Origin of the sequence: Mesorhizobium calcicola (assembly GCF_042682105.1) — a bacterium.
Lineage (GTDB): Bacteria > Pseudomonadota > Alphaproteobacteria > Rhizobiales > Rhizobiaceae > Mesorhizobium > Mesorhizobium calcicola.
This window is the reverse complement of sequence record NZ_JBHUGY010000028.1, coordinates 1-57,280: the sequence shown is the minus strand read 5'-3', so window position 1 is coordinate 57,280 and position 57,280 is coordinate 1. Positions and strand designations below refer to the sequence as shown.

Genomic DNA, 57,280 nt, shown 5'->3' with positions numbered 1-57,280 from the left:
CAAGGGCACGGCGCTTCTCGTCCTGCCGGAAGGCGGCACGCTGGCGCTGCAGCAGGCCCGCGAGGCTTTCGAGGCCGCCATCCCGCATTTCACCGATTTCGGACGTCCGGAGGAACTGGCCGAGACAGAGATGAACCTTGGTCTTGCCATCCAGAATCTCGCCGGTCAGCACAAGGCCCGCATCACCGACGCGATCTCGGCCTATCAGCGTGCTTTGCGCACCTTCGACAAGCTGCGGTTCCCCAAGGAATTTGCCATCGTGCAGAACAATGTGGCGACGGCTTTCCTGTCGATGCCGTTCACCGACTCCAGAGCCAAAATGCGGGAGGCGCTGGCCGTGCAGGCGTTCGAGGAAGGCCTGAAGGTTGTCAATCTGATCGATCATCCGACCGAGTACGCCATGCTGCAGAACAATCTCGGCAACGCACTGCAATATGCTTCATCGAGTCGTACGCTGGAAAATAATTTGCGCGCGCTTGACGCTTACGATGAGGCCCTGAAAGTCCGATCGCGTGAAACGATGCCCCTCGAATTTGCCAATACGATCGCCAACAAGGCGAACTGTGTATGGAACCTGCCGGACGATCCAGAGCATCCCGAACGTGGCAATCGAGTTAACCTGCTTCTCGCGCAACAGTATTACCAGGAATGTCGTACTATTTTCAGCCGTAGCGGCGAAGCAGAAAAATCTCGCTTCGTTGCCGAGGCCTGCGACCAGATCGGCCGCGAATTGCTTGCCGTGGCGCCCACGAACGGAACCGGCGCGCACGCGCAAACCGGGTGATGGTTATTTCATCAAGCATACGAAAGGAGAATGGCAAGTGACGGCAGTAGTACTCACAATAGGCAGCGTCGCATTGGCGCTTGCAACAGGGCTCGTGGCCTCGGGTATCGGCGGAGCCATCGGCGGCGTGGCGACCGGTGGCAAGGCTCTCGGCAACGAGCTGGCCGCTATGTTGGGCTCCTTCTATGGCCCGGTTGGCGGATTCTCCGGCGTGCTTGCTGGTATCGTCATCCTGGCTCTTGTCGGCTGAGGCGGCGCCATGTGGGAAATGGCCAAGAGCTCCATCCTCCTGTTTTTGCGCGGGAAACTGTTTTCCGAACCGTCCAAGGTCTATCGCCAATCGGCGATAGGCGCCGTCACAACAGCTGTGCTGGTCGTAGTGCTGGCCAAGCTCGGCCTGCCTGTAGCCGCAGCGACTGCGATCGCCGGCTTGATCGGGGGTGCGTTGCAGCCATATCTCTTCAAAGATCTGCGGTATCGGTGAGATGAACGCCGTCGACCTCATCCCGACTAAACGCGACGATCTCGCCGGTCTTGCCGGCGACATCCTGCGGGTCGAGGCGATCTTCGCCATTTGGGACGAGACCCAGCGTAGCGCCGTCGAAGCCTACCGGCGCGCCATCGAAGACCTGAACGGCGAGGCGCTACGCCGGCTGGTGAAGGCGCTGAAAGAAGAGCCTGCCGCGCTCGCGGCCATGAAGCAAGCGGTGACCGACGAGGTCGTCTACGCCGTGCTTCGCCGTCACAACATCTTGAAACCCAGCCTTAGCGAACGGGTGGGGGCAGCACTTGATGGCGTGCGCCCGATGCTCGCCTCGCATGGCGGCGATGTCGAACTGGTCAGCGTGAGGCCGCCGGCGATCGAGGTGCGCTTTGTCGGCGCCTGCGATGGATGCCCGGCTTCGGCCCTGACCTTTCATGCCGGCGTCAAAAAGGCCATCGAGGAGGCCTGTCCGGAGATCTCCGACATCATCCAGATCAAGAGCATGAGCAATGCGGCCGACAATGACAGCGTCCGCTTCGTCAGCCCGTTCGCGCTCGGCGCCGTCGGCGGCTGGCACCTGGTCTGCCGCCTCGACGAAATCCCGCTCGGCGGCATAAGCACCCTCGTCGTCGGCGGGCAGGACGTGATCCTGTCGCGACAGGATGCGATCGTGTCCTGCTTTCAGAATGCCTGTGCTCATCTCGGCATTCCGCTCGATAGCGGCGATGTCGAACAGGGCATCATCACTTGCCCGCATCACGGCTTCCAATACGACCTTTCCAGCGGCGAATGCCTGACAGCTCCGGAAGTGGCGCTGCAGTCACACGCCGTGCGCGTTATCGGCAATCGCGTCGAGGTGAGGCTATCATCGTGATCCGCATCTCGCTCTCGCCTGACTATCGCCGAGCCCTGCCGCCAGTTGGCATGGCACTGCCGCCGATGCTCGACCCAGCCGGCGCGCGCGTCGTACTTGGCAACCAAGTGGATGCCGACGGGCTGCCTGACTCGGTCGCGCCGAAACCGCATACGCTATTCGGGCCGCGGGGCGTCTGCTTCGCGCCGCACGAAGGGCCGTGCTTCGTTGCCGACACCGGCCATCATCGCTTGATGGTCTGGAACAAGGTGCCGGATCAAGACAATGCACCTGCCGACCTTTTGATCGGCCAGCCCGACTTCTTTTCCGAAGGCCGCAACGCGCGCGGCGTGGTCGGTGCGGCGACCTTGAACATGCCGACCGGCATTTCGACCGACGGCACGATACTCGCCGTCGCCGACGCATGGAACCACCGTGTGCTGATCTGGCGCACTCTGCCCGAGCATTCGAACCAACCGGCGGACCTGGTGCTGGGGCAGGCGGATTTTTTGAGCGGCGTTGCCAACCGTGGCGATGCCGTTGCGGCCGCCGACACGCTGAACTGGTGCTATGGTGTCACCGTCGCCGACGGACGGCTGTTTGTCGCAGACACCGGAAATCGTCGTGTGCTGGTCTGGAACTCGCTTCCTCAACGCAACGGCCAGGCCGCTGATCTGGTGCTGGGCCAGACGGATATGGTAACGCGCGACGACAACGCGTCGGGCTCGGGCGCCGCGGTCGGCATGCGGTGGCCGCACAGCGTGGCTGTCGATGACAGCCGGATCCTGGTGGCGGATGCCGGCAACAACCGCATCATGGTCTGGAACTCGATGCCCAATGTCGACGGCGCGCCATGCAGCTTCGTGCTGGGCCAATCGAGCTTCGACGGCAACGACCACAACCGTGCCGGTTACCATCCCAACTATCGCTCGCTCAACATGCCTTACGGGACGGTCGTTCACGACGGCCTCGTTTTTTGTGCCGACACCGCCAATTCCCGTCTGGTCAGCTATTCCCTTGATGATCTCGGGATGGACCGCGCCGCTTCCGGCCTCGCCGCCCAAACCAGCTTCTGCGACAAGGGCGACAATCGCTGGCGTTTCGCCGCACGCGATAGCGTCTGCTGGCCGTTCGCGCTGTCGGCGTCAGGTACAACGCTGGCGGTTGCCGACACCGGCAACAACCGCGTGCTGTTGTGGGAGGTGGCCGCATGAACACGCTGCTTTGCGTGCCGCGCACCGATCCGGCCGAAACGGTCGAGATCAGGCTGCGCGGTCGCGTGCAGGGCGTCGGCTTCAGGCCGACCGTGTGGCGGATCGCCCGCAAGCTCGGTCTCGATGGCGACGTTCTCAACGACAGCGAGGGTGTGCTCATTCGCCTGCGTGGCGCCGTGTCCGCCGTTTCCGCGCTGATCGACGAGTTACGAACATTGCCACCGCCGTTGGCCGAAATCACCGCTATCGAGACGCGTGGCTACGGTGGCACAATCGAGCCGGGTTTCGTCATCGTCGACAGCGTGGTCGGTGCGGCACGCACCGAAATCTCACCCGACGCCGCCATATGCGACGCATGCGCGGCCGAGATCGCCGACCCGTTCCTGAGCCGCTTCCGCTACCCCTTCACCAACTGCACCCACTGTGGTCCAAGGCTGAGCATCGTGCGCGCCGTGCCCTATGACCGCGCCACGACGACCATGGCGCCCTTCCCGCTCTGCGAAGCTTGTGGTACGGAATACCGCGACCCCGCCGACCGCCGCTTTCACGCCGAGGCGACCGCCTGTCATGTCTGCGGGCCGAAAGCCCGGCTGATCCGTTTCGACGGCCGCGCGCTCTCCTTTGAACAATATTCGATGCTCGACGACGTTGATGCCGCACTCGGCCTGATCCAGAAGGGCGAGATCGTCGCCATCAAGGCACTTGGCGGCTACCAGCTGGCTTGTGACGCCACCCGGCCGGAGGCTGTCGCCATGCTGCGCAAGCGCAAGCGCCGCGATGCAAAACCCTTCGCGCTGATGGCGCGCGATCTGGATGTGATCAGACGCTATGCCACGGTCAGCGACGAGGAGGCTGCCGCGCTGACAAGCCGCGAGGCGCCGATCGTGCTGCTTGCCGCCGACGGGCCGGAGAAACTGCCGGAGGCAATCGCGCCAGGTCTCGGCACGCTCGGCTTCATGCTGCCGTCGACGCCACTGCATCTGCTCCTGCTTCGCAGGATGACCCGCCCGGTCGTCATGACCAGCGGCAACCTATCGGACGAACCGCAGGTTATCGACGATGCCGAAGCGGCAAAGAAACTGTCTGAAATCGCTGCCTACGCCTTGATCCACAACCGCGACATCGCAAATCGCATCGACGATTCCGTTGTGCGCCGCATGGGTGGAAAACTGCGGGTGCTGCGCCGCGCGCGTGGCTATGCACCGGCCTCGATCGCGCTGCCGTATGGTTTTGAACAGGCGCCGGAAATCCTCGCCTATGGTGCGGAACTGAAATCGACCTTCTGTCTGGTCAAAGACGGACGCGCGGTGTTGTCGCAGCACCAGGGAGATCTCGAAGACGCGCTGACCTACGACGACTACCGCAATAACCTTGGGCTCTACCGGGATCTGTTCGACCATCGGCCGGTGGCGCTGGCGGCGGATCTGCACCCGGAATATCTCTCGGCAAAACTGGCGCGAGCGACAGCTGCCGCTGAAAACCTGCCACTGCTGGAAATTCAGCACCATCACGCTCACGCTGCCGCCTGCCTCGCCGAAAACGGCCGCGCGCTCGATGCTGCACCTGTTCTGGCTGTCGTGCTCGATGGGCTCGGCTATGGCTCGGATGGCGGCATCTGGGGCGGAGAATTCCTGCTGGCCGACTATCGCCGCTTCGAGCGGCTGTGCACCTTCAAACCGGTCGCCATGCCCGGCGGCGCGCAAGCCGTGCGCGAGCCATGGCGCAACCTCTATGCCCACCTGATGACCGAAATGGGCTTCGCCGCCTTCAAGATGAATTTCGAGGATCTCGACCTGTTCGCCGCCCTTTCTGCCAAGCCGCTTGCAACCATCGGCGCCATGCTCAAGGCTTCGCTCAATTCACCCAAGGCATCGTCCTGCGGCCGACTCTTCGATGCGGTCGCAGCCGCTGCCGGATTGTGCTTCGACCGGCAGGCCTATGAGGGCGAGGCCGCGGCTCGCCTCGAAGCCGTTGTCTGCCACAAAACCTTTGTCGAGGAAGGCGATCATCTCGCCTATCCCTTGCCGATCCCGAACCTGAAAGGCTCTGGGCTTCCTTATATCGAACCGCTCGGCATGTGGAATGCCATCCTAGGCGACCTCATCCTGAAAACCCCGGCCTCGGTCATTTCGGCCCGTTTTCACAAGGGCCTGGCGAAGTCGATCGCCGCTATGGCGCTGAAGCTGGCACGAGGTGATGAGGACGATGCCCCGCCGCGTTTTGACACGGTCGTGCTGTCGGGCGGATGCTTCCAGAACAAGGTGCTGTTCGAGCAGGTTCTCAGCAGGGTTGAGGCCGTGGATTTCAAGGTTCTGACGCACGCGAAAGTCCCTGCCAATGATGGCGGCATCGCGTTCGGCCAGGCGACCGTAGCCGCCGCTCACCTCATCGACGCCGGGCAAGTCCGGCAGAAAGCGAGCTGACCATGTGCCTCGGAATCCCAGGACGGATCGTCAAGATCGATGACCACCTGAAGAAGCTGGCGACGGTCGATGTCAGCGGCGTCAGGCGGCAGGTCAACATTGCCTGCATCGTCAACGAAACCCATTCCGTCGACGACTGCGTCGGCGACTGGGTGCTGATCCATGTCGGCTTCGCCATGAGCCGCATCGACGAGCATGAGGCCGCCGAGACCCTGAAAATTCTTACCGAACTCGGCGAAGTACAAGCCGAAATGGAGTCGATGAGGCTGTCGTCGGTGCATTAGACCGCCGTCGGCGCGCTTCAAGTTCTGTTTTTATGCACGTCGTTGTCCCAAAACCGCTCCGCACTTTTGGGCGGCATGCAAGAGGAGGACGCCAGAATGTCCAGCGAAAGCGAACTGAAAGCGCTCTATCCGTTCCTGCACGGCAAGGCGCAGGACCCGGAAAAGATGAATGCGGCTTTGCTGCATTCCGTTGCCGAGAAAGCGCGCGACACCCGCGAAACCAATGAGAGCTTCTTCGGCGGCCAGGCCGAAATCCTGGTCGCGGCCGCGCACACGCTGGCGGATGTCTACCGCAACCATGGCCAACTCTTTTCGATGGGCAATGGTGGCTCGAGCTGCGATGCTTCGCATGTCGCCGTCGAGTTCGTCCATCCGGTCACCGCCGGCCGGCCGGCGCTCGCCGCCACCAATCTCGTCGCCGACCTCGCCATGATCTCAGCCGTCGGCAACGACCTCGGTTTCGACCATGTCTTCGTGCGCCAGCTGCTGGCGCACGCCCGCAAGGGCGACGCCGTCATCGGCATTTCGACAAGCGGCAATTCGCAGAACCTGGTGTCGGCCTTCGCCAAGGTCAGGGAGATGGGCGTTCACACGATCGGTCTCGCCGGTGGCGACGGCGGTCGCATGAAATTATCCGGCACCCTCGATCATCTGCTGGTCGTGCCGTCGACCTCGATCCACCGCATCCAGGAATGCCACGTCGCTGCTTACCACATCCTGTGGGACCTCGTGCACACGCTGCTCGCCGACGAACGTGGTTCCGCCGCCGGAAAAGGAAGCGTCCAATGAAATACACCGACGAATTCCGCGACCGCGAAAAAGCAAAAATCCTGATCAAGGAAATCAACAAGCTCGCCGCCACGATCGAGATCGCTAGGACGCGTCCAATCAACATCATGGAAGTGTGCGGCGGTCACACACATTCGATCTTCCGCTATGGGCTTGAAGGCATGCTGCCCGACGCCATCGAACTGGTGCATGGGCCCGGCTGCCCGGTCTGCGTCTTGCCGATGGGCCGCGTCGACGACTGCGTATCGATCGCCGAACGGCCCGAGGTGATCTTCACAACCTTTGGCGACGCCATGCGCGTGCCGGGTTCGAAGAAGAGCCTGCAGCAGGCCAAGGCCGACGGCGCCGATGTGCGCATGGTCTATTCGCCGATGGATGCGCTGACGCTGGCCAGGAAGAACCCGGATCGTGAGGTTGTGTTCTTCGGCCTCGGTTTCGAGACCACCATGCCGTCCACCGCGCTGACCGTGCTGCAAGCTGAAGCCGATGGCATCGAAAACTTCTCGGTGTTCTGCAATCACATCACCATCGTGCCGACGATCAAGGCGATCCTCGACAGCCCCGACCTGCATCTCGACGGCTTCCTCGGCCCAGGCCATGTCTCGATGGTCATCGGCACCGCGCCCTACGAATTCATCGCCGACTTCTACAAGCGGCCGATGGTCGTCGCCGGCTTCGAGCCGCTCGACGTGCTGCAGTCGATCTGGATGGTGCTGAAGCAGATCAAGGATGGTCGCGCCGAGATCGAAAACCAGTATGCCCGCATCGTGCCTGAGGCCGGCAACAACGCGGCACTTGCCGCGGTCGGCAAGGTCTATGAACTGCGTGAATTCTTCGAATGGCGAGGGCTTGGCTCCATCGACCATTCCGGCGTCAAGGTGCGCGACGACTACGCCCGCTTCGATGCCGAGCGCAAATTCGCCATTCCCGGGGTCAAGATCGCGGACCCGAAATCCTGCCAATGCGGCGAGGTGCTGAAGGGCGTCATCAAGCCATGGCAGTGCAAGGTGTTCGGCATCGCCTGCACGCCGGAAATGCCGCTCGGCGCGCTGATGGTTTCGTCCGAAGGCGCTTGCGCCGCCTACTACCAGTATGGCGGCGTCAAGAAGCACACGGCGGCCCGGCCCGATGCCAGCGTGGCGGCCGTGTCATGAACGTGCGGCCACCGCCACCCAAGCGCGTGCTGGGGGGCGTTTTCATCCCGACCGTGACGCTTGCCCATGGCGGCGGCGGCAAAGCGATGAAGGATCTGATCGACGACGTGTTCATCAGCGCCTTTGCCGGCGCGGCACCTGAGGTTCTGGAGGACCAGGCCCGTTTCGATCTGACAATGCTGGCGACTCATGGCGACCGCCTCGCCTTCACGACAGACTCTTTCGTGGTGGATCCGCTGTTCTTTCCGGGCGGCGACATCGGCAAGCTTGCCGTCTACGGCACCGTCAACGACCTCGCCGTCGGCGGCGCAAAGCCGCTCTATTTGTCCTGCGCCGTCGTCATCGAAGAAGGCATGCAGGTCGAGACGCTGCGCCGCATAGCGCTGTCGATGGCCGAGGCCGTGCGCGAGGCCGGCGTCAGCATCGTTACCGGCGACACCAAGGTCGTGCAGCGCGGCGCATGCGACAAGATCTTCATCACCACCACCGGCATCGGTGTGATCAGGCCAGGCCTCGAACTCGGCATTGATCACGTGAAGCCGGGCGATGCCATCCTGGTCAATGGGCTGCTCGGCGACCACGGCGCGGCGATCCTGTGCGCACGCGGCGACATGGAGCTGGAAACCTCGATCGAAAGCGATTGCGCGGCCTTGCACGGGTTGATCGAGGTGCTGCTGGCAGCCGCACCCGGCACGCGTTGCATCCGCGATGCGACGCGCGGCGGTGTCGCCACGGTCCTCAACGAGATCGCCGACGCCTCCGGTGTGTCGATCGAGATCGACGAAGCTTTGACGCCGCTACGCGAGGAAGTGCGCGGCTTCTGCGAGATCCTCGGTCTCGACCCGCTCTATCTCGCCAACGAAGGCAAGATCGTCGTCGTCGTGCCACCTGAGGAAAGTGCGGCGGCACTTGCCGCTCTCTCCGGCCATGCGCTGGGCCAGGGGTCATCGATCATCGGCCATGCCGTGCGCGGCGAGGCAGGGCGCGTCACCATGCAGACGGTATTCGGCGGCCGGCGCATCGTCGACATGCTGGTCGGCGAACAATTGCCGCGGATTTGCTGATGCACGAGCTCGGCATCACCCGCAACATCGTCTCAATCGTCGAGGAAGCGGCGAAGGGCCGCCGTGTCAAACGGGTGACGCTCGACGTCGGGCAATTCTCCGGCGTGATGCCCGACGCTATCCTGTTCTGTTTCGACATCGTCGCCAAGGGCACGCTGCTCGATGGCGCGCTTCTCGACATCCAGAAGATAGCGGGGCGGGCGCGTTGCCGGAGTTGCGGCGGGGCCTTCGACACCACCACGCTCTACCAGGCCTGCGCCTGCGGCTCCCGCGCCATCGACCGGCTGGCGGGTGAAGAGCTGAAAATCCGGGAAATGGAAATCGAGGAGGCTCCCTGATGTGCGGAACCTGTGGTTGCGGCTCGAAGGACGAAACGCGAATCCTCGACCTCCAGACCGGCAAGGAAACGGCGCTGGGCAACGCGCATGATCATGCCCGTCCGCATGACGACGGCATGCAGCATCGGCACGACCACGGTCATGAGCACAGCCACACTCACCCGCACGACCACGACGACGGTCACATCCATGATCACGAACATCCGCACTGCCACTCTCATGCGCATAGCCACGGCCATGAGCAAGGCCACGACCACCGGTCGGACCACGTGCATGAGCATCACCATCATCACGATAATGCGCATGGCGATGCGGAATTGCATGAAGCCGGTCACGATCATTCCCACGGTCATCACGACCACGCCGATGGCCATCACGATCACTCGCATGATCATGGCCATGACCATGACCATGACCGTGACCGTGACCATGACCATGACCATGGTGACAGCCACAACCAAGGCCACAATCTGGTGGTCGAGCTTGAGGCGCAGATACTTGCCAAGAACGATATGCTCGCCGCGAAGAATCGGGGTTGGTTCGCCGGCCGCGAAATCCTGGCGCTGAATCTGGTCTCCTCGCCCGGCTCCGGCAAGACGACGCTACTCGAGCGCACCATCCGCGACCTTAAGGACAGGATGCCGATCTCGGTCATCGAAGGCGACCAGGCGACTGCCAATGACGGCGAGCGCATCCGCGCCGCCGGTGCCGCCGCTGTCCAGGTCAACACCGGCGCCGGCTGCCATCTCGAAGCCGATATGATTGCCAAGGGCCTTGCCGAGTTGAAGCCGGCAGTCGGCTCTGTGGTCATGGTCGAGAATGTCGGCAACCTCGTCTGTCCGGCAATGTTCGATCTCGGCGAGCGCGCCAAGGTCGTCATCCTGTCGGTGACCGAAGGCGACGACAAGCCGCTGAAATACCCGCATATGTTTCGAGCGGCGGAGATCATGGTCATCAACAAGACGGACCTGTTGCCGCATGTCGATTTTAATGTCGAGGAGGCCATCGCCAATGCGCAAACGGTCAATCCGCAGATCAGGGCGATCCAGGTCTCGGCGAAAACCGGCGACGGGCTCGCCAGCTGGTACGACTGGCTGCAGGGTGAGGCGGCTCAAGCGCGGCTTGCAGGTTAAGCGATATCACAATGCCTCGACACGAGGCTTGCCATCACATCATCGGATCGAGAGGACGAAGTCATGAAGGACACGATCGTATCCGCTTTGCCGCCGACACAACATGCGCCGGCGGGTCATGGACTTCCCAATCCCTTCGACGATCGGCCAACTCGGGTGAGAACCAGGGCGGCGATGACCTACGTCCTGCTCATCGCCGCCAACATCACGGCATGGGTATGGGCGTGGATCGCCTTTGCCGATCGGCCAGCGCTGCTCGGCACCGCACTGCTCGCCTATATGTTCGGCCTGCGCCATGCCTTCGACGCCGACCATATCGCGGCGATTGACAATGTCGTGCGCAAGCTGACGCAGGAAGGCAAGGCGCCCTACTCGGTCGGCCTCTTCTTCTCGCTCGGGCACTCGAGCATTGTCATCGTGGCCTCCATCGCCATCGCCGCAGCAGCGACAATGATGCAGTCCAGGCTGGACGAATTTCATAGCATAGGCGGCGTCATCGGCACCGGCGTGTCAGCGCTGTTCCTGCTGGTGATCGGCATTGCTAACCTGTTTATCCTGAGAGGCATCTGGGCGGCGTTCTCTCGCGCGCGGCGCGGCGAAAAGGTCGTCGACGAAGACCTCGATGCGTTGCTTGCCGGTCGCGGCTTCATCGCCCGCATCTTCGGCCCGCTGTTCGGCATCGTCTCGCGCTCATGGCACATGTATCCGATCGGCTTCCTGTTCGGCCTCGGCTTCGACACCGCCACTGAAATCGGCCTGCTCGGCATTTCGGCAACCCAGGAGGCGCAAGGAATGTCGTTCTGGTCGATCCTTGTCTTTCCAGCACTCTTCACCGCTGGGATGTCGCTGATGGACACGACCGACAGCGTCCTGGTGACCGGCGCCTATGGCTGGGCTTTCGTGAATCCGATCCGCAAGCTGTGGTACAATCTTACCATCACGGCGGCGTCCGTGGCCGTGGCGATCTTCATCGGCGGCATCGAGGCGCTTGGCCTGATTGCCGACAAGCTCGGCCTCGAAGGTGGGATCTGGGGCTTCGTCGGCGCGATGAACGACAACCTCGCCAATTTCGGTTTCGCGGTTGTCGGCATCTTCCTCGCCAGTTGGCTGATATCCACTGCGGTATACAAGGCGAAGGGCTATGACAGCTTGTCGGTTCGGCAAGCCCGATTGGATCGATGACTTGCAACAAGTTGATCCATGATGTGAGGTTCGTCGGCATATAGGCAGGCATTGCGCCGGCGGATGGCCGGGGAAGGCCCTGGAGCCACAGGAAGACCTCCATGGTCTTCCATGCGTCTTGCCCGCCCGAGCCAAGCCGATTTGGGGTCAGCACGGCGTTGAGGCCAGAGCGCCCGCCGATCTTCTGACGAGAGCGCGACTGCCTGCGTCCTCGTCGCGCACATCCGAACCCACGCGACGCCTCGCAAGGCCTCGTCGTATCATCAGGATCCAAGTATCCAGGATCATGAAGGACAATTAGCCTAAAGCCTAAAAGCTAATTTGACTAACTCTAGACGAACTGTTGAAGACATTTTCCAGTACTTTCTCATTGCGCACGCGCTGATAACCTTCTCGATCCTTCGCAAACGCGCGTGCTGGCCGCGCGGTCACGCAAATATAATCTGTCGGTCGTGACAATCGCGGGCATCAAGGAGCGAGCGGTTTCGGTCGGCGTTGGGCGCAGTAATAAGCAGCCACAACATTATTTCGAAATACTTCGCCTTTGAAATCGGATTTTGTTCACCTGGCGCTTTAATCCGGGCGGAGGGCGATGAAATGCGGAGGAACGGGGCTGGACAGGGCCGAGTACGTTCGGACCTTGCAGCCTGCGGGGCTAGATCTTCGTCCTGAGGCCTTTGGGATCGAAGAAAGCCTGCAGGGATGCGTCGGCGTCGAACAGCTCGCCGTCTATTTCGATCTGCCAGCTTCCCGAGTCGATCCACCCGCGACTGACTCCACCAGCGTGGTTGACGTAGCCGAGTCCTATCGATGACCCCAGGGTAAAGTTCCGGACCCCAGAGGAGATGTAGCCGACAATGCCACCATCGTAGCGGATTAGCTCCTCGCGAAAGAGTAGGGGGCTTTGGATCCCGCAGCTTAAACGACAGAAGCGGCTTGCGCGGCGTGCCTGCCGCCTTCTGGGCCTCTGTGGCGGCCTTGCCTTGGAAACCACAGGCCTTTGACCAGTCGATCGTAAACCCAAGTCCGGCCTCGAGCAGTGTGTCGACCGGGGTTAGGTCAAGCTCGTACTCACGGTATGCTCGCTCGGAGCGGAGGTGCTCCAGGGCGTGATAGCCTGCCGGACGTAACCCGTGCTCGCCACCGGCTTCCCACAAGACATCAAAAACGTGCTGAGCCATCTCAGTGGGAATATGGAGCTCCCAGCCCAGTTCTCCGATGTACGTCAGCCGGTTGGCGATAACCCATGCTCTCCTTGTCTGCGTGCGCGCCATTAAGCAATCCACTTGTGCTCGTGCCTGACAAGATTAAAAGCTTCGACTAGGCTGTGGTCTGTTTTACTGTGTTTCGTTTCTCGAAGCGATGTATCGCCGTCAGTGCTGCAGTGATGGCGTCGATTTGCGCCATCCATCCAGCTTGGTCGCAATCATCGGATGTCTCATCATCGGGCACGGCGTTTTTCGTCAGCGCCGACGGATGGCTGGTCACTAACGCGCACGTCGTCGACGGTTGCAAGAGCGTAACGGTGGTCGGCCGAGGTGAGGTCACCGACCTTAAGGTCGACGTTCAAAAGGACTTGGCTGTTGACAAGAGTGCTGGCGCCGTACCGGCTGTCCTCAAGTTGACGAATTCTGAGCCGCGGCTGGGAGAAGACGTCGCGGCGTTCGGCTACCCGCTAACGACCGCCCTGTCGAGTTCAGTGAAGATCACGACCGGCAACGTGAACTCGCTACTCGGAATCGGTGACGACTCCCGCTACCTGCAGATTTCTACGCCAATTCAACCAGGCAATTCCGGCGGTCCCCTCGTAGATCGAAGCGGTGCGGTCCTCGGTATCACGACGGCGGTCCTAAACGACCGCGCGACCGGCACAGATAATGTGCCCCAGAACGTCAACTTCGCCGTCAGGGGAAGTGCGGTTCGATCGTTCCTTCAGAGCCGAGGCGTGGCATTCGATGCCGTCGATGCCATCGGGCCGCACCTGGAGACTGCGGATCTCGCAGAGAAAGTCGCACCAGCTGTGGTGCTGGTCCTCTGCCATAGTCGTGAGAGTGCTGCTGTCACCGACGCGGCGCCCGCTACGAGCAGCCCCGCCCCCGAGCCCTACGTGGCGTCGCGACCCTTCCGCAGCGTTGACGATTACGACGTGATTGGTTTTGACTACGCGACGCTGCGAAACGTTTCCGAGGCTCAATGCCACGCAGCCTGCAATGCCGATCGTTCTTGCCGAGCTTCGACCTACAACAAGCTGGCTCGATTTTGCTTTCTGAAGAGCGACGCCAAGTTGCTCGTGAAGAACCCGGATGCGTCGGCCAGCGTGGCCGAAGAACTGAGTTCTAGCGTGCTGGTGTCCACGTTCGCCGTCGCTTCTGGTCGTGACATGGTGGGCGGCGACTACGCGCGCATAAAGACAGATTTCGTGGGATGCTACATTGTGTGTGAGGCCAATCTGCAATGCCGCGCCTTTGCGTTCGTGAAGAAGAAGCCTACGTGCTGGCTGAAGGATCGGTTGGGGTCGCTTTCGGCAGAGCTGGGCGTCGATCTCGGCGTCAGGTGAACCCGCCTCGCTCGCGGCGCGCGCCTTCCGCCTCGTCAAAGACCCGGAGCTAGACGATGATTCGTGCCTTCCTTGTCGTGACGATCGCGACCCTCTTCGAAAAAGCCGCTCGCTATCGTCCTCGCAGGCCACAACGGTTCAGGAAAGTCCACGATGTGGCGGAAAGTCCTGTCGGATCGTCTGCAAATTCCACTCATCAATGCTGACCGGATGATGCTGTCGATTCTGCCTGAAACGGGCAGCGATGGGGCTCTTGTTCCCGGGCACAATCTCTCAGGGATACCGATAGAAGCTGGATGAAGGTGGCGCAGGATGGCGTTCAAGCTTTCGTCGGCCATGCGATGCAGTCCAAAGTTCCCTTCGCTATGGAGACGGTCTTTTCGTATTGGGAAGAGCTTCCGGATGGCATCGTTCATTCCAAGCTCGATCTCATCCGTGACATGCAGGCAGCAGGCTATTTTGTTCTGCTGCTATTCGTCGGCCTCGCCAATGTCGAACTTTCAATCCTGCGCGTTCAGACTCGTGTCGCGGAACATGGGCATGACGTTGAGACGGAGCGGCTGCTGCGCCGGTTCCCGAAAACCCAAAGAGCCATCGGGGCAGCGTCAATGATTGCCGATGCATCGGTGTACGTAGACAACAGTCGAGGAGGGGTTGGCCTTCACGGTCTGCCGTGTGCAAGTGGGCGAACAGTGCCTGTACGATCTGAGGCAGACGGGCCGCTCGGTACCATCGGCGATCGCACAATGGATTGATATCGTCAGCCCGCAAGCATGAAACGCAACAGCTTCTCCTTTGACAGCAGCCCGGCATCCTCGAGCGCCTCGAAATCCGGCAGTCGCGCAGCGTCTCAAGCCCGAACTCCAGCAGGAATTCTTTGGTGGTGACGTAGGTGTAGGGCGCGCCGGGTGTTGGGCTGCGCGGACCGGAGGCGATCAGACCGGCACCGCGCAGATGGCCGATCAGGTCGACCGCTATTGCGGCGACGGGTATGGAGACAGAGTGGGCCAACTCTTTGCGAGGTCGATACCAACTGTGGCAAGCTCGGACATAGATGGCTCCTCTGCTAGGGACGATAACATCCCGACTATGGCGCAATACGACGCCGGGAGAAACTCAAGGCGCTGCTGCGCAAGAAGGCGGCCAGAACCTTCAACGCCCTCTCAGACGCTCTCGGCGAAATCTGCCACCTTTTTGACCCGACACAGTGTCGAAACTTCTTCAAGGCTGCCGGATATGAGGCCGATTAAGCGCGACACGCGCTTTAATCGGCGTCCGCTGCCAGGGGCACGCAAGCTGCGGCGATATTTGGAGAAGTTCAGCTGCCGATCTCATCCCGAACTTCGCTGAACGCCACCGTTCTCGGGAGGTCGTTCAAGCCCTTCGTTGAGTCAACCATCAATCAGGCAATCGCCAAGCGGTTTGCCCAAGAAGCAACAAATACAATGGACGCCGCGTGGCGTCCAACTGCGAACGCGCATCCTCGACGGCACGCTCGACAGCGACTTCAAGCGCTGGCGAGAAACGGCTGAGACCAGAAAATGCACCCAAGCTGGCCGCCTGACGACCCCCAGCTTTTTCATGCTCCCCTTCCTGATCAGCACTCGCCAATACGCGTCAGTCGCAACATCTCCTTCAAAAAAATTCATAGACTCTTAGCAATTCCAAACGGCTGGGCAGGGTAGACCTATCGCAACATCTTAGGTCAGCGGGTCAACGCCATTGTGCCATGTAGTCTCCGGCCGCCGAACGCGGCAAGTCACTTTAAACAGGACGTCAAGAAGGATGCTCACCTCTGTAAAGGAACGTATATATCATACTTAATATAATGATACGGCTATCAAATAATTATCAAATGTACAAGCCGTGAATCCAAATAGAAAAGGTGTCTAACCAAGTTGCCTTTCTTTTTATCATTCATGATTATTACCAATGATGACACTGTCAATCGCCTAAGGACGGCGGCATTTATTATGCGACGCGCAAGCAGAGACGATAGATCCACTCACTCATCCAGGCACTCAGACGAGACCGCTCTATTCGGAACTAAGTCTGTGACTTTCGCTGAGATTTCAGATGAGGACCACTGCCTCGTCAAGCGGAGGCGAATTGGCTGCTGCAATCGTTACTTGCGGCCGCGAGCGAGAATTGTCGGAACAAGGCCAAGCTCATGAATTGCCGTCTCGCCGTCCCGGTGACCACGCACGGCCCGGTTGATCGGAGGGGTGAGGATTCGACCAAAGGCAACTGCGGCCAAACGAATCGGTTTGCAATTCCGGCTTCGCCGAAACGCGGATTGTGCTGTGCTGACCCCGGTTTCTCCCAAGAGCCTCAGTGGCACCGACATGCAGAGCCGATGCCCGCGAGGAAGCTCGCAGAACACTACCCTCCCAAGAGGAGAGACAAACGGCTGAGCCTGCTTGCGGCTGGAAGAAGGCAAAAGAGTACGTGGGATCGCAGCTAATGAAACGTCGTAACGCCGCGCGGCAACGGCAGATGCCGAACCTTGCATCGATCGACCTGAACCTGCTGATCGTGCTTGAGGCGCTGCTGGAGTACCGTAACGTAACTCGTGCGGCCCACCACGTTGGCCGAAGCCAACCGGCAACCAGCCGGGCGTTGGCAAGGCTGCGCGGCCTGTTCGATGACGATCTCCTGGTTCGCGCCTCAACCGGATTGACTCCGACGCCGCTCGGCGATCGCCTCGCCGAAATGCTGCCGGCAGCGTTAGATTCGATCAGTGAGATCGTAACGAGCCGCTCCGCCTCCCCGGAAAGGCGGTGGAAGGCAACGATCATGTTACCCGACCATCAAGCGCTGCTCTTGCTGCCGCGGCTGTACGAGCGCGGCATTCATCTCGACATTGCCACCGATCGGCTCCTCAGCGATGCCGCGAGCCGGCTTGAGCAGGGTGAGATCGACCTGGCGATCGGGCAGATTGACGCCGCTCCCCCTGGCTACATGCGGCGCAGCCTGTACACCGACCGCTTTGCTTGCCTGGTACGCCACGAACACCCAGCCGTGACACGGGGATGGACCAGGGAGAATCTTGCGTCGCTCCGCCACGCGGCCATCTCCTCGAACTTCAACGGCGGTTTCGGCCTGATCTATGATAGCCTGGCTAGGTTAAGCTTGCCGGACCAAGACCCAATGCTGGTTTCCGACGTGCTGACGGCTGCCCTAGTGATCTCGACAACCGACATGGTGCTAATCGTACCGCAGCTCGTTGCTGCGCGACTCGCCGCCATGCTGCCGCTGACGGTCGTCGACCCGCCTGTGCAACTGCCGACCTATGAGATTGGGTTGATTTGGCACGAGCGTTGCCATCACGACCCGGGCAATAGTTGGCTGCGCCGCGAGATCGCCGCCGCGCTGAGCCCCCACAACAAAACCGTCGAAACAAACCGAGGCCCGACGGCCGAATGTTTCGTCACATCGCAATAGCGTTGAAGTCGGGCATGCCAGTCAGGGCCAGGATGGCGCGTTCGGTTGCAGATTGATAAAGCCGTCGTTCTCTAGGGCGCGGATGTTGCGTGCGAGGATTTGATGCGCTTTAGGCCGTTGATGATGTCGGCGAGCCCCGCCCGCAGCGTCTGCCCGATGGTGCCCGGGCCGAGGTCCATTGGAGGATTATCGAGCAATGCAACAGTCGCGTTGCTGTCGAGATAGCTGAGCTTGCTATGGACTGTGGCTTCGAGGCGCTCAATCGCGCCTGGCATTGCCTCGCCTTCTTCCTCGATGAGGGCGGTGAGTTGATCCGAGAGCTCATCATTGAACTGCAGGAAGATGTCGTCGACACGCCTCCAGCTTCCGCCACGGGTTTCCACATCGATCAGCCGGTTGATCCTGCTCTTTACGTCGTCCCTCAGTGTCAACGCAGTGCCGAGACACGCCTCCCATGTGTCCTTGATGTTTTCGACCAAATTCACGATGACCTTCTTGCCTTTCTGATGGTCGGTCACTTTGACGCCAAGCAGATCAACGAGGTGATCATCGTTGCCAAGCCGCTGCTCCACCACGGCGATCAGACGCTCGACAATCTCGCGCCTGCGGGCTGCATCGCCTTCTTCCTTGGGCCATTGCGACGACACTATCATCGCGATTTTTTCAGAATTCGCCTCCGCCAGGGCAAAGGAAAGCTGTCGCTCTTGGGCCTTGGCCTTGGCCAGGCGAAACAAGGTCTCTATCACCTCGTCCTGTTTGAGGGAGTTGGTCGGGACTCTGTTAAGATCTATGCCGTTTACCGCGATCTCTTCCGGGCCGGAGCCGTGTGTCTCGTCCTGGACCACGCCGTCGGCCGTCTCGTCCACGTATTGGAGATTTCGCAGATTCTCAGGACATGCCAACATCAGCATTAACCGGCTGGTGGAGTTGTGCAGCTTTGCCTCCTGCTCGTCCGGGGGCGTCGCAGCCAGCATCGGCCCAAGCCAATCGGTAACTTTCTTAGTCAATCGGGCCAACTCGGCGGTCTGGCCCGCGCCGATTTGCTCGCTCAGACTTAGAACGTGATTGGAAATTGTTGCCGCCGCGCTGGCAACGCCCTGCTTCAGCACGTCCGAAAGAGGCCGCTGCGAATGCCCTTCCGCTTCGCTCCGGTCTATCCCCTCCCCGTTTTCGACACGTTCCGAAAGGGTATCCTCGGCGTTCTTGACGGTGTTCGTCGGTTGTTCATCGTCGTCTGCCGGGAGATATTGAGAGTTCGTCATGACAGTGCCTTCAAATAACCGAACGTCTTGTTCCGTTAACACTCCAGCTTCTTCCATGTCGGGTAGCCTCAGGCCGAAGCCCCTGAAATACTCTTTCATCCTCCTTTTCACCTGCTGGAATCCGGCTTTGCCTCCGCGGGCAAGTCGCAGAAGGATAACGCCGTCTTCGTTCATCTTGCCTGTGCCGCGCTGCAGAAGCGCAAAGCCGTCTGCTTTACCATCCTCACCGGTTTCATAAGGCATTTTTTTCAGGATTCCGACCAGACTATTGAGCCCGCTCTTCTTCACCAGCACGACAGCTTTCTCCTCCGGATCCCCGATTGTGCCAACGGCAAAACAGAACTCCACATCGGCTTTGCCTTTGGTCTGTTCGATCAGGTTCAGGAACGTCAGTGCTCTTTGCCTGTTATGGGCCTTAGCCATTGTTTGTCTCCAGTTCATCCTGTCCTTGATTATGGTGTGTCGGGTGAAGGGTGGGACAGGATCCGCTCACCCATCAAAGTAACTGGCGTCTTCAGCTCGCCTCTGAGTTCATTGTTTGATAGGCTCGGGCAGATTGGTGGCTCCCGACTCAATTTGGCGGATCGCAACGCCCGCCTGATCGTCTTTTTCCAAGCAGTCCGAACCCGTCAGCCCTTGGGTCTGGCTGAGCGAACGATACAGTTCGCCGAGATTCTGGAGCGCACTGTCGATCGGCGCCTGCGCGCTCACCTGACTATTCGGGAGTATGTCGACGCGTTGGTGCAGCCACCTAAGATGATCGTCCATATAGAGCCGGACGTAAGCTTCAGGCTTGTCCGCGACCGCTCGCGAGCGGATCAGTTCCGCAACGTCAGTTGGTGGTGCCTCGCTCTTTGCGACGCCGTTACCTTTCGTCATTCCGTCCTCGGGGGCCGGTCGCTGCTCGAGCCTTAACTTTTGCGCCGTCGCGACAAGGAACCGCAGCATCGGCGACGTCGGCGCGGTCGGCGTATCCAAGGTTCGCAGCGCGTCATCCATGGTGCCAATTGGGCGCAGAGACACATCGCCAATGAGCTGGTCCCGGCGGAACGCGAACTCCCGGGGGTGGAGGTCTGCCGCCGGGCGCCGCAGCTGCTGGCTCACGTCACCGGCCGCGGCCGGCGCGACTGCCTGTGCATCGAGCACCCAGCTTTCTGCAGCGACAGCGTCAGCCACCTGCGGCAGCAAGTGCAGGAAAGTCCCGTAGAAACCCATTCGTGTATAAAGGCCAGGAATTTTAGCACTGAGCGGCTGTCCCGATTTACGGACCAGGACGGTTTCCGCTAACGGCGCGGCATGGTCGTCCAGACTCGAAGTGGGCGGCTGCGAGGCCGCGGGACTGGTCGCGATGATGTCGAACACGCCGCGGGGCATCGAGACGGCCTGCAGTTTCGCGCGGCTCTTCTCGATCAGTTCACTATTAAGCGCTACATGAGGTAGTGGCGGGTCCAGGAGGGCGTCGAGGTGATCAGCGAGCGCGTGCCGAAGATCGGCGTCCGCTTCGGCCGGAAACATCACGCGCCAGTCAACAGCCATCCAGTTCTTGACGACCTCGCGCTGGAGCGGAGCCTGCTTACCCAGCATCAGGTAGACATTCAGTACCTCGTAGAGAAACAAAGGATCGTGTGTTTCCGCAAGTAATGTTTCCAAGCGGGAGATCAGCCGTGGCAGCAGGACAGTATTGAGAGCGCGGTGGTACGCCGCGCGCGCTTGAAGCGAGATTTTCTTGCTTTGGTCGAGACCCAATCCCGCGAGGCGATCGCCCGCCGTGTCGCCGTCGGCATTGCCGCCCCTGATATTGCGTAGCCGCTGGAGCAATGGCAGGATGGGTCGAAGCTCGCTGTTATCAACCCGGTCGAGGTTCAGCTTCTTGGCCTCTGCGGCATAGCTGTCAGCTGTTAGACGAACGCTCTCGATCAGCGTGACGTTTCGAACATAGGTGACCGTCCAGAAGACGCCAGCGGCGATCATGGCCGCCGCACCGATCGCATAGACGCCATATCGGACCCGCCGCTGACGCCGGAGGAAGCGGGGATCGGCATCGACGAGCTCAGCTTCGGCGAAAACGACATCGCGGAGCAGCCGGCCGATGAAATAACTGCGCCGCGGGCCAGGGAGCCCAGGACAAGGCGGCCTAGCGACCTCGAATATCTGAGATCTGGCCTCCGCAACACGATCAAACCGCGTGCCGACTTGCGTCCCGCTTACGAAGTAGACGCCGCGGAGCATAATCGGCTCCTGAAACGGATTCCGGGCGAATGCCTCCTGCAAGAACTGCTCGGTCACATACTTCAGGCTAGCAACCTGCTGTGGAAAGTCGAATATGAGTGCGCGACCTTGGGGGTTACTTTCTTGCTGCATTCGTTCAAGCAGCCTTTCGTTCAGGCGGCCAACCAGCGCATCGTATGCTGGTATGTAAGACTCCATCGGATCGCCGTCGCCCTCCGAAGGCTCTCTCGCGAATGTGAATCCGCACACGGCCTCCGTCCCCTCGCCACCAAGTTCACCGAAGAACTCGACAAATCCCGCCGCCAGATCACTCTTGGTGAATAGAACATAGACCGGCAGCTGCAGGCGGAGCTCCCTGTTTAGTTCAAGGAGCCGCTGACGGATGCAACTGGCTTGGTCGACGCTCACGTCGTCGGATGTCGAGTTCAGGTCGCTGATTGCGATGGTTACCAAGACCCCGTTCAGCGGCTGGCGCGGCCGATAGCGACGGAGCAGCCGAAGCAAGCCGCGCCAAGCCGCTTTGTCCCGCTCTGAATCGCTTTCATGAATCGTGTAGCGGCCGGCGGCGTCGATCAGCACCGCTTCGTCGGCAATCCACCATTCGCAGCTGCGCGTTCGCCCGAGGGCTCTCCGGCTGGACCTGTCCGCCAGCGGAAAGCTGAGCCCGCAATTGACGATTGCGGTGGTCTTGCCCGATCCGGGGGGGCCGATGACCAGATACCATGGCCGCTGATAGAGCCAGCTCTTGCCGACGATTCCGGCCAAGCGGCGCCCCTTGAGGATAGTAAGGGTCTCGCGGAGACGAAGGAGTGTCGTCTGCAGCTCCTTTTCAGCAGCCGTGCCAGCTCGGACCACGTCGGGGTCGGAACTCGCGGGATTCGCCTTCTTTCGCTCTGCCCCAGTCCCGTCCAGCGCGTCGGACACTTGTGATTGGACGAGGTCTTCGAAATAAGCCCGAACCCCGTCGAGTTTAGACTGAAGCGCGACGCCCACGGCATATCCGAGAATCACCATCGACGCCGCAATTTGACTGCCGAGGTCGTCGAGTGGCGTAGATTCACCGACCGAGATGTGCGGTCCGAGGATGAAGATTAAAGCACAGGCGATGCCCGCCAAGCTGACACGCACCCATAGCGACCGAAGCGTCTTTCGGATTGACTTCATGGCTGCCTCTCAGCGTGTCTTCCTGATGATGATTTCGATGCGACGGTTCTGCGCGCGGCCTTCGGGCGTATTGTTCGGCGCGATCGGCTCCGCGCGGCCTTTGCCTTCCTCTCGCACTCGCCCTGCGTCGCTCATCATGGATTTGATAATCTCGCCAGCCGCCTTGGCACGGGCAAGCGAGAGGTAGTGGTTTGAAGGAAAGACGAGCGATTGGATGGGCATGGCATCGGTGTGCCCGATCAGGACGACCGTTCCTGCCTCATCATTAAGAGATTGGCCGATCCGCAGAAGAAGCGGCACGAATGTTTTTTTCACCTTCGGACTCGCAGAATCGAACATCCCTGCGGCGTGGATGGTGACGACGACCTGCTGCGCGTCCTCGCTCACAGTGACGAGTCGATCACGGATTTCGGGCTCGAGAAAGTGACGCAGTCGATCGCCGCGCAATGCAACGGCTGGTTGCGGTACGATCCTCACCACGCTCCCTGTGCCGTTCGGCGGCAATTTCGCGAGATCGTTGAGGACTGTGTCAGCGCGGGCATTTAGTGCAAACAGGAGCCCGGTATAGATCGACAGGAGGACACCCGCCAAGAGCGCTACGACGACCCAGATCGGAACGAATTTGCGGCGCAGTTTCCGATCTTCACAGTCCCCGCGCCAGTGCAGGGACAGGTCGCGCTCCAAATCACCGCGGCCTCGGCGGATCAGACGGTAAACGTCTTCGCAAAGTACGCTGAGCTCGGCGGCTCCGCGCATAGTGACCCGGTGTCGGCCCTTAAAGCCCAACCTTATGCAGTAGTAGAGCAGTTCTAGGAGTTCGAGATTGGCGCGCGGTTTTTTTCTCAGGTGCGCCATCACGTCGAAAAAACGGTCGCCACCGAAGGTATCGCCAAACAGTGATCCGACCATGCTCCGTGTCATCCAGACGCTGTGGCTGCCCCAGCGTGTGTTGAGAACAACGTCATCGATTGTCGCGCAAAGGGCGTATTTGCAGATCTTGATCGCTGGGGAGGACAGTCCAAGCGGCATGATACGACGCTCAAAGGCACCAATCTCTTGCAACACTTTCAGGCGCAATCCCTCAACGTCGGAATGGCTGCCACCGCGCTTGAGTTGAGCGCAAAGGCCCAGCAGCGCCGCCGCGGCCGCGATCAGCGGATTAGGTTGATGGAGCGCAAGCGTCTCCCAGAAAGACTCGTTTGGTGCCGCCGCCGGCGGCGGAGGGATTTCCAGCGGCTTCTCGGCTGGCAAACGGGCCGGTGGCTGGTAAATTGGGATCGTTTTTTCAATCAACATCACCCCCCAGCTCATGCCTCTCGGAATGGGCGCTCTCGTCACGGCCCTGTGCCGGGTGCAGGTCGCCGACGCCCTCGCGATACGCGGATTCGAAGTGGGCGTCGAAGCTTCGGAGCTTATCAGTTTCGATGCTTGAGACGACTTCATCCAGGACACGGCCGAACGCATCCCAGCTTGCCGCCTTATGTTTGCTGGGCCAGATTGAACGGGTCCGCCCCAGCGCCCTTTCGATCGCTGATGGGGAGAGACGTTCACGGACACAGAACAGAGCCTTCTGCATAGTGGGCGCCCCAGGAAACTGTTTTGCTAACAGGCCCGAATGGCCCACAGTGCCATTTCGAGCTTGGGGAAGTCGCCGGCGACGTGCAGGGTCAACGCGGCGGAGCGAGGCAAGTCCATCCAGCAGCGGCTGTGCGGATCGACCTCGAAGTAGGTGAATCCAGCATGGAACGGAATCTGACGCGGCGCGACCGATATGGGATTGATGGTGATGCCCGGCAATGCGACTTTGACGAGTTCTTCGATCTTCTCGGCCGGCCCGATCTTGACATAGCGCGGGAACTCGCGTCGGAGTCGCTCGATCTCGACATCGGCCCGAGCGGCCAGCACGAAGCTTGCGGTCGTAAACAGCGACCGATCGGTCACCTCGGCGATATGGAACCCATATTTGTGCGGCCGTAGCGGCACCGGCTCCGCCGTCTGTTCGGGTATGGCGTTTAGTGACGACCGGATAGACTGGATCACAGGCAAAAAAGTATGCGCGAGAGCGTGGTGCTTGTAGTCACCGAAGGTCTGAGTACGTTTCTCAACCAGGGCAAAGGTGGCTAGTTCGCCCGCCAGTTGGAGCATGACGCCATACAGTGATTCCGGGTTTACGACCGCTGCCTTGGAAAGGTGGGAGAAGTAGGGCTCGTAACGATTGATCGCCTGTAGCAGAAGGAAATCGGCGATTTCCGCGATCCCATGCGTCCCCGAGTGCGAAACTCGCGCGGCCAAAGCCTCACCACGATGGTGAAGCAGGCCAGTGATCTCGGTGATGTAGTTCGAGAGGACGTGGGAGCTGGCACAGTCGGGAGTTGGCGCGACGTGCGCCTCATCGAGAATGACTTGCCGGTCGGCCCGGACTTGCATGATACGGGCGATCGGGAGGCAAGTGAAGGCTGACCGATCCGCCGCGTCCGGCAAGAGCTGAAACCGCAGCTGCGCCACCTCAATGGAGGCGCTGCCCCTTTCGCCGGCATTTGTGTCGATGATATCCTGACTTACGCCCGCGAAGCGGATCGGCACGTCAGCTTCCGCTCGCACGTCGGTTTCAACGGCCCCGCTTCGATGAAGCGGTACCGCCAAATGGATGAGCGAATCCCGAAGGTACTCCGGAACATCGTATGGAGTTGGCTGGTCGGCGTCATCGGGGATGCTGAACGGCGTGCCATCCTCCAAGACGCCACATGCCGTTTCGACAGCGATCTTGCCGAGAGCGAGTAGTTCGCGATTGATGCGGAGCTCAGTGATGCCCCAGCCATAGCCATGTAGAGCGGCAGTCCTGCCGCGTAGCAACTTTTCCACGTAACGGTCGTTCTGCTGAAAGTGCTGCGGTCGAAGAAACAGGCCTTCCGACCACACCACCCTGTTTTCTAAAGACACCTTAACTGCCCCGCGTCTGACGCACCGATGATTCAACCGCAGCGGCAATTTAGCAGGCTTCTACTGCTCCCTAACATGCGTAGCCGATATGCAACCATTCGCGGCCCGAACTGCGCCGTATCGTCGGCACAAGATGGGCGTAGGCCTCGAGCAGATGTTGGGGGCCGGTTCTTGTCGCTTCGAACGACACCTGCATGCGCAGCACAGGGCGATCCTTGCGCCGGACCATGTGCGCCTCCATCGGCCGGCTCGCAGCTCGGCCGTCGATGGCGCATTAAATCCCCAGTTGGCTCTGATTCGGCCGCGACAAATCGACTCGCATCCCAACCGCGGCGAACCTCAACAAGCGACCGCATACGGCGTGGACGCTCAATGCGCACCGACCACTCGAAACCAAACTTGGCAACATTGTACAGCGGACCACGACCCATCGGCGCGGCAGGACTTCGAAGCCGTTGGCGCTGTCCGACCGCTTGACGATCTCCATCGTGAACGTTCCGAGCTTTTGCAGGGCGCCGCGCAGTTTCGGCCCCGCATAGTCGCCATCGGCAAAGACATGGCGCAGCCACGGCCAGCGCTTGAGGATGGATTTCAAGACGGCCGGCGCGCCGTCGCGGTCTTGAATGTCGGCGGCGTGAACGACCACGCCGACCATCAGGCCCAGCGTGTCGACGACGATGTGGCGCTTGCGGCCCATGATCTTCTTGCCAGCGTCGAAGCCTCGTATTCCGCCGCTTTCGGTGGCCTTGACCGTCTGGCTGTCGATGACGCCGGCAGACGGGCTTGCTTCCCTGCCTTCGCGTTCGCGCGCCGCCATGACGAGTTCATTGTTGATGGTGCGCAGCAGTCCTTCGTCACGCCAGCGCCAGAAGTATTTCTGCACCGTCGAGAACGGGGGGAAGTCCTTGGGCAGAAGCCGCCATGCTCCGCCCGACGAAGCCATGTAAAGCAGCGCGTTCACAACCTCGCGCAGGTCCGTCTTGCGGGGGCGGCCGATCCGGTTCGGCGCCGGCATCAGCGGCTCGATCAGCGCCCACTCCGCGTTCGTCAGGTCGCTTGCGTAGCGCGGGCAGCGCCGTTCATAGTGAGGGCGAGTGGTTTCGGTCCAGGGCATCGTGATCTCCGTCGAATCTCAGCAATCCGACTGAATCACAACCCGCTGAAATCACTCACTTCTTTTTGGAGCAGATACTTAGAGCCGCGGCGGTCCACCAAATGCCTTCTGGATCAACGGCGAAGCAGCGGAATCCGACGCTGCACGCATCGAACCACCTGCGAATGATCGCCAAGCAACATCGAATGCCGTCGAGGCCGGTCCTTCCCAATGGTATCGGTTAAAGCGCGGGCCTGTCTACGTAGAAGGCCCGACACTATCACCAATACGCTTCGAGAGGTTCCTTCCACCATAAAACTCTTCCGCTGCCTTTCGGCAGACAACCGTGTAGAACTCATCCGCATCCTCGATGGTGTAGCCAGCGCCCGCGAAACAGCCGCGCGCTATCTCGTGAAGCGTATGCCGCATTGAACCCGTGTCATCGTACACTGCGTTGACGCACGCAATGATTACCATGACCTCTTCCTTCGAGAGCCGCTGCCGACCACTCATTAAACGAGCGTGGTTGATGCAGGCGACGGCATTGGCGCATGTGAATGAATCGCCCAGTCCAGAGCAGTCCTCGAAACCATTACCCTGCTCGTTCAACTTGAAATGCGCGATGGGCAGGTATTTCATGTCCGCGATTTGCGGATGGTTCAGATCCGCGACCACTGCGGGCTCCTGACCCGATCGGATCTCCTGGAGCCGGGTTTCGAAATTGTGCAGCCACGGACCCACCAAGCTAGTGTTGCGCTGCAGCTTGTTCTTGTCGGGTTTCTCGAACATCAGAGTCGAATCGAGCTTCTCAGTCTCCACCGGTGACAGGAAGCCGTGCTCAACCAGAGTCTTCATCACGACCTTTTCGGCATGGCCCCAGTGCGCAGCATAGACCTGTCTAAAATTAAGAATGGCTTGGCCGGCCGCGAACTGAGCTTCCTCGCCAAGCCCGCAGTCCTTGTCGAGGAGTGCTTCGAGTGTCTCGTTGCATCGCTTGAGAGTTACGCCCTTCTCGCTGCGGATGGTATCGTGGAAGTGCCGGGCACCCTTGTTCACGAAGGGATGAGTGATTGACCTTGACGTGTAGCCGTAGGCACCGGTCTTCTCGTTGAGTACGCCTGTCAAAGCGTACTTGTTCTTCTGATCGTACAGCTGGCTCTTTGTAAGGTCCGGATCCTTGGGGACTTGCGGCGGCCTGTACTTGGTCACGCACTCATTTTTAACAAGATGACCCTTCATGCACGCCAGGTTCAGAATGAGTGACGCGCGCGCCTGCTCATCGTCCACGAGGCGCGCGACGTGCACGCGGGTCGCCGCCCGGTAATCAATCAACGTTGCAAATTGATTGTTGCCACAGGTACGGATTCGATCCGCGGTGCGCTCACTCGAACGCTGGGTTTCGGCGCCGGCGGCGTGATAGCTGTCATAATACTCCCTCGCTTTCGCGTGAGCGGTCCTGAGCCGCTCGTTGCTGGTGAAGCCCATTTTCCCGTCATGCAACGCCGTGGTGGACAGGAAGAAGTTGTTGGCGACTTCGTTGTAGGCGTAGCCCGCACCCGCGAGGAACAAGCCGTACTTAACCGCGCGCGCGGAAAGGCTCGATCCTTGCCCCGTTCCGCCTTTCCCCGCTCCTTTCCTGCCGAGCTCTCCCTCCGGATTCAGCAGTGCAGAATGCCTTGCAGGGGGTGGCGCCGTGCTCTGGGAACCAACCTCGGTGAGTGCACGAACCCAAGCGTAAAATACACTCCTCGCACTCGGATCCCCAGCCACTCCGTCAAGAAGCCGCTGGGTCACCGTTAATGCGCCTTTAGGTTCTCTATTTCCACCCCTCATGTCGCCCTTACGACGCCTCCGCTTCGCCGCTTTTTGATCTGCCGCACAGATCGATGTCGCGGTTACCAAACACCTGGCGCGTCAGCTCGCCCTTAATTTCGCGGGCGATCTCGTTACGGATGTGAATCCGAGCTCCCGCTCGGCGTCAGCGTCGCCGGCACCGGTCAAACCTGCTCTGGCCAGTCATCGCTGCAGGCGTCTTGTTGCCTCTTCCCGATTCTCATTTTCTCTTTGATCCTCTTTTGCAACCCATGCGTCCAGGACGTGGTCCAGCTCCGCTTCCCCTTGGGTCATGCCTTCGATCCACCATTCCGTGGTCACTGCCGCCACTCCATACCAGGATAGTGAGCGTCCCATGCTAGTGCCTGGCAGCCGCCCCTTGCCATGCACAATCAATATTCCATGATGCACGGCGACAGAGTTGCTCTCGGTCAGGCTCGACGACCAAGCAGCCTCGTGGCCGCCCCTTTTTGCAGAATTTGACGCACACAACCGCTCACCCCAGGCATTCACTGCTCCTCTACATGCGCAGCCGATATCAGCCACAGGATGAAGCGTGGACTCCGCGCTTCAGCATACCTGCATATCAATCACGCATGCGAAATATCCCGGGATCATCATTAAAATGAGCGAAAGGGCCCAAGGCACTCCGGGATCGGGGTAGCACGGACCCAGTAAAAGTCACGACGTCCAGGGTTGTCATGCTCGATGCAGAATATCTATTGAGGCCGGTCAGCGAGGGCAACGCGTGCGGGGACGCTCTCGATTACGACTTAAGCTTCCTGGAATTTGAGATGGCGTCGCAGGGGAGGCCTGCCCAGCATATCGGCGGCTCTCTCAAGGCGGAAGAGGCTCCCAATTGGGAAGAGGTGTGGCGGCTCGGCCTCGACCTTGCTACGCGTACCAAAGACCTTCGCATCGGCGTCTTGCTGACACGCTCCGCTGTCAGCCAGTTCGGCTTCTCTGGACTGGCCAAGAGCCTTGAGCTTCTCGTCGCTTATGTCGAGATTTACTGGCCGGAGCTACATCCGCGGCCGGATGCAGACGACGGCGGCGACCAGACCGTGCGTCTCAATGCTTTGGCAAATCTGTGCGATCCCTCCGGGCTTATGGCGGACATCCGCCGCGTTCCTCTCACCGCTTCCAGGCGGTTCGGAGCATTTGCGCTCGGTGACTGGATGTCAGCGCAGCAGTCTCAGCCATGTGAAGTTGATACCACGACCATCAAACTCGCCTTTGGCGACACCGATCCTGGCCAGTTCGACCAAACAAGCGGTGATCTCGACGCCAGCCTCTCGGCGGTCATCGATTTGGATGGTAGCGTTAAGCGGCGCGTCGACATGGCCGAAGCCGTCCGTTTCCAACCTCTAACAGCGCTGCTTCGCCAAGGCAAGGAACTGGTCGATGCCCATAGACGCTCCGAGCCCGTGGCCGCAATGCCCCTGTCGGAGGATTCTGGCGACGCCCCATATCCGGGAGAGATCCGCGACCGAGATGACGTCGTCAATATCCTCGGCCGCGTTTGCCGCTGGTATCAAGTTAACGAGCCGGCCAGCCCCGTACCAGCGCTGCTCGAGCGGGCGAAGCGTCTCGTGTCGAAGGACTTCATGGCTCTAGTGGCAGAGCTGGCGCCGGAGGGTGCTGCGCACTACCGCTCCATAGCCGGCCTGATTGCCGACGAGGGTACTTGAGGCATCGCAACTTCATAGCCGACAAGGAGAATGGAACACATGGCAAAGGAGAGCAGTCAAAAGTTCATTTCGCGAAATCGCCCTCCTCGCGTCCAAATCGAATACGACGTCGAGACCTACGGCTCGCAAAAGAAGGTGCAGCTTCCCTTCGTGGTCGGCGTCATGTCTGATCTCGTAGGCGATCCTGCCGCGCCGTTGCCTCCGCTTGCCGAGCGCAAGATGATGGAGATCGACATTGACAACTTCGATGATCGGCTCAAATCGCTGAAGCCCAGGGTGGCGATGCGGGTAGCGAACCTGTTGACGGGCGAAGGCCAGCTTGCCATCGAATTGAGTTTCGAGCGAATGCACGATTTCTCGCCTGCGGCCGTGGCGCGTAAGGTCGACAGTTTGAACAAGCTGCTTGAGGCGCGAACGCAGCTTTCTAATCTTCTAGCCTACATGGACGGCAAGAACGGTGCCGAGCGGTTGATCGCCAATTTGCTCGCCGACCGGTCCCTGCTCAGCGCCCTGAGCGGCGTGCCCGAGGCTGAACATAAAGCGCCTCAGTTGCCACCCACAGAGACGAAGTAGAATTGATCATGACGTCCACAGATACAATCTCCGCCGTGTTGCAAGACGCCACTGTTGCTACGTTTGATCCGGACGGTTTCAGCAGCTTGCTACAATGCGAGTTAAGGATCTACTCGGACCAAGCCCGTGATGCCGTGGATAGCGCAGTCAGAACACTGGCCGAGCAGGCGCTTGGTAACACGTCCCTGATCAGCGACGACATCGTGGCTACTATCCAGTCGATTATTGCGTCCATCGATGACAAGCTGTCCACACAAGTCAACGAGATCCTCCATCACGAGGATTTCCAAAATCTGGAATCAGCCTGGCGGGGCTTGCATCACCTTACGGTGAACACCGAGACAGACGAGACGCTAAAGATTCGCTTTCTTCCCGTCTCCAAGAAGGAGCTTTCTCGTGCCCTGAAAAAATACAAGGGCGTCTCCTGGGATCAGAGCCCGCTATTCAAGAAAATCTACGAAGAAGAATATGGGCAGATCGGCGGTGAACCCTATGGCTGCCTGATTGCCGACTACTATTTCGACCATACCCCGCCAGACATAGAATTGCTATCGGGACTCGCGCAAATTGCTGCGGCAAGCCACTCCCCTCTCATTTCTGCTGTCTCCCCGCATCTGCTGCAGATGGACTCTTGGCGCGAGCTCTCGAACCCACGCGACATCACGAAGATTTTCCTAACGCCCGAGCACGCCACTTGGCGAGCATTTCGCGAGAGCGAAAACTCGCGATACGTGGCGCTGACGCTGCCGCGCACCCTCGGGCGGTTGCCCTACGGGACCAAGACCAACCCGGTCGACGAATTCGCCTTCGAGGAGGAGACGGACGGCGGCGATAGCCAAAGGTACCTCTGGACGAACGCAGCCTATGCCATGGGGGTAAACATCACACGCTCGTTTAAGCTCTACGGCTGGCTCTCCAGAATACGCGGTGTAGAATCCGGTGGCCTCGTCGAAGGCCTGCCGGTGCATACCTTCCGAAGCGACGACGGCGGCGTTGATCTAAAATGCCCCACTGAGACCGCGATCAGCGACCGCCGCGAGGCCGAGCTCTCCAAGAACGGCCTTCTGCCGCTGCTGCACCGCAAGAATACCGATCTTGGCGTATTTATTGGCGCTCAGACCGTCAACAAACCGATCAAGTACGAAGACTTGGACGCGTCAGCGAATGCTGAGCTCAGCGCTAGGCTACCCTACATTTTCGCAATCTGCCGCTTTGCCCATTATTTGAAGTGCCTGGTTCGGGACAAGATTGGCACGTTTAAAGAGCGCCATGAGGTCGAGGAGTGGCTCAACCAATGGATCCAGCGTTACGTCCACCCCTCGCCCGAGCTGGGGAGCGAAGAAAGCAAGGCACAACAGCCGCTCTCCTCAGCCAAGGTCGAGGTGGACGAGGCTGAAGACAATCCTGGTTATTACACTGCCAGATTCTATCTGCGGCCGCATTACCAGCTTGAAGGCTTGACCATCTCTCTGAGGCTGGTGTCGCGCCTGCCGTCTGCCCGAAAAGGCTGAGAGGGTACGTCCTTCCATAAAGGAAGTGGCGAAGGCAAATTTGGTCCGCAGAGGGCCGTTCGCCGCACCCGGCAGCTCTATATGACAAAACCGCCCGGCCCCAGTGTCACGATACCGAAGGAGAATTCGTCATGGCGTTCGACGCAGTCATGAAGTTCAACACAGTGTCCAAGGATGGCATTCAGCCCAAAGGGGAATCTCTTATCCTGAAGGATGGTTTTACGCTTGCCGACGAATGGAGCTTCTCAATCGAAAACAAGCTCAACATCGGGCCTCACACTGTCGGCGCTGGGACAGGCAAGGCTGAATTCGAGGTTTTCACTATTAAGAAGCAGGTGGATAGCGCCTCATCCGCGCTGTACGTGGCCTGCGGTCGAGGCGCGCATTTTAACGACGTTGACTTAAAGCTCTTCAAGTCGACAGGCAGCGGACTTCTCACAGCTGATTCCAACCTATTCTTGCACTGGAGTTTCAACATGCTCGCGATCGAGAAGGTCGAGTGGGCCTATGCGGAAGACGCTCCGGAGGAGACGATCACCTGCCGGTTCGGCGCCTGCAAGATGATCTATTACAAGCAGGATATGCATGGCGCTCTAACCAAGGCAGGCGAAGGGATCTGGAACCAGGTCTCGAACAGCGCCGAGTTCAATAAGCTGGTTGTCAGCTGACGGTGGCGAAATTGGCAGTCGCCTCGTCGAAAATTGCGATTCTGGAGATCGAACATGACCAGGCATCTTAGGCGGGATCTGGTGCAGCCTTCCCTCCTCGACAGGCTCACTGACGATGAGCCGAACAGCGCGTGCGAAACGCAGGACAAGCGCAGTTTCTCAATTCGCCAACTACAAGAGGTGATTCTACGCGACGTGTCCTGGCTGTTGAACACGAATCAATTGGCTTCAAGCGTGGCACTCCACGCATACCCCCTCGTCGCGGCCAGCACACTCAACTACGGGGTCCGGCCTCTCAGCGGGCACATCCGCGAAGGCATCGATTCGAGCGCCTTGGGAGACGAAATCGCCGAGAGCCTGCAGCGATTCGAGCCGCGGCTCTTACCGCGCAGTATTAAGGTGATGGTCCTCAACGACGGACAGGACTGCAGCTCCTTTCGCTTTAAGATTGCGGCCTATCTGTGGGCGCTGCCTGCTCCGCTGCCGATGACAATGCGCACGGAGGTGGATCCCGAACTCCAAGTTGTCCGTGTTGGTTTGGATCCGGAGACAAGCTGATGGATCCCCGGCTTCTCGGATTGTACAACGATGAGCTGGCCTACATGCGCGAGATGGGGGCCGAATTTGCTCGCTCCTTCCCGAAGGTTGCCGGACGGCTCGGGATGGAAGCAGAAGAGGTCGCCGATCCTTATGTCGAGCGGCTGCTGGAAGGCTTCGCCTTCATGGCCGCGCGGGTGCAGCTGAAGCTGCAGTCACGTTTCCCGAATTTCACGCAGCACCTGTTGGAGATGGTGTATCCGCACTTTCTACCGCCGATACCGTCGATGACGATCGTGCGCTTCGAACCGGATGCGGAAGCCGGACCGATCGAGAATGCATACGTCGTGCCGCGCGGAACCAAACTTTTCGGCCGACTCGCTCCGGGCGCCGTCACCCATTGCGAGTTCCGCACGGCTCACGACGTCCATCTATGGCCGATCATGGTGAGCGCCGCCGACTACTTCGCGACGCCCGGGCAGATCTCCTCCCTGGATCTTCCGGCCCGGCAACAGGTGAAGGCTGCCTTTCGACTGCGGCTTCGTACCACCAACGGCATGCCATTCAATCGACTCTCACTTAAGGCCCTGACACTACACCTTCTCGGGCCCGGTGGCATCGGTGCGGCGCTTGCCGAGCAGCTGATCGCCGACACACGCGCCATCGTTGCCCGTCCCGTCGGCCGGCCAATCACTTGGCAGGAGAGAATCCCGCTCAATATGCTGCGGCAGCGTGGTCTCGAGCCGAACTGCGCGCTCCTGCCCGAGGTCCCACGCTCCTTCGACGGTTACCGTCTCCTGCAGGAGTATTTCGCCATCGCGGAGCGGACGTTGTTCGTCGAGGTGAGTGGGCTTGCCGACGCCGTGTCCCTGTCAACGACGGAAAGCCTCGAGATCGTGTTCGCGCTTGGCCGAGTCGAACCACGGCTGGAACGTCATCTCGGACCTGAGAACATCGCTCTCTTCGCGACCCCTGCGATCAATTTGTTCGAACGCCAAGCTGATCGAATTCACGTGAGGGAAAAAGACCATGAGCATAATGTAATCGTAGACAGGATGAGGCCCCTCGACTTTGAGGTTCACTCCATCCTCGCAATGAGTGGCTACGGAGAGAGCAACGGAGCAGCCCCCGCCGAGTTCCTCCCCTTCTACAGCATCAGCGCGCACGGCCGGGAGGAGCAGCACTCCAGGTACTACATGCTCCGGCGGGAGCAGCGGCAGATGTCGGAGCACCAACGATCGAATGGGGCGCGAACTGGCTATATCGGCAGCGAGACCTTCGTCTCTCTGGTCGATCGCCGGGCGGGTCCCTATTCGGCGGGACCTCAGCAGTTGTCGGTGCGCTGCCTGTGCTCGAACCGGGATTTGCCGCTGCTGTTACCGATCGGCCGAGACGAGACCGACTTCACCCTGGAAATCGGCGCTCCGGTTACCGCCACCCGGTGCATATCGCCACCGAGCCGACCAGGCCACTCCTTCGCCAACGGCGATTTCACCTGGAAACTGATCAGCCACCTTTCGCTGAACTACCTTTCAGTCAGTAATTCCGACAGGGGTGGTCACCAAGGCGCAGAGGCGCTGCGCGAACTCCTGCGCCTCTACATCGATCCGGACAATGCGTGCGCCTCACGGCAGATCGACGGCATCCGGGAGATCCGGTCACAACCTGCGATCCGGCGGCTGCCTGGCGGTGGACAAGCCGCCGTGGCACGTGGAATCGAGGTTGGCATCACCCTGGACGAAGCGGCTTTCGAAGGCGTCGGCATCTTTCCGCTCGCCTCGGTACTCAACCAGTTCTTCGCAAAATACGTTTCGATCAACAGCTTCACGGAGACGGTCGTCTCGACGTTGCAACGAGGGGAGATCATGCGATGGCCGACGATGACCGGCCGCCGGGCGATCCTCTGATTGCGGACGCTCTCGGCCAATTCCTCAGCGCCGTTGCAGCCGAACCGCATGGTTACGACTTCTTCGAGGCTCTGCGGCGGGTCGACGCGATCTGCTCAGATCGACCTCGACTGGGGGAATCGGGCCGGCCGAGCCTGGATCGGGTGCGGATCGGCCAAGAGCCCTCGCTCGCCTTTCCGACGCGACCGATCGCGGGCGTGACGGATGGAGGGGAGACTGATTTTGCGCGAATCTCCACTTACCTCTTCGGATTGTTCGGATCCAACGGTCCTCTCCCGTTGCATTTGACGGAGTATGCTCTTCTCAGACAGCAAAACGCCGCGGATGAGACGCTGGTCAGGTTTGCCGATATCTTCCATCACCGTATGGCCTCGTTCTTCTTTCGTGCCTGGGCGGAGAGTGAGCCGACCGTAAGCCACGACAGGCCACACGAAGATCGCTTCGCGCTTCAGCTCGCCTCCCTCGCCGGCTTTGGCATGACCGCCCTGCTTGCACGAGATGCTATGCCCGATCTGGCCAAACTCCACTTCACCGGCCGTCTCGCCTCACACACCCGCAATCCCGAGGGGCTTGCCGCCATCGTCGCGAGCTTCTTCGAGGCGCCGGTCGATACACGTGAGTTTGTCCCGCAATGGGTCAAACTGCCCCGCGTCTCGCTCTGCCTCCTGGGCCTCGACCCGCGCACGGGCAGGCTGGGCTGCACGGCTACTGCCGGTAGGAGGATCAGAGTGCACCACCACCGCTTTCGTCTCATTGTCGGTCCGCTCAGCCTGGTTCAGTACGAGTCGCTTTTGCCCGGGGCTCTCGGTCTTAGGACCATGGCTCAGATCATCCGCAATTATATTGGAGATGAACTGGACTGGGAGGTCAATCTTGTCCTCCGCCGCGAGGAGATGCCGGAAGTGCGGCTGGGTCGCCGCGGCAGGCTCGGCTGGACGAGTTGGATAGGCAAGCGGGAGATGCGGCGGGACGCCGATGACCTAACGACTACCCCGCCTGATCAGCGGCTGGAGCAATTGTGTCCAATTCCGCCGTAACTGCTTGAGCGTGGCGCCCACACCGGTTCGACGACGCTTTCCATCACATTTTGCTAGCGGGTCTTCGGTTGGGTCTTTTCCACTTACGCCAGATCGCAGCGAAACCAAGGAACACAATGATGGTCCGATCAAAAATCGACAATCTCCTGAAGCGCAATTGTTCTGCTGCGGTCACCTTGGCCGCGTTCGACCCCGATGATGTTTTTCTCCGACGGCTCACAGGCACCGAGCGGCTGGGGCAACTCTTCCACTACGAGGTGAGGCTCGTCAGCCGCCATCCGATCCAGAACTTTGCTACGATTCCCGGGCAAAGCTTGGCGGTAGGCCTTAAACTCAAGGGCTCTGCAATGCGCTTCTTCCACGGCATCGTTACGGAGTTCCAATACTTGGGGCACGATGACGGAGCAAACCTGAACTACGTGGCGCAGATGCGACCTTGGCTTTCGCTTCTCGATTATCGCTCCAACAGTCGGATCTTTCAAAACAAGACCAGCATAGAGATCATCACCACGATTTTTCGGGAACACAAAGGAAATTTTAAGAACCAGACCACCGGACGATTCCCACAGCGCTCCTACTGCGTCCAGTACGATGAGACGGATCTGGCCTTTGTCAGCCGACTGATGGAGCAGGACGGCATCTACTACTATTTTGAACATGCGGAGGACCAACACGACCTAGTGCTGGTCGACAACGCCGCGAGCCACATCGCCTGCGCGCCCGAGATCGTGGAGACGCACCACAACCTCAGGCCTGCGCCAAATCTACATCGGGACGACGTCATCCTGCGTTGGGAGGAGGTCGTGTCGCTCCAGCCGAACAAGGTCGTTCTCAAGGACTACAACCATGAGAAGCCGAGGGCAGAGCTCACGGCCGTCGCGCAAGTTCCTTCCGTGAAGATCGGAGGCATTCCAGCTTGCAAGCCTGTGGAAGGCACCTTCATCCGATCTCCCGAGGCCGGGCGCTTCAGGCCAGTCAATACCTCAACAGCCTTTGGCGGCGGCTCCACGGCAATTCGGGAGACCTTCGTCTATCCGGGACGCTACACCGAAAAAGCGGACGGGGATTTCTATGCTTGCATCCGCGCCGAAGAGCTCGCCTGCAACGCTTATCGTGCGCGGGTCGAATGTACGGCACGCCAGATTAGAACAGGGTTGATCTTCAAGGCTGCGAATCCCTTTTACTATGGCGATGTGGGTGCGCGCCCAACGCCCAGTGATCGGTTTTTGGCGGTCGCGAGTGATTTCACTTTGGTCGCAGAGTTGGGGGACATTCGCACCGAAGCGGACGCCGCGGGTCGGGAGAGAGAAGTCGTATATCGTAGCACGGTGGAGATTATCCCCGCGACCACCCAGTATCGCCCGCCGCGCCGCACGCCCGAGCCGGAGATTCGGGGACCGCATACGGCGGTCGTCGTGGGCCCAAAGGGAGATACGATCGCGACGGACCAGTTCGGCCGCATCAAGGTGCAGTTCTTCTGGGACCGCGAAGGCAATAAGGACGACACCAGCTCCTGTTGGATCAGGGTTGCCCAGAGCTCGGCGGGTAAGGGCTTCGGCCACGTCATCATTCCCCGGATCGGCCAGGAGGTTGTCGTGAACTTTATTCACGGCAATCCAGATTGGCCCCTGGTGACCGGTGTCGTCTACAACGGCTCTAACCTGCCTCCTGAAACCCTGCCGCTGGACAAGACCTGCTCGACTTTCCGAACGCACACCGATCAGGGCGCCGTCAATGCCTACAACGAGCTGCGCTTCGAGGACAAACAAGGTTGCGAAGAGGTCTATCTGAAGGCAGAAAGGGACCATACCGTGGAGGTTGGTAATTCCTATTGCATCGATGTCAAGGGTCAGTACCTCCTGACTTCAGCCGGCAACTGCATCGAGGTGACGCCCGATAAGATCCGCCTTGTGGCAATGGGCAAAACCGGTCAGCAGGCGATCGAAATCAGCGGCAAGGGTATCAGCATCGCCGGTGCGACGATCGGCTTTTGGCAACGACTCCCAGGCTCGGAGCCACCGTTTCCATCCCACCGACGACACCAGGCCCGCCCACGCCAGCGATGATGAAGGCCATGCGGCACCCGTGACGGAGCCCGCGCTCGGTAGGTTCCTCTCAGGAGTGCGAACTGCCTGGAAGGGGGCGACGAAACCCGTCCCACCGCGTGGCTGAAATCAAAACAAAAGCGAGAACGGCGGCGACCTGATCCATTTGCAGGAGTTACCGAGGAGTTGCTTGGCTGGTTTGACGAAGAACCATGGCGGCGAGCCGGGAACGCAGGCAGCAAACCAAGGTGAAGATATGGCGCAAGGAAAAGGTTCACGCGATGGCATTTGATACGCCGCCGGCGGTCGCGACCATCAAGATAATGGTCAACTGAGCGGTAAGCGATGCACCAAGGCACCTTGCCCAAAATCGTCTTGTGGCTCGTCTATGGTAGGTCGCTCGTTGGCCGGCGCGCCGGCGCCGATCACTGATGGTAGTGGGTGACGTAGTGGAGTTCGCGGAGGGCTGGGATGACGAGGGCGATGTCTTTGTAGGCCTCGTGCTCGATGAAATGCGCGGTCTCGGGCCCCGGTCGGGGCTTGCCAAGGGCGGGCCTGCCCTTTTTGTCGATGCAGTAGATCAGGATCGGCAGCAGCAGGCCGTGGTTGGGGTTGTCGAGGTCGAGTAGCCGTTTCCAGCGTTTGATGTTGAGGTTCATGGCCGCGTGGAAGCCCTGGCACCACGGCCGGGGGTCGATGCCGCCGCCGGGCTTGGTGGCGAACCGGGGCGCATAATCCTGCGGTCTGTCGAACAGCGTCTCGTTGATCCGGTTGTGGATCCTGGCGAGGCTGGCAAACACGGCATGATCGGTTGCAGAGCCTTTGGCCAAGACGTCGCGCGGCAACCCCATGAGCGGGCACATCCAGTCTTGCGGGTCCGCGAACCGGGGCCCGGTGACCGCCGCCGTTACGAAGCCATCCAGCGCCGACATGGTCCGCACCAACGGGCGGGGGGCGGTCTTGGCGGCCATCCAGGCTTCGAGCGCCTCGTCCGACAGCGCCATGTCATCGATTGCGCTCATGCCGCCAAGGGGAGCGGCATCTCTTGGCGGCGCACCCAGTTCCATATGTGGACGGCTCCCACTTGCAAGTGTTTTTTACAGATATTTTTGATCGGATCGCTTGCTTCCATATGTGCGGCCTTTGTGTGTGGTCGCACATGACCACTGGCCAAGATGGTTTCCGCAACGCATGTTCCTAACACGGCAACGACCTTGAAAGGCCAATGGAACTGACGGAGTATCACGCGTCTTGGATCGATCGATCGCACCATCTGCTTTTCTCTTGCAAGTTCACAGCATCAGCTCAACACGGTAGCATTCTATTCTGCTCACCGTGATGGCCAATTCCTATGTTGCTTGCGTTTGCTCCTCTGTCCGCCGATACGCCTCGCCGCTCACCATGAGCTTCCAGGCGACACGGGCAATCTTGTTGGCGAGCGCCACCGCAACCAGCTTCGGTTTCTTCCTTTGCAGTAGTTCGGTGAGCCATCGGGAAGCATGCCTGCTTCGACCTGCTCTGACGTGCTGAAGAAGAGCAGTCGCGCCAACCACCAATATGCTCCTCAGCATTTCGTCGCCAGCACGTGTGATCACCCCAAGTCTGACCTTGCCTGCAGTCGAATGGTCTTTGGGCGTGAGTCCTATCCAAGCGGCAAAATCGCGACCCGACTTGAACGTTCGGGGATCTGGGGTCTTCATCATCAAAAGCGATGCGCCGACCGGCCCGACACCCGGAATTTCGGCCAGGCGCCTGCTGCATTCATTGGAGCGGTGCAACGTGGTCAGTTTTTCCTCGACGGCTTTCGTTTCAGCCAGCAAATCTCGATATTCAATGCCATGCATGACAAAAAGCTCGCGGGCCAATTCAGGCAGGGATTGATCCGCCGCAATCCGCTCCAACAACGGTTCGATGCGGCACATGCCCGTGGCCGCGACGATGCCGAACTCCATGGCAAAACCGCGAATGGCGTTGGCGAGCTGTGTCCGATTGCGAATGAGTCTCTCTCGCACACCGACCAGCATTAACGCCGCCTGCTGGTCCGCGGTCTTCACCGGCACGAAGCGCATCGTCGGTCGGCTCATCGCCTCACACAAAGCTTCCGCGTCCGCCGCGTCGTTCTTGCCGCGTTTCACATAAGGTTTCGCCAACTGAGGCGCGATCAATTTCACCTCATGACCGAACGAACTTAACAGCCTCGCCCAATGATGAGAGCCTCCACAGGCTTCGAGTGCGATAGTAGTCGGCGGCGTTTTCTCGAAGAATTTCACCATCTCCCTACGCGAAAGCTTCTTGCGAAGGACTGGTTGCTCGCCTGCGTTCACGCCATGCAATTGGAAAACGCTCTTTTCGCGGTAGGGACGCCCGTTACCGGGCGCCCCCCGCTCAGATCCCGGCGAGCCCAATTAAGGCACCGGGCTCCTACCTTGGGTGTGTGACGGCGAAGCGCACGTCGGGCCATGGATGAAGGATGCGTGGCTTCGGGAGCCAGTGTTCTGTCACTTTTGTGGTCCGGCCCCATGTGAATCCGTCCTTCTGGCTACGCCGCCGAAGCGTGCGCCTCCAGAGTTCTTCCACATGGTGCCGAAACGCGGCTAAAGCGCGCGCGTTTGTCGGCACCGCGAAGTAGGCGAAATGCCCGCTCACGATCTGCCTTAGCCATTTCCCCTGTTCGGGTATGGGCCAGTGCAGCCGACGCCACAGCTCCTCCTTTATGTTCCTGAGCTTCGTCCGCATGCGGTCGCCGCGGGTCTTCCGTTGAAGCTGGAAGCGCCCGCTGCGCGATTTGCCGCAGATGAACGTGAACCCGAGAAACATAAAGGTCTCCGGCTTCCCGAGGCCGCGCCGCTTGCGATTAGCCGCCGCGAAGCGACCAAACTCAATCAGGCGGGTCTTGTCCGGATGGAGCGACAGTTCGAACTCCTCAAGCCTCGCGCGCATCGCATCGAGGAATCGACGGGCGTCGTCCTCGCGCTCGAAGCCGACCACCAGGTCATCGGCATAGCGCACGATGACCATGTCGCCGGCGGCGTCGTGCTGTCGCCAGCGTTTCGCCCACAGATCGAGTACGTAGTGCAGGTAGATATTGCCGAGGAGCGGTGAGATCACCGAGCCTTGACCCGTCCCCTTGTCGTCTACGGTCACGACCCCGTCTTCGAGAATACCTGCCTTCAACCATTTCTGGATCAGGCGGATGATGCGCTTATCGCCGACCCGATGCTCCAGGAAGCGAACCAGCCATTTCTGACTGACCGCCCCGAAAAAGTTTTGGATGTCGGCGTCAATTATCCAGCTCACTTTCCGATGGTCGATCGCGACGCACAGCGCATCCAGCGCATCGTGCGGCCCTCTCCCCGGTCGAAACCCGTAGGAGAAGCCGCAGAAGTCGCCTTCATAGATGGCGTTGAGCACCATGACGGTCGCCCCTTGGACAATCTTGTCTTCCAGAGCTGCGATTGCCAGCGGCCGCTGCTTCCCATCTGCCTTCGGTATAAACGTCCGGCGTGACGGTTGCGGGCGGTACGCTCCCCGTTGGACCCGGGCGTGCAGATCGATGAGCCGGGGCTCAAGCTCTGCCTCGTAGTCCTGCCATGTCATGCCATCCACCCCGGGGGCGGCCTTGCGCCTGAGCGCGTAGAACGCCGTCCGGAGTGCGTCGACAGTGATATGGTGGAAGAGCGCGGTGAACCTGTCCTTCTTCCTCAGCCTTGCGGCTTTCCGTACGCGATCCAGCGACTGGGACATGCGATCCCGGCCCTGTGTCCGGTGCATGCGTTGCTGTTCCGCGTTCCCCTTGGTCCCCGGCCTTCGCTCCACCAACTCCGCCACCGGTCGCCCGGCTTTGTTCGTCGGCTTCACAGCTACTATGCCGAAGTCAGACTTCTCTGGATCGTTCATCAGCGGCTACGACTCCTCGCCTTCCCACTGCGGACCATCCACCCGCAGGACGGGTTGGGTGGCCAATCCAGAGATCTCCCGGTTCCCGTACAAGGAGCTTCCGTGCATGCCAGGGTCTCAGACCACGCCGGGTCGGCTGAGCGCTCGCGTAACGCGCTCAAATCGTATTGCCTTCCGGAACGTCAACGCCGTCGGCACCCGGGATTTTGGACTTTCGCGGCTCAATGGCTGGCCTGCACGCTCCCCTACCGACGCTTCGCCGACATCCTCACGGTTGCCTGCGCACGGCTTGGGGCCGATATGGGTTGCTAGCCCTTCATCGTGGTGGACTTTCACCTCCTACTCCTTGCCAGTCTCCCGGCGCACTGACGTATCCATGCCAATTCTGATAATCTCTTCCACGGACGGTCTCCCTCGATTGAGCTTTCAACGAACTCATTCTGGCACATTGCGATGCCGTTGGGAGCCGTCCACCCCAACATGGCATCAGCTCGTCCCAGCGCGAGGCTGGCCAGTCGTTCTGGATGCGCTCGGCGACATCGGCCATGTAGGCTTCGGCATCAACCCCGCAGAGCTTGCAGGTCTCGATGATGCTGAGCACGACCGCGGACCGCTCTGCCGCGGCGAAGCTGCCCGAGAAAAGCCAATTGCGCCTGCCGACCGTAAATCCACGAATCGCGCGCTCCGCGATCAGGTTGTCGGGCTCGAGCTGGCCATCGTAGAGGAAGCGGTTGAACGCGCGCCATCGCCTGGCGCCATAGGCGAAGGCCTTCGCGATATCGGCATGGCGCGACAAGCCGTTGCCCTGGCGCATGAGCTGTCGTCGCAGCGCCCGGACCAGGGGTCGGGTAGATCTGGTTATAGCCGCTGAAACCGTCGGCCTGGAGCGTGCCGGCAAATCCGGCGAGCTCGGTCATGACGCTCTCGCCAGCGCGTCCCATGGTGGCGCGATACCAGGCGATCGGCGGCTCCTGCGAACCCGAGTTGCGGTCGTCGGCGACGTAAACCCAGAGCGCGCCCTTGTGGGTCTTGCCGGTGCCGGGCGCCAGGATCGGAAGCCGCGTGTCGTCGGTGTGAATCTTGGTGCGGGTACGGCCGATCTCGCGGATGCGATTGTAGATCGGATCGAGCAAGGCGGCGGCGTAGCCGGCGCTGCGCGCAAGGGTGGATCGCTCGATATCGACGCCCTTGGCGGCCATCATCTGTGCCTGACGGTAGAAGGGTAGATGATAACCCCACTTGGCCATCATGATATGGGCGAGCGCGGCATAGCTGAGCTTGCCGCGTGCAATGGCCTTGGCTGGTGCCGGCGCCTGGATGATTTTATCGCAGGTCCGGCAGCTGTACTTGGGTCGAATGGTCTCCATCACCTGCCAGGCCTGGGCGACCAGATCGAGCATCTCCTCGCTATCTTCGTCCATGGCGCGCAGATCGCCGCCGCAGCCCGGACAGCATGCGCAAGAGGGTTCGCGAACGATCCTCTTTCGCGGCAGGTTCGGGTTGAGCTTGCGCACCGGCAACACCCGGACCTTGTCGGTGTCGGCGACGATGGGCAGCTCGATATCGGGCACGCCGGCGGCGAAATCTGTCTCGAGATCTTCGAGTTCGAGCAGCATCTGGCCCAGCTTCTCGGACGAGCGGCCAAAGGCCTTGCGATTGAAGCGAGCGATCTGCAGCTGCAGGCGCTGGATGCGAAGTGCGGCCTCGGCGCGCTCCCTTCGCAGTTGCTCATCCCGCTCAGCGATGGTGATGTCACGGGCAGAAACGGCCGCCTCCAGAAGGGCGATCCGGGCGAGGAAATCAGCGATTGAGGGGGTCTGTTCCGACACCCAAATTAAATACGAAAGAGCTCCGTTACGGAAGCAGAATCGACACAAAATCAATGAGAAACGAGCAAAATCAGCCAGCCAAACGCGGTCGATAAATCTTGCTCGGCCGGCGCCAGTCGATCCCGTCCAGAAGCAGCGAAAGCTGCGCCTTGGTGAGCGACACGGCGACCTGATCCTTCGTGGTTGGCCAGGCGAAACAACCATCGGTAAGCCGTTTGTAACTCACTTGGAAATGCAGGCGGTTCATCGTCCCCGTCGCAGTTTGTGACGGTGACTCACCCCTTTCATCCGTATTCCGGGCAGCGAGGTGCCTGCGTTGGGAAGCGCGGTAACCGAGGGGGCAAGCTATTGCTGCTGCGCTTTGACGATGGCCGGATTTGCTCTGTTCCGCCGCAATGGACCGATGCAGCAGGCCCCAGCCTTGAGGTTATCGCGGGAAACGGGCGCGCACTGTGCAGCCTCACCGACCTACTGGAACTCAGCGGTCTCGTAGAGCGCCTCATATCGCAAGGGAGATGCGCAACGCCGCAAAGATTGTAAAGGGAAATTTTGCCGACGCTGTAAGGAAAATAACGCCGCAAAACCCATGGGGAGCTTCGCTGAATGTGCCGTATTAGCAGAGATTATACTCGATTGGTTGACAGATATCCGCTTGACGGTTTAGCCATACGCGGCATATTTATAATTACGTCAATTGAGTCGGCATCGGGGGCGGCGCAGGTGTCGGACAGCGTCAAACACAGGCAATCGAAAGGCAGCGCTTTGGCCGAGGATGGCACGCTCAATCCAGCCCCGGAAAAAATCGGCGATCAGAAGTTCCGGGAGGACGGCTTCTTCGATCCGCGCGACATCGTGCAGGTGAAGTACGAGATGCTGCGGCGCGTATCGGTCGACAAAATGTCGGTAACGGAGGTGTCCGACGAATATGGCGTCTCCCGGCCGACCTTCTACCAGGCCAAAGCCGACTTCGAGGACGCGGGTCTGGCCGGCCTAGTACCGAGGAAGCGCGGCCCGCACGGCCCGCACAAGATCCAGAGCGAAGTGCTGGCCTTCCTCAGGGCCCAGGTGGTTCCGGGCGAGCCCATTCGGGCACGCGAACTGACGAACCGGCTCCGGACAGAGTTCGGACTCGATGTCCACCCCAGAACAATCGAGCGTGCGCTCGGCGAAAAAAAAACGGTGTAACCATCAGTGGCGGTGCGCAATTGCATTGCGCGATGCAGTCCCGCGCCACGGAGCGATACGAAATACTGCGCGCCGCCACGCTTGGCGCCGCGCTCCCTCTGGAGGCACGCAGCGGTCTTACCATCCTTCTGCATCGCGGCATGTGGGCCTGGGTTAGCGCGATCTTGCGTATGCCGGGCTGGTCCCCACCCGCGGCTTTGCCGCCAGTCGCCAGGCTGCCGATCGCAGACGAAACGTCCGAGCGACGCACAATCATCCACTTGCTCGCCACCATCGTGATGGCGGCCCCTGAACGGAGAACAGCATGAACGAAAAGCTCAAGGTCCAATCGCATCATCTCGAGCGTGGCGCCTACCTCTACATCCGACAGTCATCGATGCGACAGGTCATGGAGAACGTCGAAAGCACCAAGCGTCAATACGATCTTCGTGGTCGCGCGATCGGGCTTGGATGGCGCGACGACCAGATCACCGTCATCGACAGCGACCAGGGCGAATCCGGCGCTTCAGCGGCGTGGCGCGAAGGCTTCCAGCACTTGGTGTCCGATGTCGGCATGGGGCGCGCGGGGATCGTCATGGGGCTGGAAGTATCCCGCCTCGCCAGAAACAATGCGGACTGGCATCGGCTGCTGGAGATCTGCGCTTTGGCCGACACACTCATCCTCGACGAAGATGGCGTGTACGACCCGGCCAACTTCAATGACCGGCTTCTGCTGGGCCTCAAGGGCACGATGAGCGAGGCCGAGTTGCACGTTATCAAAGCCCGGTTGCGTGGTGGCATTCTCAACAAAGCACGCCGCGGTGAATATCGTTGCCCCCTTCCGACCGGCTTCATCTATAATGAGGTTGGCGATGTGGTCCTCGATCCAGACGCTCAGATCCGGGAGATGATCACCCACTTCTTCGAGACGTTCTCGCGGGTCGGGTCGGCTACGCAGACCGTCAAGGCGTTTGCCAGCGAAGGTCTGCTCTTCCCATCCCGGTTCCGCAACAGCAAGCGGGTGGTCTTCCAACCCCTGACCACATCGACAGCCTTACGCACGCTGCACAATCCTCGCTTCGCGGGCGTCTATGCCTATGGCCAGCGTCTTTACCGCAGGACCGTCGACGGAAAGAAACAGGTCCGTAAACGTGAGCCCAATGAATGGCTCGCATGCATCCCGGACGCCCATCCCGGCTATATCAGTTGGGAGCAGTTCCAGCACAACCTGAAGGCGCTCGAGGCCAATGGCCAAGGCTACCAGACCGCGCGGGTCTCGCCACCGCGCGAAGGCGCGGCTTTGTTGCAGGGGCGCGTCATATGCGGGCGGTGTGGCTGCCACATGAGGGCCCGTTACGTCACCCGGCGCGGTCAGGTGGACACTTGGTACGTCTGCAGCCGCGCCTACGTCTCTCGGGGTGAGCCTCACTGCCAGTCGATCGCAGGCTGGCCCGTCGACGCGGCGATCGGTGAACTGATCGCCGCGGCAATGACGCCCGCCGCCGTGGAATTAGCTCTGGAGATCCGAAAAGAGATCGAAGCGCGCTATGACGAAGCGGACAAACTCCGGCTCCGCGCCGTCGAACGCGCCCAAATCGATGCCGATCTTGCACAGCGGCGGTTTATGCTGGTCGATCCGAACAACCGCCTGGTTGCCGACACCCTTGAACGCGAATGGAACGACAAACTGCGCATGCTGGCTGATCTACGAGAAGAAAGAGCGCGCGCTCTACGCGAAGACCGAGCGACACTCGACGATGCAATCCGTGATCGATTGATCGCCATGACGGCCGACTTCAAAACGGTCTGGTGCGACCCCACCTTGCCGAACCGAGAACGCAAGCGACTCCTTGCCTATCTTGTCGAAGACGTCACATTGCTCAAGTTCCAGGCCGAGGGAGAGACCCGGATCCACATCCGCTTCAGAGGCGGAAGGACCGAAACATTGACCACTCAGAACCCGAAATCCTCCGCACAGCAGGTAAGGACCCGGCCCGAGGTGGTCGAATTGGTCGACAAGCTTCTCGACGATCATATCTGCGCTGAAATCGCTGACATCCTGAATGCAAGGGGAATCCGTCCCGGCGGCTCAGCGCGGCGCGGCAAGGCTGACGCCCAGTTCACCGACTTGCGCGTCATCTATCTTGTCAAGCAATATGGTCTGCGCTCGCGCTACGACCGGCTGCGCGAGCGGGGAATGCTGACAAAAGCAGAAGCCTGCGCAAAACTCGGGATCACCGAATGTACCCTGGTCAGATGGGCGAAATACGACATCGTGAAAAGACATGCCTACAACGGCTATATCGGCCTCTATGAGCTGCCAGGACCGCACGTCCCAGCCAAGCAGTGCAGCCGATGGAACCAGCTCGCCCATCGGGCAGAAGCCATCCGCCGACTCAACTCCTCAAAATGCTCCGATCTCAAGGAAAGGGCTGTAGTATGAAGCCAGTTAGTTTGTAAAAAGGCAGAACCCCTGGTCGTCATGCGCCAGAATCTTGATGATATGACCCTTGCGTCCACGGAAGCAGAAGATCGCGCCAGTGTGCGGGTCGAGCGCAAGCACCTGCTGCACCATGCGTGCCAGGCTGTTGATCCCGCGGCGCATATCGGTCGCGCCGCAGCACAGGTAAATCCGGTCGGTCGGCACCACCGTGATCACCTGGTCAACTCCGCCAGAACGATGTGCAGCGCTGTCGGATCGACGATCCCGTCGATCCGCAATCGCGCGCCGTTCGCAAAGGCCACGACGATCCTGCCGGCCGGGTCCGGGCAATCGGCGACGGGGCGTTCGACCTCGGGCAGATCGCTCACGTCGATGCGCGCGAAGGTCGCCATCGCCTGATCGGCATCAGGCTCGCCGCCGGCCATCTGCTTGCGCCAGGCATAGAGCTGTGATGGGGCTACGCCGAACGCTTGCGCGACCTCGGTCACCGACGACCCCGCCGCGCTCGCCAGGTCGACCAACGCGCGCTTCTCAGTGCAGCTCCACAGCCTTCGTTGCCGCGCGCGCCCGGGCGTCGTTGCACAATCTTCGGCCGCCGCCGCACCGCTTAACTCGGCGACCAAATCGCCCTCTGCATGTTCCAATGTCATGGCGCGAAAACTCCATGTTCATCGGCCTATTGCAAGGTGCCTTGGTGCACCGCTTACACTGAGCGTCCCAGTCGTAGGGAACAATCCTGGTGAGGCAACGCGGGGGGCTGTTTCTCAATTCGCCCGACAAGGCGGCCAGCAGATGGTTCTTTGGGACGATATTCGAACCGCCCCACGGCACCATATGCAGATGTCTTTCCAGCAGCGCGGCCGCGGGATCGTTGGTGACGTTCGGCAGCTAAAGGTCGATGTCGATAGCTACAACGAGGCGAGGTCGGACGAAGAGCCTATCCAGATGGATTTCGACTTCACTATGGACTTGCGGAAATCGAGGCAGCAGAAGCCGCCTAGTCGCCGCGCCTTCTCCAGCGGGCGGATGCAGCTAATCGCGTCGCTGCTTCGGCCCTTTGTTCTGCGCGACATGCGGTCAGCCCGCACGCGGCCGCCAATCTTGCCACCGCGCCGCCCTAGCTCCACAGCGGCCTTGTTCTTGAGATCTTCTTCAGCCGGCGCCTCGCCAGTCGCGATGTCAACTATCGACCTCGCCAATTGGTTTGCGTCGCGCGGGCGCTTTGGATGCTTATCGGTCATAGCTTGAAGATGGCCTTCGTTTCCGCCTATTTCCAGACGGCGTATAGGCGAAAGCGCCTATTGTGGTTGGGACGGAGTTTCAAACTGACCCCACTACCGCCGCGCCGAAGGGCTTGCATCGCCCGCTGGATCCGGCGTTGCTGAATGCTCTCGAACGCGCATGATGGCATATTCGTTTTATATGGGACGCTTCAGCATATCGTAGCTAAACAAAAAAGATGCCGTTGCCGGCCAGGAGACCCGGGAGACTCGGGGACGGTAGTCGGCCCGGCAGGAGCGGCTGGTGAGGCGATGGGCAAGGAGTTGAAAGCCGCGTAGCCAACGCTCAACGAGGCGCGCCCGACCGGCGACGGCCATGTGGAGCTGGCGTTTGGGCCCAGCTCAGGACGAACTGGCCCGCGAGATCAAGTCGCGCTGATGCCAAGTGCTCCGGACCAAAGGCTCGAAGTTGTGAGTGAGGACACCAAGCGAAATGATGCCACAACTGGACCACTGGCTCCAACAGGTAACAGGAATAACGGGGCTGCTCCCGGAGTTACTCGGCGCGATTGCGGAAAGGCTCAGCCCGATCGATCTGCTGGCGGTGTCGCAGACAGACGGCGAGCTGCGTGCTGCTGTCCAAATGTCCGCGGCGTTGGAAGAAAGGCGCCAGATGGCAATCCGGGTTCAGGCCGTCTGGAACAGGTTAATGGTCCCGCAGCCAGGAGTCGCGAATCCCTTTGTCGCACTAGTTGTTCCCGGCGTGTTGGAATCTCTCGCATCCAATTTCAATTGCCTGACCAGCGTGCAGCAGGAGCAGCTCGTTGCCATCGCCGAAGGACATAACGACCCCGAGCACCGCGTCTTTGCCCTGCGAGCCCTCGGCGGGGGGCTGGGAGGGCTCGCGCCCACGCTTCAGCAGCGCCTCGTCGAGGTCGCCGAAGGACTTGACGACGAAGAGCACTGCTTCCAAGCCCTGGAAGCGCTCAGACGGGGGGTGGGAGGGCTCGCGCCCGCGCTCCAGCAGCGTCTCATTGATCGCGCCGAGGCGCTTGACCCCGAATATCGCTTCTTGGCCTTGGAGGACCTCGGGCTGGCCGTGGGTGAGTTTACGCCCATGCTCCAGCAGCGTCTCGTCGAACTCGCCGAGGGGGTTGACGATCCCCAGTATCGCGTCGCTGCCCTCGTTTGTCTCGCAATGGGTGTGGGAGGGCTTGTGCCGGCGCTCCAGCAGCGTGTCGTCGATCGCGTCGAGGAGCTCAACCCGGAAGACCGCGTCTCGGTGCTTCGAGCCCTCGGGATAAGCGTGGGAGAGTTTGTACCCGCGCTCCAGCAGCGTGTGGTCGACCTCGCAGCAGGGCTTGTCGATCCCGTGCATCGCGCTCAAGCCCTGCAGCGCATCGGACTGGCCGCAGGAGAGTTTGCGCCGGAACTACAGCAGCGCCTCGTCAGGCTCGCCGAGGCGTTTGTCGATCCCGAGCATCGCGCTCAAGCCCTGGAGGGCATCGGACGGAACCTAGGAGAGCTTGCGCCCGCACTACAGCAGCGCCTCGTCGTGCTCGCCGAGGGGCTCGCCCAGTACGAGCATCGCGTCACAGCTCTGCGGGGCCTCGCAGTGGGCGTCGAAGGACTTGCGCCCACGCTCCAGCAGCGCCTCGTCGACCTCGTCGTGAACCCTGACCTCGAAGATCACTTCTCGGCCCTCGCAGCCCTGGAGTCAGCCGTGGGAAAGCTTGTGCCCGAGCTACAGGAGCGCCTCGTCGTGCTCGTCGAGGGGCTCGCCCAGCCTCATCAACGCGTCTTAGCCCTATGGGGCTTCAGATGGGGCGTAGGCCGGTTTGCGCCGGCGTTACAAGAGCGCATCGTCGTGCTCGCCGAGGGGCTCGCCCAACCCGGAGATCTCAACCAGGCCATGTGGATCTTGAGAAAGGGCTTTGGACGTTTTACGCCCGAGCTACAGGAGCGCCTCGTCGTGCTCGCCGAGAATCTTAACGACCCACACGATCGTGTCACTGCGCTGCTAAGCCTCGGAGAGAGCGCGGGATTGCTTCCGCCCGAGCTACAGGAGCGCCTGGTCACCTTCGCCGAGAGTCTTAACGACCCGGACAACCGTGTCGCGGCCGCGCGGGTCCTTGGAGCAAGCGTGGGAGCGTTTCCGCCCGCGCTACAGCAGCGTCTCGCTGCTATTGCTGAAGGTCTTGTCCATCCGTGGGCTCGGGCTGCCGCCCTGGCAGCCCTGTGTCCTAGGAACTAAACCCATTCACTTGGGGTTTTTCCGCCCAGGGTAATTCAAGTCTTGCAATCGGGCGGCCTCCGGCCGCGTTGCCGGTACGAACTGATGGAGCACGAAAGCTTGATCATGTCACCGCTGTTGGCAAATGTCTCGTGGTGTTCTCGCGTCGGTCATTCGCGTCCTGAACAGCTCGGAAATGTCTGGTCGAATGGGTCATGCCCTAGCCCGCGGCGTCCGGGCTCCGTCGAAGTCGAGAACGGTCGTCGTGCCATCAGCTCATCTTGAAATCGCCGGATGGCTCCTGTGGATCTCGATCAACTTTCTGGGAGCATAATGGGACGGGACTGAGAAGATGGACATGGTTGGACAACTTGTTAGCCTCAAAGGCCACATGCATATCTGCCCCCTGGTCGAGCCTGGACCACGGCCGCATATCGGCGGCCCCGTGATCTTGACCGGTCAGAATTTTGTCTGCGTGGAGGGCGTTCCAATCGCCACCGTGAGCGACAGATGCCTATGTTCCGGCGCGCCGACAACCTCCGACAGCATTAAAGAAGGCTCTTCAATCGCGCGGATCAACGGCAAGAGGATTGCGCGGATGGGAGATTCCTGTTCACACGGTGGGCGCTTGGTTCAAGGCGTGCCGTGGATAACGTTCGAGTAACATCGCCGGCGAACGCGCTGGCGCCGACTCGAACTTCGAGACGCCGCGGCATCGTGCAGGGCAACGCCACGCCGCCGCTCGTGCCGATGCCGGAGGCGATGAAGCGAGAGCTTGAAGAATACCCCGGGCGTATTTGCGACCAATTCTGCGGCGGAGCGGGCAACAACTCAGGATGCGGGCGGCCGAGGCCGAGCACGACTGCGAGGACCACGTGATCGTTGCGATGCGCCAGACTGTGGTCTACTCCTGTGAGCTGAAATTAGACGATCTGGAATATTCAAACAGCTTGAAGGCTGTAGCCTCCCGCATTCAGCACCGGCAGACGTGGCGGCCGCGCAACGAGGGCACGCAAGCGCCGACGATACTTTAGTGGAGTGCGTACATAAATGGTCCCGTGCTCGCCACCCACGAACTGCCGTTGCAGAGAGGACGTGAAGCCGCTCCACGTTGGCACGGTGCCGTCGCCGACGTCCTCTTCCTCGATCGCGCGGGACGCAGTTTGCCGAGATGGACCGACGTGCTTGAGACGGCATGATCCGTGTCGTCTGGCGTCACTGGGTTAACAACGTCGGACGTCTGCGCCCCGGTAAGCTGGCAGATCCATTCCATAACATCGGCAGCAAACGCCACCAAACAGCGGCCGAAATCCTGATGGAGGTCGCACGGGACTTTTGAGGCCGATCGCGCTTCATGGTTTGCGATCAAAGGCTGGAGCTAACCAACCCGAGTGCTGGCTACATCGCCAACCATATGTCATTCATGCTCGATCTCCTGAAGGTGCCGCGTCCGCACGCAGGTGCCGTCGACGGCCGCAGACATCTTTGGGCAGTCGCAGCCTGGATTGCCGCCTTTCACTCCGGTAGGCGCAGGAGTCGCCACGAACTTCAATAGCCCTTGACTGTATCGCAATTGAGACACATATAGGGGGTCATATCGCCATTCGATGTGAGTGGGCCACCGGCGAGTTGTTCGTTATAAGGAGTCTTGATGTGGCTGCCACTAAAATGATTCATGTTCGGGTCGAAGATGACATTCGTGAAGAGGCTTCCTTGGTTCTTGGGTCGTTCGGTCTTTCGCTTTCGGATGCCGTTCGGGTGTTTCTTCATCGAGTTGTGGCGAGCCAAAGCTTTCCTCTCGAGCTCAAGGTTCCCAACGAAACAACCCGCGCCGCCCTGACGGAGGCTCGTGAGATCAGGAAGGCCCGTAAGGCTCGCTTTATGACACCGGATGAGCTTTTCGCCGAGCTGAACGGCAAGAAGTAAATTCAGCGAGCAAGCAGCTTGAAGAAACCGAGCGACGTCAGACGCACCTCCCTTCCAAGAGCATCGGAATACACCAGACAATTTCGAAAGGACTGGAACCGATACAATAAGGCCGGGAAAATGGATATGAGTCGCGCAATCGAATTGATGACGCTGATCATTCTGAAAAGGCCACTCGGCGCTGAGTGGGCCGACCACGAGCTCTCAGGTAGAGAGTGGAAAGTGGCGAGGGAAGCACATATCGGTGGTGACTTTCTCCTTGTCTATACTGCCGATGACGACTTCGTCGAATTTGTCAGGCTTGGCTCACATTCAGAGCTGTTTGGAAGATAAGGCGCGGCGCTGGCGCGCCCGACATCGCGATTTGTATACCGCAAAAAGGGCAGAGCCGCCCAAGGGAGATTGGGGGCTTTTGCTATCCAATGCCGCATATCTGCTTGTCACGAGCACAAGCGGTAGTTCTCGTCCAGGCTCGGGGATAATGGTTACCGCTTCGCGCGTCGAATAGAAAACCGCAATCGCCGCGGTAGTCCCATCCTCTTCGACGCGCTCAAGGTGGTATGCATCCCGCCGTTCCGGTCTATTTTTGTCAGTTAACTGTAAGCGGTTTCCGACGGCCGAACGCTCGCCCGCGAGTGGAGAAGGCTTGCGTTGCGCCTTAGCTCGTGAGCCCCCCAAAACACAAATATTTCAGGTCCAGGTAATCATCGACGCCGTATTTCGAACCTTCCCGGCCAAATCCTGACTGCTTGATACCCCCGAACGGCGCGACCTCAGTCGAAATGAGCCCGGTGTTGATGCCAACCATGCCATACTCCAAGGCCTCCGCGACGGCCCACACACGGCTCATGTCCTGGGCGTAGAAATAGGCCGCAAGCCCGAATTCGGTGTCATTTGCCATCTCAATGACGTCATTGACCGCATCGAAGCGGAACAAGGGCGCCAACGGCCCGAAAGTTTCTTCGCGGGCGACCGCCATCTTGGAGGTTACCCCGGTCAGGACAGTCGGCCAGATGAAATTGCCGCCAAGAGGGTGGTCTGGCCCACCCGCCACAATGCTGGCGCCCTGAGAGACTGCATTCTCAATGTGACGCCTGACCTTGGCCACGGCGCGGTCATCGACCAGCGGGCCGATCTCGGTGCCTTCCGCAAAGCCGTCACCAACTTTGAAGGCTTTGACGCGATGCGCGAGCTTGTCGGCGAACTCTTCGTAGATACCGCTCTGCACGTAAAGGCGATTGGCGCAGACACAGGTCTGGCCAGCATTGCGGAACTTGGAGACGAGGGCTCCTTCGACGGCCGCATCGACATCGGCGTCGTCGAAGACGATGAACGGTGCGTTGCCGCCCAGTTCCATGCTGAGCTTCATGACTTGCGCCGAGGCTTGCGCCATCAGGGTGCGGCCGACCTCGGTCGACCCGGTGAACGTGAGTTTGCGAACCTTCTCGTTTTCGCAAACCTCATCGCCGAAGTCCGAGCTCTTCGTGATCGGGACAACGCTCAATAGCCCGGACGGCACCCCTGCCCTTTCCGCAAGTACGGCGAGGGCCAAGGCGGAGAGTGGCGTCAGGGCTGCCGGTTTGAAGACGATCGAGCAGCCCACCGCCAGCGCCGGAGCGATCTTGCGCGCCACCATCGCCGAGGGAAAATTCCAGGGCGTAACAGCGCCGACGACCCCGACAGGTTGCTTGATCACGACGATCCGCTTGTCACGGGCATGACCGGGGATAGTGTCGCCATAGACGCGCTTGGCCTCTTCGCCGAACCACTCGATGTAGGACGCGCCATAGAGGATCTCGCCCTTGGACTCGGCGAACGGCTTCCCCATTTCAGCGGTCAGGATCGTCGCCAGGTCATCAAGATTGGCGATCGTCAGATCATACCAGCGCCGAATGACTGCAGCGCGCTCCTTGCCGGTACGGGCAGCCCACTCCTTCTGGACGACATAGGCCACATCGATCGCATTGGCGATGTCGGCTCGGGTAAAATCGGGCAGCCTGGCCAGCACTTCGCTGGTCGAAGGGTTGGTGACCTCGAAGGTTTGTCCGGACCGGGATTGGCCGAGCCACTCCTTGCCGATCAATCCCGCTTCCCGGATCAGATCCTTGTCCTTGATCTTGTTGAGGAGTGTCGCTGATACGGCCATGGTTAGACACCTTCACTGAGTTGCGAACGGCCCCGCGCGAGAAGTGCCCGGGCCTGGGCGATAATGGGAGCGTCGATCATCTTGCCGTCGACAAGGCGCGCTGCGCCGTCCCGGGCCGCGTCGACGACGCGCTGCGCCCAGCGCAGTTGCTGTTCACTCGGCTGGAAAGCCGAGATGACATGGGAAGTCTGGGCAGGGTGTATGCAAAGCTTCCCGCCGGCCCCATGATCTAAGGCCTGCTGGCATTCGGTGGCCAGTCTGGCGGTGTCCGTGACCTCGAAGGATGGGCCATCCAACGGCAGGGGCATGCCGGCGGCCCTGCTCGCCACCGCCAGCCGCATCATGGCATGCGCTTTGAGGTCATTGGAGGCGGGCACACCCAAGTCCAGCGCAAAATCTGCGGGTCCGAAGGCCAGTCTCGCGACATGCGAATGAGCGGCCAGCGCCCCCGCCGCCTGCAGCCCTCGCGCCGTCTCGATCAGCGCCATGATCTCGATGTCGTCACCCAAAATCCGAACCATCGCGTCGAGGATCGCCGCGGACTCCGCTTTTGGCAGGCAGATGCGCCGAAGCCCGAGCGCCCCGACTGCAGCAAGGTCAGTCGTGTACCAGCTGCTGTCTTGGCTGTTGATCCGAACGTAGGTGGGGTTCCGCAATGTCAGGGCATGGTGAAGGTTGGACCGGGCGCCATCCTTGGCGGCGGGCGCAACGGCGTCCTCAAGATCGATAATAATCGCGTCGGCTCCGGACCGGTCGGCCTTTTCAAAACGCTCTGGCCGGTCGGCCGGAACGAACAAAGGCGCGACAGGCGTAAAATGCAAGTCACCCTGTGCAGACATCAGGCCACACCCCGGTCGATATCGGCTTCCATGTGCACGGCGCCGCTCCCGCCTTGCGTCCAGAGTCGCTGACCATCGATGCCGACCCTGACGGTCAGTTCACGGTCTACAATCGCCGGAGCTATCCCGCGGTAGCGAAACGTCAGGGGTATACCGGCGCCTTGGGACGCCGCGAGGTTGAGGAGAAGCGTTGCCTGGAGGGGGCCATGGACAACCAACCCCTCATAGCCTTCAGCCTCGGTCGCGTAAGGCAGATCGTAGTGGATACGGTGACCGTTAAAGGTGATCGCAGAGTAGCGGAAGAGCAACGTGGACGAAGGAACGACAGACCACACTTGCGCTGCTGGCCGGATTGCCGTGGGCTCGGCCGGTGAGGTGTTTCGAGACACGCCATTTCCCGAGATCGCAGCTTCCCGATAAACGATGTCCTGCCGTTCACTCAGTGCGAGACCACGATCGGAATGATAAGCGTGGCCGACCGCGACGAACCAGAGTTCACCGGATCGGCCTTGCTTGCGCACTATGTCCAGGATGGTGGACGCCTTGCGGACTTTGTCACCGATCCTAAGGTGATCATGCAGCTGAAGTTCACCACCAGCCCACATGCGGCGCGGCAGCGGCACAGGCGGCAACGACAGGTTCTTGGCGGGGTGTCCGTCAGCACCCAACTGGTCCATGCCGGCGATTGCCGGCGACAGGCACCAATGGATGCCCAACGAGGCGGCATCTGCGGGCAGCGGCGCTAGATGCGGTTCGAAAATGGCGCGGAAGCTCATCACGAGGCGCTCCGAAACGACATCGATGCTTTCGCTCTGACGGCCAATCCATTCTGCCGATAGCTTCTGTTCGGTCGCGTCCACTGGCCTTTACCGTCAGTACGAACGTGGCATCCCGAGCACATGCTCGGAGAGGTAGGACAGGATGAGGTTCGTCGAGATCGGCGCAACCTGGTAAAGCCTGGTCTCGCGAAACTTGCGTTCGACGTCATACTCTTCAGCGAATCCGAAACCGCCATGCGTCTGGATACAGGCGTTCGCGGCTTCATTGGAAGCATCAGCAGCCAGCATCTTGGCCATGTTCGCTTCAGCGCCGCAGTCCTGACCGGCCTCATAGAGCCGCGTGGCTTCGCGGACCATGAGTTCGGCTGCACGCATGTTCGCGTAAGCCTTAGCGATGGGAAACTGGACGCCTTGGTTGGCGCCGATGGCCCGGCCGAAGACGTTGCGGTCGCATGCGTAAGTGGAAGCCTTGTTGATCAGCCACTTGGCGTCGCCGACACATTCGGCGGCGATCAGGATCCGCTCGGCATTCATCCCGGAGAGGATATACCGGAAACCCTTGCCTTCCTCACCGATCAGGTTTTCGGCAGGGATCTTCACATTATCAAAAA

At 60.4% G+C, this 57,280-nt stretch carries 53 protein-coding genes and 4 pseudogenes (1 of these 57 cut by a window edge); 33 read left to right on the top strand and 24 right to left on the bottom strand.

Going from position 1 to position 57,280, the window contains the following annotated elements; all coding sequences use genetic code 11:
• The 13 genes from ACFSQT_RS18715 to ACFSQT_RS18655 form a co-directional block, all read left to right on the top strand.
• Positions 1-784, top strand: partial view of a hypothetical protein gene (locus ACFSQT_RS18715; protein WP_378920647.1) — the 3' portion only. It extends 8 nt beyond the left edge of the window; 784 of the gene's 792 nt are visible here — the last part of the coding sequence; the start codon falls outside the window, past its left edge; its stop codon occupies positions 782-784.
• A 37-nt stretch (positions 785-821) separates the two neighbouring features.
• A complete protein-coding gene (locus ACFSQT_RS18710; RefSeq protein WP_095090111.1) occupies positions 822-1,034 on the top strand; it encodes a hypothetical protein in 213 nt (70 codons plus the stop codon).
• A 9-nt stretch (positions 1,035-1,043) separates the two neighbouring features.
• Positions 1,044-1,268 carry a hypothetical protein gene (locus ACFSQT_RS18705; RefSeq protein WP_095090114.1) on the top strand — a complete coding sequence of 75 codons (225 nt, stop codon included), beginning with the start codon at positions 1,044-1,046 and terminating at the stop codon, positions 1,266-1,268.
• A 1-nt stretch (position 1,269) separates the two neighbouring features.
• On the top strand, positions 1,270-2,142 hold the full coding sequence (locus tag ACFSQT_RS18700) for a NifU family protein (RefSeq protein WP_095090119.1): 873 nt from the start codon (positions 1,270-1,272) through the stop codon (positions 2,140-2,142).
• Positions 2,139-3,335 carry an NHL repeat-containing protein gene (locus ACFSQT_RS18695; protein ID WP_379020990.1) on the top strand — a complete coding sequence of 399 codons (1,197 nt, stop codon included), beginning with the start codon at positions 2,139-2,141 and terminating at the stop codon, positions 3,333-3,335. The genes ACFSQT_RS18700 and ACFSQT_RS18695 overlap by 4 nt, the downstream gene beginning before the upstream one ends.
• Positions 3,332-5,758, top strand: a complete 2,427-nt coding sequence (gene hypF, locus ACFSQT_RS18690; protein ID WP_095090123.1) for a carbamoyltransferase HypF — start codon at positions 3,332-3,334, stop codon at positions 5,756-5,758. The genes ACFSQT_RS18695 and hypF overlap by 4 nt, the downstream gene beginning before the upstream one ends.
• Positions 5,759-5,760: 2 nt before the next feature.
• On the top strand, positions 5,761-6,042 hold the full coding sequence (locus tag ACFSQT_RS18685) for a HypC/HybG/HupF family hydrogenase formation chaperone (protein ID WP_095090125.1): 282 nt from the start codon (positions 5,761-5,763) through the stop codon (positions 6,040-6,042).
• A 96-nt stretch (positions 6,043-6,138) separates the two neighbouring features.
• A complete protein-coding gene (locus ACFSQT_RS18680) occupies positions 6,139-6,831 on the top strand; it encodes a D-sedoheptulose-7-phosphate isomerase (protein WP_095090501.1) in 693 nt (230 codons plus the stop codon).
• The gene (hypD, locus tag ACFSQT_RS18675) at positions 6,828-7,985 is read left to right on the top strand and encodes a hydrogenase formation protein HypD (protein WP_378920640.1); all 1,158 of its coding nucleotides are present in this window, start codon (positions 6,828-6,830) and stop codon (positions 7,983-7,985) included. Before ACFSQT_RS18680 ends, hypD begins: the two co-directional genes overlap by 4 nt.
• A complete protein-coding gene (hypE, locus tag ACFSQT_RS18670) occupies positions 7,982-9,049 on the top strand; it encodes a hydrogenase expression/formation protein HypE (protein ID WP_095090128.1) in 1,068 nt (355 codons plus the stop codon). Before hypD ends, hypE begins: the two co-directional genes overlap by 4 nt.
• Entirely contained in the window at positions 9,049-9,387 is a 339-nt protein-coding gene (locus ACFSQT_RS18665) for a hydrogenase maturation nickel metallochaperone HypA/HybF (RefSeq protein ID WP_095090130.1), read from the top strand. Before hypE ends, ACFSQT_RS18665 begins: the two co-directional genes overlap by 1 nt.
• Complete coding sequence (gene hypB / locus ACFSQT_RS18660) at positions 9,387-10,520, top strand: hydrogenase nickel incorporation protein HypB (protein ID WP_379020988.1); 1,134 nt, start codon at positions 9,387-9,389, stop codon at positions 10,518-10,520. The genes ACFSQT_RS18665 and hypB overlap by 1 nt, the downstream gene beginning before the upstream one ends.
• A gap of 174 nt (positions 10,521-10,694) precedes the next feature.
• Positions 10,695-11,702 (top strand): HoxN/HupN/NixA family nickel/cobalt transporter, encoded by a 1,008-nt coding sequence (locus ACFSQT_RS18655; protein WP_378920660.1) that lies wholly within the window; start codon positions 10,695-10,697, stop codon positions 11,700-11,702.
• 655 nt (positions 11,703-12,357) lie between these two features.
• Here ACFSQT_RS18655 and ACFSQT_RS18650 read toward each other — a convergent pair.
• A complete protein-coding gene (locus tag ACFSQT_RS18650; protein WP_245331254.1) occupies positions 12,358-12,696 on the bottom strand; it encodes a glycine cleavage T C-terminal barrel domain-containing protein in 339 nt (112 codons plus the stop codon).
• 64 nt (positions 12,697-12,760) lie between these two features.
• Positions 12,761-12,976: pseudogene (locus tag ACFSQT_RS18645) on the bottom strand (hypothetical protein); the annotation flags it as partial.
• 68 nt (positions 12,977-13,044) lie between these two features.
• On the opposite strand from ACFSQT_RS18645, the gene ACFSQT_RS18640 reads away from it, so the two are divergent.
• The gene (locus ACFSQT_RS18640; RefSeq protein WP_379020986.1) at positions 13,045-14,259 is read left to right on the top strand and encodes a trypsin-like peptidase domain-containing protein; all 1,215 of its coding nucleotides are present in this window, start codon (positions 13,045-13,047) and stop codon (positions 14,257-14,259) included.
• A gap of 296 nt (positions 14,260-14,555) precedes the next feature.
• Positions 14,556-15,014, top strand: coding sequence for a hypothetical protein (locus ACFSQT_RS18635; protein WP_206073790.1), 459 nt, complete (start codon positions 14,556-14,558; stop codon positions 15,012-15,014).
• A 5-nt stretch (positions 15,015-15,019) separates the two neighbouring features.
• Here the strand turns inward: ACFSQT_RS18635 and ACFSQT_RS18630 are convergent.
• Positions 15,020-15,231: pseudogene (locus ACFSQT_RS18630) on the bottom strand (SMC-Scp complex subunit ScpB); the annotation flags it as partial.
• Between the two features lie 1,491 nt (positions 15,232-16,722).
• Between ACFSQT_RS18630 and ACFSQT_RS18625 the strand changes: the two are divergent.
• The gene (locus tag ACFSQT_RS18625) at positions 16,723-17,703 is read left to right on the top strand and encodes a LysR family transcriptional regulator (RefSeq protein ID WP_095090136.1); all 981 of its coding nucleotides are present in this window, start codon (positions 16,723-16,725) and stop codon (positions 17,701-17,703) included.
• 71 nt (positions 17,704-17,774) lie between these two features.
• Here the strand turns inward: ACFSQT_RS18625 and ACFSQT_RS18620 are convergent, their stop codons facing one another.
• The 8 genes and pseudogenes from ACFSQT_RS18620 to xopAG form a co-directional block, all read right to left on the bottom strand.
• Positions 17,775-19,388 carry a hypothetical protein gene (locus tag ACFSQT_RS18620; protein ID WP_378920630.1) on the bottom strand — a complete coding sequence of 538 codons (1,614 nt, stop codon included), beginning with the start codon at positions 19,386-19,388 and terminating at the stop codon, positions 17,775-17,777.
• A gap of 108 nt (positions 19,389-19,496) precedes the next feature.
• The gene (gene tssM, locus ACFSQT_RS18615) at positions 19,497-22,310 is read right to left on the bottom strand and encodes a type VI secretion system membrane subunit TssM (protein WP_379020984.1); all 2,814 of its coding nucleotides are present in this window, start codon (positions 22,308-22,310) and stop codon (positions 19,497-19,499) included.
• A gap of 57 nt (positions 22,311-22,367) precedes the next feature.
• A complete protein-coding gene (gene icmH / locus ACFSQT_RS18610; protein WP_378920626.1) occupies positions 22,368-23,654 on the bottom strand; it encodes a type IVB secretion system protein IcmH/DotU in 1,287 nt (428 codons plus the stop codon).
• Positions 23,644-23,934, bottom strand: coding sequence for a type VI secretion system-associated FHA domain protein (locus ACFSQT_RS18605; RefSeq protein ID WP_143748875.1), 291 nt, complete (start codon positions 23,932-23,934; stop codon positions 23,644-23,646). Before ACFSQT_RS18605 ends, icmH begins: the two co-directional genes overlap by 11 nt.
• A gap of 26 nt (positions 23,935-23,960) precedes the next feature.
• The gene (tssK, locus tag ACFSQT_RS18600) at positions 23,961-25,298 is read right to left on the bottom strand and encodes a type VI secretion system baseplate subunit TssK (protein ID WP_095090140.1); all 1,338 of its coding nucleotides are present in this window, start codon (positions 25,296-25,298) and stop codon (positions 23,961-23,963) included.
• A 70-nt stretch (positions 25,299-25,368) separates the two neighbouring features.
• On the bottom strand, positions 25,369-25,527 hold the full coding sequence (locus ACFSQT_RS18595; protein WP_379020981.1) for a hypothetical protein: 159 nt from the start codon (positions 25,525-25,527) through the stop codon (positions 25,369-25,371).
• Between the two features lie 186 nt (positions 25,528-25,713).
• Positions 25,714-26,412: pseudogene (locus ACFSQT_RS18590) on the bottom strand (IS5 family transposase); the annotation flags it as partial.
• Between the two features lie 237 nt (positions 26,413-26,649).
• Positions 26,650-28,224, bottom strand: a complete 1,575-nt coding sequence (xopAG, locus tag ACFSQT_RS18585; RefSeq protein ID WP_378926033.1) for a XopAG/AvrGf1 family type III secretion system effector — start codon at positions 28,222-28,224, stop codon at positions 26,650-26,652.
• A 701-nt stretch (positions 28,225-28,925) separates the two neighbouring features.
• On the opposite strand from xopAG, the gene tssA reads away from it, so the two are divergent.
• The 9 genes from tssA (at position 28,926) to ACFSQT_RS18540 (ending at position 38,528) form a co-directional block, all read left to right on the top strand.
• On the top strand, positions 28,926-29,915 hold the full coding sequence (tssA, locus tag ACFSQT_RS18580) for a type VI secretion system protein TssA (RefSeq protein ID WP_095090142.1): 990 nt from the start codon (positions 28,926-28,928) through the stop codon (positions 29,913-29,915).
• 39 nt (positions 29,916-29,954) lie between these two features.
• Positions 29,955-30,488: a type VI secretion system contractile sheath small subunit gene (gene tssB, locus ACFSQT_RS18575; RefSeq protein WP_095090504.1), complete on the top strand. Its 534-nt coding sequence runs from the start codon at positions 29,955-29,957 to the stop codon at positions 30,486-30,488.
• 8 nt (positions 30,489-30,496) lie between these two features.
• The gene (tssC, locus tag ACFSQT_RS18570) at positions 30,497-31,999 is read left to right on the top strand and encodes a type VI secretion system contractile sheath large subunit (RefSeq protein ID WP_095090143.1); all 1,503 of its coding nucleotides are present in this window, start codon (positions 30,497-30,499) and stop codon (positions 31,997-31,999) included.
• Positions 32,000-32,130: 131 nt separating this feature from the next.
• Entirely contained in the window at positions 32,131-32,667 is a 537-nt protein-coding gene (locus ACFSQT_RS18565; RefSeq protein ID WP_095090145.1) for a type VI secretion system tube protein Hcp, read from the top strand.
• 54 nt (positions 32,668-32,721) lie between these two features.
• Positions 32,722-33,225: a type VI secretion system baseplate subunit TssE gene (gene tssE / locus ACFSQT_RS18560; RefSeq protein ID WP_095090146.1), complete on the top strand. Its 504-nt coding sequence runs from the start codon at positions 32,722-32,724 to the stop codon at positions 33,223-33,225.
• Positions 33,225-35,111, top strand: a complete 1,887-nt coding sequence (gene tssF / locus ACFSQT_RS18555) for a type VI secretion system baseplate subunit TssF (protein ID WP_095090148.1) — start codon at positions 33,225-33,227, stop codon at positions 35,109-35,111. The genes tssE and tssF overlap by 1 nt, the downstream gene beginning before the upstream one ends.
• Entirely contained in the window at positions 35,075-36,148 is a 1,074-nt protein-coding gene (gene tssG / locus ACFSQT_RS18550; RefSeq protein WP_095090505.1) for a type VI secretion system baseplate subunit TssG, read from the top strand. The genes tssF and tssG overlap by 37 nt, the downstream gene beginning before the upstream one ends.
• Positions 36,149-36,267: 119 nt before the next feature.
• Positions 36,268-38,214: a type VI secretion system Vgr family protein gene (locus ACFSQT_RS18545; RefSeq protein WP_245331258.1), complete on the top strand. Its 1,947-nt coding sequence runs from the start codon at positions 36,268-36,270 to the stop codon at positions 38,212-38,214.
• A 191-nt stretch (positions 38,215-38,405) separates the two neighbouring features.
• The gene (locus ACFSQT_RS18540; protein ID WP_280952832.1) at positions 38,406-38,528 is read left to right on the top strand and encodes a hypothetical protein; all 123 of its coding nucleotides are present in this window, start codon (positions 38,406-38,408) and stop codon (positions 38,526-38,528) included.
• Positions 38,529-38,618: 90 nt separating this feature from the next.
• Here ACFSQT_RS18540 and ACFSQT_RS18535 read toward each other — a convergent pair whose 3' ends face one another.
• The 6 genes and pseudogenes from ACFSQT_RS18535 to tnpB (ACFSQT_RS18510) all read right to left on the bottom strand — a co-directional run bounded on the left by ACFSQT_RS18535 (position 38,619) and on the right by tnpB (ACFSQT_RS18510) (position 44,166).
• Positions 38,619-39,260, bottom strand: coding sequence for a UPF0149 family protein (locus ACFSQT_RS18535; protein ID WP_379020979.1), 642 nt, complete (start codon positions 39,258-39,260; stop codon positions 38,619-38,621).
• Between the two features lie 282 nt (positions 39,261-39,542).
• Positions 39,543-40,598 carry an IS110 family RNA-guided transposase gene (locus ACFSQT_RS18530; RefSeq protein WP_379020977.1) on the bottom strand — a complete coding sequence of 352 codons (1,056 nt, stop codon included), beginning with the start codon at positions 40,596-40,598 and terminating at the stop codon, positions 39,543-39,545.
• A gap of 16 nt (positions 40,599-40,614) precedes the next feature.
• Positions 40,615-42,090, bottom strand: coding sequence for a group II intron reverse transcriptase/maturase (gene ltrA / locus ACFSQT_RS18525; RefSeq protein WP_378925738.1), 1,476 nt, complete (start codon positions 42,088-42,090; stop codon positions 40,615-40,617).
• Positions 42,091-42,406: 316 nt separating this feature from the next.
• Positions 42,407-42,904 carry an IS66 family transposase gene (locus ACFSQT_RS18520; RefSeq protein ID WP_379020975.1) on the bottom strand — a complete coding sequence of 166 codons (498 nt, stop codon included), beginning with the start codon at positions 42,902-42,904 and terminating at the stop codon, positions 42,407-42,409.
• A 91-nt stretch (positions 42,905-42,995) separates the two neighbouring features.
• Positions 42,996-43,919, bottom strand: a pseudogene (locus ACFSQT_RS18515) (IS66 family transposase); the annotation flags it as partial.
• A gap of 70 nt (positions 43,920-43,989) precedes the next feature.
• A complete protein-coding gene (gene tnpB, locus ACFSQT_RS18510) occupies positions 43,990-44,166 on the bottom strand; it encodes an IS66 family insertion sequence element accessory protein TnpB (RefSeq protein ID WP_095090153.1) in 177 nt (58 codons plus the stop codon).
• A 17-nt stretch (positions 44,167-44,183) separates the two neighbouring features.
• On the opposite strand from tnpB (ACFSQT_RS18510), the gene ACFSQT_RS18505 reads away from it, so the two are divergent.
• From ACFSQT_RS18505 to ACFSQT_RS18495, 3 genes are all read left to right on the top strand, one after another.
• Entirely contained in the window at positions 44,184-44,459 is a 276-nt protein-coding gene (locus ACFSQT_RS18505) for a DUF5372 family protein (protein ID WP_379020973.1), read from the top strand.
• A 180-nt stretch (positions 44,460-44,639) separates the two neighbouring features.
• The gene (locus ACFSQT_RS18500; protein WP_379020971.1) at positions 44,640-45,104 is read left to right on the top strand and encodes a helix-turn-helix domain-containing protein; all 465 of its coding nucleotides are present in this window, start codon (positions 44,640-44,642) and stop codon (positions 45,102-45,104) included.
• 304 nt (positions 45,105-45,408) lie between these two features.
• Complete coding sequence (locus ACFSQT_RS18495; protein WP_379020969.1) at positions 45,409-47,526, top strand: recombinase family protein; 2,118 nt, start codon at positions 45,409-45,411, stop codon at positions 47,524-47,526.
• Positions 47,527-47,532: 6 nt separating this feature from the next.
• Here the strand turns inward: ACFSQT_RS18495 and tnpB (ACFSQT_RS18490) are convergent, their stop codons facing one another.
• The 3 genes from tnpB (ACFSQT_RS18490) to ACFSQT_RS18480 form a co-directional block, all read right to left on the bottom strand.
• On the bottom strand, positions 47,533-47,742 hold the full coding sequence (tnpB, locus tag ACFSQT_RS18490; RefSeq protein WP_206073792.1) for an IS66 family insertion sequence element accessory protein TnpB: 210 nt from the start codon (positions 47,740-47,742) through the stop codon (positions 47,533-47,535).
• Positions 47,739-48,176 (bottom strand): IS66-like element accessory protein TnpA, encoded by a 438-nt coding sequence (gene tnpA, locus ACFSQT_RS18485; RefSeq protein ID WP_095090371.1) that lies wholly within the window; start codon positions 48,174-48,176, stop codon positions 47,739-47,741. Before tnpA ends, tnpB (ACFSQT_RS18490) begins: the two co-directional genes overlap by 4 nt.
• Before the next feature lie 258 nt (positions 48,177-48,434).
• Positions 48,435-48,767 (bottom strand): hypothetical protein, encoded by a 333-nt coding sequence (locus ACFSQT_RS18480; RefSeq protein ID WP_378977003.1) that lies wholly within the window; start codon positions 48,765-48,767, stop codon positions 48,435-48,437.
• A gap of 472 nt (positions 48,768-49,239) precedes the next feature.
• On the opposite strand from ACFSQT_RS18480, the gene ACFSQT_RS18475 reads away from it, so the two are divergent.
• The 5 genes from ACFSQT_RS18475 to ACFSQT_RS18455 all read left to right on the top strand — a co-directional run bounded on the left by ACFSQT_RS18475 (position 49,240) and on the right by ACFSQT_RS18455 (position 53,238).
• Complete coding sequence (locus tag ACFSQT_RS18475) at positions 49,240-51,000, top strand: serine/threonine-protein kinase (RefSeq protein WP_379020966.1); 1,761 nt, start codon at positions 49,240-49,242, stop codon at positions 50,998-51,000.
• A gap of 331 nt (positions 51,001-51,331) precedes the next feature.
• A complete protein-coding gene (locus ACFSQT_RS18470) occupies positions 51,332-51,643 on the top strand; it encodes a PAAR domain-containing protein (RefSeq protein ID WP_378921789.1) in 312 nt (103 codons plus the stop codon).
• A 531-nt stretch (positions 51,644-52,174) separates the two neighbouring features.
• Positions 52,175-52,318 (top strand): hypothetical protein, encoded by a 144-nt coding sequence (locus ACFSQT_RS18465; RefSeq protein ID WP_167392285.1) that lies wholly within the window; start codon positions 52,175-52,177, stop codon positions 52,316-52,318.
• Between the two features lie 314 nt (positions 52,319-52,632).
• A complete protein-coding gene (locus ACFSQT_RS18460; protein WP_245331265.1) occupies positions 52,633-52,905 on the top strand; it encodes a type II toxin-antitoxin system RelB/DinJ family antitoxin in 273 nt (90 codons plus the stop codon).
• A gap of 18 nt (positions 52,906-52,923) precedes the next feature.
• Positions 52,924-53,238, top strand: coding sequence for a type II toxin-antitoxin system YafQ family toxin (locus ACFSQT_RS18455; protein WP_210200184.1), 315 nt, complete (start codon positions 52,924-52,926; stop codon positions 53,236-53,238).
• Positions 53,239-53,563: 325 nt separating this feature from the next.
• Here the strand turns inward: ACFSQT_RS18455 and ACFSQT_RS18450 are convergent, their stop codons facing one another.
• From ACFSQT_RS18450 to ACFSQT_RS18435, 4 genes are all read right to left on the bottom strand, one after another.
• Positions 53,564-55,051, bottom strand: coding sequence for an NAD-dependent succinate-semialdehyde dehydrogenase (locus ACFSQT_RS18450; RefSeq protein WP_095090173.1), 1,488 nt, complete (start codon positions 55,049-55,051; stop codon positions 53,564-53,566).
• A 2-nt stretch (positions 55,052-55,053) separates the two neighbouring features.
• Positions 55,054-55,890 (bottom strand): HpcH/HpaI aldolase/citrate lyase family protein, encoded by an 837-nt coding sequence (locus ACFSQT_RS18445; protein ID WP_095090175.1) that lies wholly within the window; start codon positions 55,888-55,890, stop codon positions 55,054-55,056.
• On the bottom strand, positions 55,890-56,750 hold the full coding sequence (locus ACFSQT_RS18440; RefSeq protein ID WP_095090178.1) for an HTD2 family dehydratase: 861 nt from the start codon (positions 56,748-56,750) through the stop codon (positions 55,890-55,892). Before ACFSQT_RS18440 ends, ACFSQT_RS18445 begins: the two co-directional genes overlap by 1 nt.
• A gap of 12 nt (positions 56,751-56,762) precedes the next feature.
• Positions 56,763-57,280, bottom strand: a 518-nt coding sequence (locus ACFSQT_RS18435; RefSeq protein WP_379020964.1) for an acyl-CoA dehydrogenase family protein, incomplete at its 5' end; no start/stop codon positions are given.

What these genes read in the sequence shown, in the direction of transcription:
- ACFSQT_RS18705 (WP_095090114.1), top strand. Translation starts at nt 1,044, where the DNA reads ATGTGGGAAATGGCCAAGAGCTCCATCCTCCTGTTTTTGCGCGGGAAA.
- ACFSQT_RS18700 (WP_095090119.1), top strand. Translation starts at nt 1,270, where the DNA reads ATGAACGCCGTCGACCTCATCCCGACTAAACGCGACGATCTCGCCGGT.
- hypF (WP_095090123.1), top strand. Translation starts at nt 3,332, where the DNA reads ATGAACACGCTGCTTTGCGTGCCGCGCACCGATCCGGCCGAAACGGTC.
- ACFSQT_RS18685 (WP_095090125.1), top strand. Translation starts at nt 5,761, where the DNA reads ATGTGCCTCGGAATCCCAGGACGGATCGTCAAGATCGATGACCACCTG.
- ACFSQT_RS18680 (WP_095090501.1), top strand. Translation starts at nt 6,139, where the DNA reads ATGTCCAGCGAAAGCGAACTGAAAGCGCTCTATCCGTTCCTGCACGGC.
- hypD (WP_378920640.1), top strand. Translation starts at nt 6,828, where the DNA reads ATGAAATACACCGACGAATTCCGCGACCGCGAAAAAGCAAAAATCCTG.
- hypE (WP_095090128.1), top strand. Translation starts at nt 7,982, where the DNA reads ATGAACGTGCGGCCACCGCCACCCAAGCGCGTGCTGGGGGGCGTTTTC.
- ACFSQT_RS18665 (WP_095090130.1), top strand. Translation starts at nt 9,049, where the DNA reads ATGCACGAGCTCGGCATCACCCGCAACATCGTCTCAATCGTCGAGGAA.
- hypB (WP_379020988.1), top strand. Translation starts at nt 9,387, where the DNA reads ATGTGCGGAACCTGTGGTTGCGGCTCGAAGGACGAAACGCGAATCCTC.
- ACFSQT_RS18655 (WP_378920660.1), top strand. Translation starts at nt 10,695, where the DNA reads ATGACCTACGTCCTGCTCATCGCCGCCAACATCACGGCATGGGTATGG.
- ACFSQT_RS18635 (WP_206073790.1), top strand. Translation starts at nt 14,556, where the DNA reads ATGAAGGTGGCGCAGGATGGCGTTCAAGCTTTCGTCGGCCATGCGATG.
- ACFSQT_RS18625 (WP_095090136.1), top strand. Translation starts at nt 16,723, where the DNA reads ATGAAACGTCGTAACGCCGCGCGGCAACGGCAGATGCCGAACCTTGCA.
- ACFSQT_RS18620 (WP_378920630.1), bottom strand. Translation starts at nt 19,388, where the DNA reads ATGGCTAAGGCCCATAACAGGCAAAGAGCACTGACGTTCCTGAACCTG.
- icmH (WP_378920626.1), bottom strand. Translation starts at nt 23,654, where the DNA reads ATGTTGATTGAAAAAACGATCCCAATTTACCAGCCACCGGCCCGTTTG.
- ACFSQT_RS18605 (WP_143748875.1), bottom strand. Translation starts at nt 23,934, where the DNA reads ATGCAGAAGGCTCTGTTCTGTGTCCGTGAACGTCTCTCCCCATCAGCG.
- ACFSQT_RS18595 (WP_379020981.1), bottom strand. Translation starts at nt 25,527, where the DNA reads ATGGTCCGGCGCAAGGATCGCCCTGTGCTGCGCATGCAGGTGTCGTTC.
- xopAG (WP_378926033.1), bottom strand. Translation starts at nt 28,224, where the DNA reads ATGAGGGGTGGAAATAGAGAACCTAAAGGCGCATTAACGGTGACCCAG.
- tssA (WP_095090142.1), top strand. Translation starts at nt 28,926, where the DNA reads ATGCTCGATGCAGAATATCTATTGAGGCCGGTCAGCGAGGGCAACGCG.
- tssB (WP_095090504.1), top strand. Translation starts at nt 29,955, where the DNA reads ATGGCAAAGGAGAGCAGTCAAAAGTTCATTTCGCGAAATCGCCCTCCT.
- tssC (WP_095090143.1), top strand. Translation starts at nt 30,497, where the DNA reads ATGACGTCCACAGATACAATCTCCGCCGTGTTGCAAGACGCCACTGTT.
- ACFSQT_RS18565 (WP_095090145.1), top strand. Translation starts at nt 32,131, where the DNA reads ATGGCGTTCGACGCAGTCATGAAGTTCAACACAGTGTCCAAGGATGGC.
- tssE (WP_095090146.1), top strand. Translation starts at nt 32,722, where the DNA reads ATGACCAGGCATCTTAGGCGGGATCTGGTGCAGCCTTCCCTCCTCGAC.
- tssF (WP_095090148.1), top strand. Translation starts at nt 33,225, where the DNA reads ATGGATCCCCGGCTTCTCGGATTGTACAACGATGAGCTGGCCTACATG.
- tssG (WP_095090505.1), top strand. Translation starts at nt 35,075, where the DNA reads ATGGCCGACGATGACCGGCCGCCGGGCGATCCTCTGATTGCGGACGCT.
- ACFSQT_RS18545 (WP_245331258.1), top strand. Translation starts at nt 36,268, where the DNA reads ATGGTCCGATCAAAAATCGACAATCTCCTGAAGCGCAATTGTTCTGCT.
- ACFSQT_RS18540 (WP_280952832.1), top strand. Translation starts at nt 38,406, where the DNA reads ATGGCGGCGAGCCGGGAACGCAGGCAGCAAACCAAGGTGAAGATATGG.
- ACFSQT_RS18535 (WP_379020979.1), bottom strand. Translation starts at nt 39,260, where the DNA reads ATGGAACTGGGTGCGCCGCCAAGAGATGCCGCTCCCCTTGGCGGCATG.
- ltrA (WP_378925738.1), bottom strand. Translation starts at nt 42,090, where the DNA reads ATGAACGATCCAGAGAAGTCTGACTTCGGCATAGTAGCTGTGAAGCCG.
- ACFSQT_RS18520 (WP_379020975.1), bottom strand. Translation starts at nt 42,904, where the DNA reads ATGCGCCAGGGCAACGGCTTGTCGCGCCATGCCGATATCGCGAAGGCC.
- tnpB (WP_095090153.1), bottom strand. Translation starts at nt 44,166, where the DNA reads ATGAACCGCCTGCATTTCCAAGTGAGTTACAAACGGCTTACCGATGGT.
- ACFSQT_RS18495 (WP_379020969.1), top strand. Translation starts at nt 45,409, where the DNA reads ATGAACGAAAAGCTCAAGGTCCAATCGCATCATCTCGAGCGTGGCGCC.
- tnpA (WP_095090371.1), bottom strand. Translation starts at nt 48,176, where the DNA reads ATGACATTGGAACATGCAGAGGGCGATTTGGTCGCCGAGTTAAGCGGT.
- ACFSQT_RS18480 (WP_378977003.1), bottom strand. Translation starts at nt 48,767, where the DNA reads ATGACCGATAAGCATCCAAAGCGCCCGCGCGACGCAAACCAATTGGCG.
- ACFSQT_RS18475 (WP_379020966.1), top strand. Translation starts at nt 49,240, where the DNA reads ATGATGCCACAACTGGACCACTGGCTCCAACAGGTAACAGGAATAACG.
- ACFSQT_RS18470 (WP_378921789.1), top strand. Translation starts at nt 51,332, where the DNA reads ATGGACATGGTTGGACAACTTGTTAGCCTCAAAGGCCACATGCATATC.
- ACFSQT_RS18465 (WP_167392285.1), top strand. Translation starts at nt 52,175, where the DNA reads ATGATCCGTGTCGTCTGGCGTCACTGGGTTAACAACGTCGGACGTCTG.
- ACFSQT_RS18450 (WP_095090173.1), bottom strand. Translation starts at nt 55,051, where the DNA reads ATGGCCGTATCAGCGACACTCCTCAACAAGATCAAGGACAAGGATCTG.
- ACFSQT_RS18445 (WP_095090175.1), bottom strand. Translation starts at nt 55,890, where the DNA reads ATGTCTGCACAGGGTGACTTGCATTTTACGCCTGTCGCGCCTTTGTTC.